This is a genomic window from Xanthomonas sp. WHRI 8393, assembly GCF_040203315.1.
Taxonomy (GTDB): Bacteria; Pseudomonadota; Gammaproteobacteria; order Xanthomonadales; family Xanthomonadaceae; genus Xanthomonas; species Xanthomonas arboricola.
In genome coordinates, this window is record NZ_JBEGGL010000004.1 from 282,054 (window position 1) to 339,724 (window position 57,671).

Genomic DNA, 57,671 nt, shown 5'->3' on the forward strand with positions numbered 1-57,671 from the left:
AGCTTCCACACCGCGCGCGAGTTGCTGGCCAAGGAGGGCATCCTCGGCGGCTCGTCCACCGGTACCTTGCTGGCCGCCGCGCTGAAGTATTGCCGCGAGCAGACCACGCCCAAGCGCGTGCTGGTATTCGTCTGCGATACCGGCAACAAGTACCTGTCCAAGATGTACAACGACTACTGGATGCTGGACAACGGCTTCCTGGAACGCCCGCAGCACGGCGACCTGCGCGACCTGATCCTGCGCCCGTACAACAAGCGCGACACCGTGGTGGTCGGACCGAAGGACCTGCTGACCACCGCCTACCAGCGCATGAAGCTGTACGACGTCTCGCAGCTGCCGGTCATCGATGACGGCGAGCTGGTCGGCATCGTCGACGAGAGCGACGTGTTGCTGCATGTGTACGGCGACGAGGCACGCTTCCGCGACCCGATCTCCACCGCCATGGTCAGCAAGCTCGATCGCCTGGATGTCGCTTCGCCGATCGAAGCGCTGCTGCCGGTGTTCGACCGCGGCCAGGTCGCCATCGTCATGGACGGCAACCAGTTCCTGGGCCTGATCACCCGCATCGACCTGCTCAACTACCTGCGCCGCCGCGTGCAGTGATCGCAGCTGGCCGCGCGCCCGGATGGGACGCGCGGCACCGGCCATTCAGACCTGCTTGCTACAATCCGCCACTTTTTCCGGGAACCTCCATGTCCAATCGCACCACACCCAGCCACGATGGCGAGCGCGAACTCTCGCTCGCCACGCTGGCGATCCATGGAGGGCAGTCGCCGGACCCCAGCACCGGGGCGGTGATGCCGCCGATCTACGCGACGTCCACCTATGCGCAGTCCAGCCCGGGCGAGCATCAGGGCTTCGAGTATTCGCGTACCCACAACCCCACGCGCTTTGCCTATGAGCGCTGCGTCGCGTCGCTGGAAGGCGGCACGCGTGCGTTCGCGTTCGCCTCCGGCATGGCCGCCACCTCCACGGTGATGGAGTTGCTGGACGCCGGCAGCCACGTGGTGGCGATGGACGACCTGTATGGCGGCACCTTCCGCCTGTTCGAGCGGGTGCGTCGCCGCACCGCCGGCCTGGATTTCAGCTTCGTCGACCTGACCGATGCGGCCGCCTTCGAAGCCGCGATCCGTCCCGACACCAAGATGGTGTGGATCGAAACCCCGACCAACCCGATGCTCAAGCTGGTCGATATCGCCGCCATCGCTGCGATCGCGCGCAAGCATGGCCTGCTGATCGTGGTCGACAACACCTTCGCCTCGCCGATGCTGCAACGCCCGCTCGGCCTGGGCGCCGACATCGTGGTGCACTCGGCCACCAAGTACCTCAACGGCCACTCGGACATGGTCGGCGGCATCGCGGTGGTCGGCGACAACGCCGAACTGGCCGAGCAACTGGCCTTCCTGCAGAACTCCATCGGCGGCGTGCAAGGCCCGTTCGACAGTTTCCTCGCCTTGCGCGGCCTCAAGACCTTGCCGCTGCGCATGCGCGCACATTGCGAGAACGCCCTGGCGCTGGCGCAATGGCTGGAAACCCACCCCGCGATCGAAAAGGTGATCTACCCCGGCCTGGCCTCGCACCCGCAGCACGCACTGGCGCAGCGCCAGATGTCCGGCTTCGGCGGCATCGTCTCGATCGTGCTCAAGGGCGGCTTCGAGGCGGCCAAACGTTTTTGCGAGAAGACCGAACTGTTTACCCTGGCCGAATCGCTCGGCGGCGTCGAAAGCCTGGTCAACCATCCCGCCGTCATGACGCATGCCTCCATCCCGGTGGCCCGCCGCGACCAGCTTGGCATCAGCGATGCGCTGGTGCGTTTGAGCGTGGGGGTTGAGGATGTGGGGGATTTGCGAAGTGATCTGGATAAAGCGTTGCGATGATACGTTCAAATCAATTAAGCAGTTCTCTCCATACGGGCTCAAGCCCAGTTGCCCCGTATGCTTCACTTTCGCGTCACCGCCGCCTGGTGTGGGAGCTCTGTAAGCGCGACATTGCTGGAAAATATCGCGGATCTATTGGGGGCTCGCTCTGGGCGTTTCTGAACCCGCTGCTTATGTTAGCTATCTACTCTTTTGTCTTCGGCTATATCTTTAAGTCACGTTGGTCGGGAGCGGGTGCGGGCGATACACATTTTGCCGTTGTATTGTTTTCGGGCTTGATCTTTGGAAATTTGTTTTCTGAGTGTCTGAGTCGAGCACCCGTGCTTATCACTTCTAACCCAAATTATGTGAAGAAAGTAATTTTCCCCCTCGAGGTTCTTCCCTGGGTAGTTGTGGGCACGTCAATGTTTCACGCGGTGATCAGCTTTCTTGTATTACTTGTCGCCATGCTACTTACTGGTGCTTCGATCTCCGCTACGGCATTGTTTTTCCCGATTGTCATGCTGTTGTTTCTTCCAATGGTTGCAGGAGTTACCTGGTTTGTTTCTGCGTTGGGTGTTTACTTTCGCGATGCGCAGCAAATTATGATGGTGCTCACAACGGCTTTGGTATTCTTGGCGCCCATTTTCTACCCGCGCAGTAGTCTGCCGCAGGAATATCAGTGGCTTCAAATGCTCAATCCCTTGACCTTTGTCGTTGAGACCGGCCGTGACGCGCTGCTCTGGGATAAACTGCCATCGGTGGAGCACGTCTTGCTATATCTGCTGGTGTCCTTACTCATTTCGTGGTTGGGCTGGTCGGGTTTTAAGGCGACGCGCAAGGGGTTCGCCGATGTCCTTTGAAAATTCAGTTATCACCGTCGATCAGGTCAGCAAGCGCTACGAAATATACGCGGAACCATCAGACCGGTTTAAGCAAATGGCGGTTTCGGCCTTGGGCAAATTTGTGCCAATGCGTGAACGCCGCTACTTCAAAGAATTTTGGGCACTGCATGGAGTGTCGTTGCAGGTGCAGCGTGGTGAATGTGTTGCGCTTATTGGACGCAATGGCTCGGGAAAATCCACGTTGTTGCAGATTATTGCGGGCACAGTGACGCCAACCACTGGGACGGCATCGGTAGATGGGCGTGTGGCGGCGCTGCTTGAACTTGGGTCCGGCTTCAACCCCGAGTTTACCGGGCTTGAAAATGTCTATCTCAATGCATCTCTTTTAGGCTTATCTCGTCAGGAAGTCGACACCAAGCTTGATGCGATTCTGGCATTTGCCGACATTGGCGATTTTGTCAATCAGCCTGTCCGCACTTATTCCAGCGGAATGACCGTCCGCCTGGCATTTGCCGTGCAAGCCCAGATTGACCCCGACGTGCTGATAGTCGATGAAGCATTGGCTGTTGGCGATGCACGCTTTCAGGCAAAGTGTTTTGCTCGCTTGAAATCTTTGCGAGAGCGTGGAACTTCAATTTTACTCGTAACTCATTCAACTGAGCAGGTAGTTACTCACTGTGATCGAGCTATCCTCATCGATCATGGGCAGAAGCTCGAAGACGGCGCACCTCGCCCTGTTGTGAACATGTATCTGGATCTGCTGTATGGCCGGCAGAAATCAGTGGCGGCGCCAGTTTCGCCCCAGGCGGTAGCCACACTTGGCTCGCAGCTTGATGAGCAATTGGCTCAGCTGGATTCGGCCTTCGGTGATAGAGAGGAAGCGTTGTTTGCCTTGCGCCCCGCGTTCAATCCCTACGAGCATCGCTGGGGTGATGGTAAGGCAGAGCTGTTGGACTTTGCGCTGTTCTCGCAAGGACAACCCTTTCCTCCGAGCTTGCCTGCGGGAGCAGAAATCGATTTATATTTGCGCTATCGCTGCTCTGCTGATCTTGTCCGGCCTATCTTAGGCATTACTTTAAAAACCAAGGAAGGATTAACGGTCTATGGAACAAATACCGAAATGGCGGCAGTGGAAGGTAATTTTGCGGAAGAAGGAAAGAGCGGTATCGCGCTTTGCCATATGAAGCTGAATTGTGCAGCTGGCGATTACTTTATTTCAGTGGGGCTGGCTAGTCGTGAAACAAATGGCGAGGTTGTTCCTCACGATCGGCGCTATGATGCAATTCATTTGTGTGTCGAGACGACTCTTCCCTTCATCGGGATCACCGACCTTCGAGCTAATTTGAAATTTCTATGACGCGGATTTTCGATCCCTCCACCAGCCTTGGTTCTTATAGGTTCGATGAAAAAACTAATTGCTGGCTTCCTGCCAGGCAAGGGGCTAAGTGGTCCTATTCGGACGGCGACGCTGTTGAAGATAATCTCTATCGACTAGTTGCTGGATGTGCAGACCGAAGTGTTCAGTCTCTCGAATTGACCGAGTGTATTACCGATTGGCCGACTAAGTACTACTTCAGTCCACGTCGAGCAAATCTGCTTAGACCGGTGTCCGAGCTGCTTCGAGGCGACGTGTTAGAGATAGGTGCAGGGTGTGGGGCAATCACGCGCTATCTGGGCGAAACTGCTAGTACCGTGGTGGCGCTAGAACCTGCTCCGCGTCGTGCGCGAGTAGCGAAAAAGCGCTGTGAGGACCTTGCCAATGTTCATCTGGTTGTTGATAACCTTGAGGCTTTTTCGACCGAAGCCAGGTTCGATGCCATAACATTGATCGGGGTTCTTGAATACGCCGAACGCTTCTCGGATCGGCCCGACGCGGCAGCTCACTGGCTCGCTTGCGCTCGCAAGCTGCTTAAACCCAGCGGTGTGTTGTTGGTCGCCATTGAAAATCAGATTGGTCTGAAATACTTCGCTGGTGCGCCAGAAGACCACCTAGGTCGGCCGATGCTCGGTTTGGAGGAGATTTATGCAGGTAGCGGGGCACGAACCTACGGACGTCGACAGCTCGAAGGAATGATGCGCTTCGCAGGTTTTGCCGATGTCGCACTTGCGTTGCCCTTTCCGGATTACAAGCTTCCTACATCGATCTGGTTTTCCAAAGATGGAGAGGCTGCAACCGGATTCGATAACGGTGCTGCACTCGCTGCTGCTTCAGTGACGCGCGATCCTCAAATTGGACGACCCCCACTGTTTGCGGTCGATCGGGTCTGGAATGTGGTCGCTCGCAATGGGTTGCTGCCGGAAATGGCCAATTCCTTTCTTTTCGTCGCTCATGTGCAACCAACTGATGCGCCGTTTGGATCGGAAAATCGCGACGTGGCCGGGTATCACTTATCTACGGAGCGAGATAGGCCATTCGCAAAAGTGACGCGTTTCGAATTGCGCGACAAAGAATCTTGGGTGAGTCGTCGCTTCCTTGTGCCTGACCAGGTGCGCGAAGTCGACGGATTTTTATGTGCTCCGAAGGATGAGCGTTACATCTCAGGTCGTGCCCTGACCGAATCGTTATATGAAACGCTGTTGCATGATGGATGGCAGATTGGTGGCGCAGGTCCATGGCTACGGCGTTGGCTGGAGGCAGTTGCACGTCATGTGGACCTGGATCCGGATGCGTTGATTAACTCCGATTACAATGCGGAAATGTTGTTGCCGGGCGACGTTATCGATCTCGTGCCCCACAACCTAATGGAGAAAGCAGATGGATCTCTTTGCTTCATAGACTTGGAGTGGCGTAGTGCTGAGCCTGTCTCATTAGGTTATCTAGTCTTTAGGGGTCTGTTGGAGGTAGTGTCTTCTTGTGTGAGCGTGGCGCGTCCTTACGAGGAGCGACACCTATATCTCATGAATTTCATTACCGACGCGATGCGCGAGTGCGGAGGCATGCTCGCGCCTTCTGCTTCAGATATCGAGCGCTATATAGCATTGGAACGCCGTTTTCAGCGCGCCGCGTCTGGTACGTCGGCTGCGCTTGAGCATCAAGTGCTGGCTGAGGCGAAAATGCCTGTTACGGCGACTTCGACAGTAGAGGGACCATTGGTCACTTCGTTGATTGAAGCCAGAGAGGTGCGAGAGCAACTCAATGATCTTCTAGCCCACCATGACGCTCTGCTTGCTGAGCACGGTAAAGTTGCTGCCTGGGCAAAGGGTCTCGATAAAGAACTTATAGAAAATAGGGCGCGTCACGCCGAATTGGTAGCTGAGCACGAGGAGGTTGCGCACTGGGCGACTGGCTTAGATGAACAGGTCCAGCATGCCGCTAAGAGCTTGGATGAGATCATCCTGCAGGCGGACCAGAATGGAAATCTTGAGACGGCAACCTTAGGCGCTTACTTGCTGGAACTCGTCACGCTTCGCCGTGAATATGGTTTGCTGAAGCGTAAAGAGCAGCGAGCTATCGCCGAGATGGAGGCAGCCAAAGCTCGATCAGCCGAGGCAGAAAACCAAAGCGCGCAATTGCTGCTCCGTGCGGAGACCGCCGAGACGGAACTCCGGCATGCGCTGGCTGGTGAGATGGATGCATTAGCGCGCCTCGAATTGCTGCAGCGTCATGATGACGCGCTGCAATCCGATATGGCGAGGCTGAGGAAACTGCTGGAAGTCATGGAGGTAGGGAAGTCTATAGAAAGGAATGCAGTGATGCAGCGTGAGAGAGCCATTATAGAATTCGAGAATACAGCGGCGCAGCGCGAGAAAGTCGCGGCGGAGCGCGAAGTGGCTGCACTTGAAATGCAGCGCAGGATGGAAGAGGAGGTGCTCTTTGCTAGGCAGCAGTCTTCGGAGCTGATGGCCGCTGAAAAGCGCATAGGGGCACTCGAAAACCAGGTTGTGCTGGCTCAGGAGGCTTACGATGCGGTGGTCGCTTCGCAGTCGTGGCGGATGACAAAGCCGTTGCGCTTCGCAATGCGGATCATGCGCGGGGATTGGAATGCCGTTGCTGCATCCGTCCGTGGCAAGCCTTGGGCGCAATCGCCGCTACTAGATGTGGTGCGCACTCCTTTAAAGCGTTTTATTATGCAGCGCGACGTGGTGTCTCCAACGCCGCCTGAGGGATTGCTGACGCATACCCAGGACGATCCTGCGCAATTACTTGAAGGCATTTCTTTCCAGACGGTCGAGGTGCCTGAAGTAAGCATCATTATTCCCGCATACGGCCGGCTCGATCATACCGCTGCCTGTGTCAAGTCAATTCACACCAATCTCCCTGATATACCGGTGGAGGTTATAGTCGTAGAAGATGCATCTGGCGATAAAAAGATCAGTTTGCTGGGTCAGGTCCCAGGTCTGCGGTACTCGGAAAATCCAGTTAATTTGGGATTTTTGCGCTCATGCAATCAAGCCGCGTCGCTAGCGAAAGGCCGTTATATCTACTTCCTTAACAACGATACGGAAGTAACCGAGGGTTGGCTGGATGCCTTGGTCAATACGGCAAAATCGTGGCCTGAGTGCGGTTTAGTGGGATCTAAGCTGATTTACCCAGATGGGCGTTTGCAAGAAGCTGGCGGCATCGTCTGGAAAGATGCAAGTGCGTGGAACTATGGTCGTTTGGACGACCCATCCCGTAGCATCTACAACTACACGCGGGAAGTGGATTATATTTCTGGTGCATCGATCATGATCGAGAAGGCGCTGTTCGATTCTTTCGGTGGTTTTGATGAGCTATACCTGCCCGCTTATTTCGAAGATACCGACTTGGCCTTCAAGGTACGTGCTTCAGGGCGTAAAGTCGTGTACGAGCCACGCTCTGTCGTCGTTCACTATGAAGGGATTTCGCACGGCACCGATACGGGTGGCGGCATCAAAGCTTTTCAGATTGAAAATCAGAGAAAGTTCCGTGAGCGCTGGAAGGACACACTTGAGCGTGATCATCTAGATAACGCTGATCGGCCGTTCCTGGCTCGCGACCGTAGCCACCTGAAAAAGGTGATATTGGTCATTGACCACTACATTCCGCAGCCCGATCGCGACGCGGGGTCGCGTGCGATGTATCAACTGCTACTCCTGCTGGTGGTCAAGGGCTATTCAGTAAAGTTTTGGCCAGAGAATATGTGGCACGATGCCCACTACGCGCGCCCACTGCAGGATGCAGGTGTGGATGTAATGTACGGCGGCGAATACGTGGGTGGTTTTGATAAGTGGATCACTGAAAACGGCGCTAATATTGATGCGGTGATATTCAGTCGGCCACATGTCAGCATTGGTTTCATTGATGGAGTCATTGCTCACAGCAAGGCACGACGTCTGTACTATGGGCATGATATCCATCACTTACGCCTTGCGGAACAGATGAAGGTCGAGCCCTCTACGGCAGTAGAGGCAGAACTAAATCGTTTCCGCTCGATTGAAGAGACGCTCTGGACTCAGATGGATGGCATCTACTATCCATCTGAGCTTGAGACTGCGTATGTAAAACAGTGGGCCTCGGGGCGTGAAATCAAGGCAGCTATCCGCACAGTACCTCTTTATGCTTACGACGGTGTCACTGTGGGAGCACAGGAAAACCTAGCGTCGCGTCAGGACATTTTATTTGTTGCCGGATTTGGTCATCCGCCTAATGCAGATGCCGCCGAATGGTTGGTGCATAATGTTATGCCCCTAGTGCGCGCACAGCGCCCCGGTGTGCGAGTGACGCTCGCTGGCTCTAATCCTACCGAGCGCGTAAAGGCGCTCGCTAACTCTCAGATCACTGTCACTGGTTTCATTAGCGATCTTACATTGGAGCAGTTTTATAAAAAGGCGCGCGTAGCGGTAGCTCCGCTACGTTTTGGTGGCGGGATGAAAGGCAAAGTACTCGAGGCCATGAGGCATGGCCTACCTATGGTTACAAGCACAACAGGGTTGCAGGGGCTATCTGATGCGGCGTCATTTATTTATGAGGCCAACGATGCCGCAACTTTCGCAGAACTTATTTTAGAACTGCTTGAGGAAGATGCGGAGTGGTTAGCTAGATCTGAGGCTGGACAAGCTTTTATCTTGAAAAATTTTTCCAGTGAGACGGTATTTCATGTGTTCGCTAATGAATTGCCGCGAACCAATGGGAATGAATTTTCATGAAAAAAAATTTAAGGACGTTTATTTCCAGTCCGTTGGGGCTGACGACTGGAATATTTTTTGTTTCAATTTTGTTTCTTTTTTTTCATCAGTTTTATATTTTTAAGGTGCATCCAGATGCAGTATATATGGATTCTCTGCGGCTGCTGCATCAATGGTACGACTGGCGCTCGGGGCGGATAACATTTCACGAGTACTGGAATCAAGGATCACACCGGGGTTTCGTTTTTCAAGCGATTCTTGGGCTGAATGTAAAGCTTTTTGCTCTAGATCCATTGTTGGCAAATCGTTTAACTGGATACTTAATTGCGGTGTCCTCTTTTTTAGTAGCGTTCGGCGCCCTAAGGATGCTGCTTTCTGAAATGAGATTGGTATATCGTCCGGCATATGTTTATGCTGCAATAATCCTATCTGGAGCAATTTTCTTTTCGCTTGCTGGTTTTGAGGTCTTAACCCTAGATCTAGGTCTCGGACTTTGGCTCAAAAACTTCTTAATTATTTGCTTTTTTCTTTCGGCCTCTCAGTTGCAAAAAAAGCAGGCTGCATCATGGAACCTTCTTTTTCTTTGCATATTAGGGCCAGTTATTGTTCTTATTTTTGGAATGGGCTGGTCCTACGCTTTTGTTGCCGCTTTTTTTAGTGTTCAGTTTATCATTTGGTCTTGTGATTGTCTGGCTTCCGGTAAGATTCTATTAAGGCGCTCTGCAATTGTGGGCTTCGCGCTAATTGTCAGTATTTCTGGCTACATTTTGCTAGGTCAGTCTTCGGCGGCCAGCTCCTCAACTAAAAATACTATGCCGGCAGCTGGGGATTTGATTGGATTAGTACTTGCAGCTCTTGGGTCGTCCTTAATTGGTGCGGAGTCTTTGTCCTTTTACAATATTCCAGTTATTGCGCTAACATTCTTGGGGGCGGGCTTGATTGGTATTTTGGGTGCGATCCTTATCACCACTTTAGCTAGGCGTCGGATAGTTGAGCTTGCCTTCCCTCTTTATTTAAGTGCTTATGCAATCTTTGCTTCAGTATCTATTTGTTTGGCGAGAGGTGGAGCAGGCATTACCTCGGTAATTGCATCAAGATATTTCATGGACTTTCTACTGCTGCCTGTTGCGTTGATTTGGCTAGTGGTTTACGCCATTATAAATGGTGTCAGTCGAAAAGAGAGATTTGGTTGGAAGATATTGTCTTTGGCATACTGCGGAGTGATCGTTGCTGGCCTTCTACTAACTAACTACCGCGAGTGGCGTGCCGCTCCCTATAGAGCTCAGGCATTTCAGGAAATGAATAATCTTCTCCTCGGAGGTGACATTGACGAGAGAAATGCTAAGTTGCTCCAGGCGCCACTTAATGACGCGCTAAAAGGGCGTGAGTCGTTATTTTTTAATAAGCTTTCAGTATTCTCTCAAAAGATTGAAGATGAATGTAAAATTTCCGCTTTAGGCTATAGTGGTGGATGGTATGAGCCAGAGAGTGATGGGCGTTGGATAAGTCAGTCCGCTGGGATTCGGTTGTCTCAATGCAGCTGTCCTCTGATAATTTCTCTATTTCTTCCGAGCAATTTTGAGAGGAGGGAAATGAAAATAACCGGAGTGCTGTTGGCCCCCTCGAAGGTCGAGTTGAGCCCTGGTTCTAGCTATAGCCTTGAGCTACCTGCAACGGTTAGGCCAGTTCCTGTATTATTTTCTTTGTCAAAAGTCACCGTCCCTGCCGAGCTGCCTGGTGGAAGTGTTGATTCAAGGCGACTGGGTGTTTTCTTTTCGAAATTGGCTTATTCTTGCGATTCTCAGTAATTTTTGGTTGAGTCAAGTAGTTAATTATAAATTCGGAAAGGCGAGAAATTAAAAATTCGGCTACGCTTACCTCCAAGGAGGCTCGTTGCCATAAAGACTTCGAAGTTTATCTAAGAGCAAATCGCGCTCGCCCTAACGCATGCCGAGACCTGCACGACGGTCGAGGGGGGTGGGGCTACCGCAAAATGGACATCAGTCAAGCCACGTTCTACACGCGGCGAAAGGAGCGGTGGGCTAGGCATGGCCGAATTACACCGGCTGCGTCAGCTTGAGGAAAAGAATCGGCGATGCAAGCAACTATTCGTCCACCTAAGTTTAGACAAGACCAAGCTGAAGGACATGCCGACAAAAAATTAGGTCCCACACAGCGCGAGACGCTCGTAGGCAGTCTTGTTGACCATTAGGCGTTGGGAGTCGCCAAGCCCGAGCCGGCTTCGAACAAATCCGGTCAGCTGCTAATACCAGGCCCGAGCAATGATGTTGCACCATCACATCGGTGAGTTAAAAAAAGATCGCATCTACGCAGGTCAACCAAGGTTTGGGTTGACGTTAGGACTGTTGCGCAAGGAAAGGCTATAGTTCCAACCGTAAATGCATATCGGCTGTGCTGTCGAGTTGGTCTCGACTAAGATGCAAGCTTCCGTGCACGCACGAGGGTCGCAGCACATAGTCTGGAGTGCATGGTGCTGACTTGTCCTCAATCAAGTCTGAGAGATGGATTTTGTCGTCGACGCCTTGTTTAACGTATCCTGCTTCGGGTTCAGATCATCATGACAAATTACCAATGAAAGTGTAGCCATCGAAGTGAGTCAAAACCTCTGGGGGTAAGAAGTGGTGTCAGTGGCGGAACGCTTGCGCCACTGACGTGACCTTCCACAGCGCTTCTAGATAATGGCGGCAAGTTCATCTCCATGATGATAGCTCCCTGAGCTTACGACAAAGCAGGCAATGGATTATTCCACCCGGCAAACCTCACTACAACTCATTCATTTAGTCGTTCAACGGCAGTTTCGGGATAAGTCCCAACGTGCGCTGCTTTCTGTCGCTCCACGATACTCAGGAGAAGAGCGAAAACCAGATGGTCGATAATAATTATGCCCCAGGTGTTCGTTGATCGGCAGTATGTCGCAAGCTGAGTTTGCCCCGTGATTCGCCTGTCTACCAAAAACCGAACTTCCCAGTTCTTCTCGGGCTTAACGTAGGGATAATGTCAGAAGATGATCACGTGTTTGGAGACCGCGGCTATACAATGCGAACTAAAGCGAAGAATTGCGTGCCTGAGAGACCGCGTTTTTTGCCGCCGGCCTTCGACCATTCACGTCATAGGAGGCAGAATGGACGCGCTCGGGAAGGCGCATTTTGAGCAGTAAGCTGGCGTAGGTCATATACATTTTTGATAGCCAGCGGCAGTGTGGATATAACTAGGTCCGCCATCGTCGCTCGCCAAGAATGCTTTAGGGGTGACTAGCCTTTTTGCGCTCTCGGATCTGCAAGTGGTGAATCGGCAGCTCCTGAAGGCCAATTTTTTTAATCTTTTCTTCAGTAGGGTAGCTGCCTCAGAGCACGGATGGAATACAGGACAGAGATTAGATTTACGCGTTATTTCGATCTCGGCGACGAACCCTGCAAGATGCCGGTCGGCTGTTAGGCATCCTGTTGCTCAGAGCACTTTTGCCGAAAACAAAGCGCGACAATGCAAACGTCATTGGAATAGTGGCTATTATTGCCATGAGCGGTGCGAGGGTTGATGGCAGTTCGAGATATTCCACCCATAGAAATACAACAGTCAGACTAACCAAGTATTGGGCAAGGTAAACAAACGGAAACATCACCAGTGAGCGCCACCCACGGTGCGTCTGGAAGACAAAGAGGCGATTGATGCAAAAGGAGATGACTATGCCGATTAAGTACGCAACGGTGTAAGCCACCTTATAAGAGGTGGCCTGGAGGAGTGCGAGATACGCAGCGTAGGTGGCAACTGTATTGATGCCTCCCGAGATGAGGAAGCGAACGAAGCTAGATTTTCTTACTAGCTCCATTGCCCGTTGCAGGACCAACATGCTCATGCGTGTTTGTCACGCACCTGTTCGATGAAAGCGCCGTACTCGCGGATGTAATCTGCCGAGTCGTAGAAATGCGATGCGAATACGAGCAGCACCGCGTCCTCGGAGTATTTGTATTGAATGCCCCACGTCATGGGCGGCAGGTATAGGCCGAAGTTTGGCTTGTCGAGTACGAACTGCTCGCGTTGTCTGCCGTCGTCGGCCACAACGTGCACCGAGCCCTTCACCGCGATAAGGAACTGGTGGCATTCCAAGTGCGCGTGCTCGCCGCGGGTTTCCGCAGTGGGTACGGCATAAACAAGGAAGTAACGTTTTGGCGCAAATGGAATCTCTTTTTCAAATTCACCGACGGACAGGCTGCCGCGCATGTCAGCGATGGCATTGAACGTGTGCATCTGTACTCCGCGAACAGACGACGGATGGATACCTGTCTTCGTTCCTTGGGGTTGCAGCTTGTCCACCGCGACGGTGCCGGTATTGGAATAACCCACGATCTTGGCAGGATTGCCCACTACGATGGCATTAGGGGGAACCGAGCGCGTAACGACTGCACCAGCGCCAACCATCGCGTTGCGGCCGATGCGGATGCCAGGCAGGATCGTAGCGTTTGCACCGATCGATGCACCTACCTCGACCACCGTGCGAAGAAACGTCTCAGGATATATCTTGCTCCTGGGGCGGAGATCGTTGGTGAACGTAGCATTGGGGCCAACAAATACGTCGTTCTCAAGGGTGATTCCGTCCCACAGTTGGACGCCACATTTCACCGTAACGTTGTCGCCGACAACGACGTCATTCTCGATGAATACTCCGTCGCAGATATTGCAACCAGCGCCTAGGCGTGCGCCTGGTAGCACGTGGGCAAACGCCCAGATTCGCGTGCCATCGCCGATGGCCGTCGATTCGCAAAGTCCTTTTTCATGCACATAAAAGTTCATTGTTGTTTTCCGGGAAAATCGAGTTGCAGGGAAACAATGTCGAGAGGGCGCTGTTTGGTATTTTCATAGGCACGCCACGCGTAATTGCCAACAATGCCGATGCCCAAGGTATTGAGCGCGCCGAAGAAGAGGATTGCGAGCATTGACATGGAATAACCTGGCACTTCATAGCTGCCTGCGAAACGAGCTATAAGCACCGCCAGGCCTAGAAGCACCGCCACGCCGAGTCCCAGCATGCCTGCACCCATCAAAATGCGTACTGGCAGGTCGGAGAAAGCGAATACGCTGTCGAGTAGATAGGTGACCTTCTTTTTCAAGGTCCATGCACTCTTGCCGTGTTCACGTTGGAGGCGCGCGTAACCGATGAACTCGCGACGACCGCCCAGCCAGAATAAGAGACCCAGGAGGCTGCTATTAGCTTCCCCTAGCGCGACGAGGCGGTCACGGAATGGTGCCGTCAAGGCAAACACATCCACACCACCACGAGGTACATCGCGTTGGACCAGACGCCGGTATGCTCCCCAGAAAATGGTGGAAGCGAGCTTGCTGAGGCCTGGATCGACACGGCCGACACGTTTGCCAAAGACGACGTCTAGCGGTTTCGTAGCCAGCGCGGCGAAAAATTCGCGCATGAGCGACGGCGGCTCTTGCAGGTCGGCTGCCATGACGCCAATGTACTCGCCGGCGGCCTCGGAGAGTCCGCAGCGGATTGCCGCGAACGCGCCGAAGTTGCGTGACAGTAGTATCAAACGTGCCTGGAAGGCCATTGTGGGGAGGCCTTGTTCCAGAAGAGCAAAACTGGCATCGGGGCTTCCATCGACGACAAAGACCACCTCAAGTGGCGCTTCGAGGTCGCTGGCCAGTTTATCCAGAGCCAAAAGTAATGCTGGAATGGATCCCTCGTTCTTGTAAACGGGGATCACTACCGAGTAGCGCGGCTTTACCACGAGTTACAGGCCTCGATGACTCGGGACACTTCTGCGTCAGTAAGCTCCGGAAAGCAAGGCAGAGTTACCACGTGTGAGCACGAATGGTCCGTGGCCTTGAGCGCAATGCCGTCAAAGCGCCCTGCGAACAGGGGCTGCCGGTAATCGGGGGTAGGGTAATGCACCTCGCTGTTCACGCTAGCATCGGCGAGGTGCTGCTGTAGCCCTGCACGATTGCTGGTGTGCACTACATAGAGATGGGCCACAAAATCCTCGCCACCCACCGGAGGTACCACGATGTCGGAGTGTTTGATCTCGCGCGAATAGCGGTTGGCAATGTCACGGCGGCGGGAGTTCCAGCCGTCGAGCAATGGCAGCATTACTCGCAGGAAGGCTGCCTGGATTTCATCGAGGCGGCTGTTGCGGCCGCCCAGCAGTTCATTGCGGTACTTTGCTGTCCAGCCGTATTGGCGCAATTTGCGGAGTTTGTCGGCGATGGAGGGGTCGTTAGTAGTGACGGCACCGCCATCGCCTAGCGCACCCAGATTCTTAGTGGGGTAGAAGCTGAAGCTGGCGGCCTTTCCGAAAGTGCCGGCCTTGCGCCCCTGGGCATCGCTTGCGCCATGCGCCTGTGCGCAGTCCTCGAAAATGGCAAAGTTATGCTCTTTTGCTAACTTTGTGAAAGCAGCCATATCGGCTAACTTTCCATAGAGATGGGTAACAATGACGACGTCGATTTTGCCCTTGGCTAGCTCAGCCTCAAGCGCAGCTGGTGACATGGTGCAAGTGACTGGCTCAATGTCGATAAAAACTGGTTCAGCCCCACACGCAAGCACCGCAGTCGTCCCATACATGGCGGCATTGGCGACTACGCCCACCCGTTTTCCTTCACTGACCCCTAAGCTACGCAAACCCAGTTCGAGCGCCTCGGTGCCATTGGCGACACTGACACAATCGCCAGCTCCGCACCATTGAGCGAATTCCTTTTCAAACGCTTTGACGCTCGGGCCAAGCACGTAATAACCGCTGCCGATAGCCTGGGCAGCAGCCTCTTCGAGTTGCTGGGCGATTGGGCCAATGTGGCGGTCGAGGGCATTGACGGGGATGGGCGTAGTCATGGATATCCTGAAGTATGAATCAAGGCGGCTACTCGGCCGCCCGAAAATGGGGCACTAGCTTAGTTCAGATTCGAGCTCTGGTAGAATTTTGAACAAATCCCCTGTTAGTCCGATATCCGCAATCTCGAAGATCGGCGATTCAGGGTCCTTGTTGATCGCCACGATCGTGCCGGCGTCCTTGATGCCGGTCAGATGCTGGATCGCCCCGCTGATGCCGATCGCCACGTACAGCTCGGGGGCGATGATCTTGCCGGTCTGGCCGACCTGCAGCTCGTTCGGTACGTAGCCGGCGTCCACGGCGGCGCGCGAAGCGCCCACAGCGGCGCCGAGTTTGTCGGCCAGGCTGTAGATGTGCTGGAAGTTCTCGGCCGAGCCGACGCCGCGGCCGCCGGAGACCACACGCTTGGCGCTCTGCAGGTCCGGGCGGTCGGAGCTGCCTGCGGCCAGGCCGACGAAGCGGGTATGGGTGGGCAGCGCGGCATCGACGGTGACCGCTTCGACCGTCGCACTGCCGCCGGCTGCCGCTTCCGGCCAGGAGGCGCTGCGCACGGTGGCGACCACGATCTGGTCGGCCGGCGCTTTCACCGTGATGATCGCATTGCCTGCGTAGATCGGGCGCTTGAAGGTGTAGGCATCTTCGACCGCCATCAGGTCGGAGACCTGGTTGACGCCCAGCAGCGCGGCAACCACCGGCATCAGGTCCTTGCCGAACGTGGTCGAGGGGCCGAATACATGGGTGTAGCCCTGGCCGGCGAGCTGGGCGATCTGCGGCCCCAGCACCTGCGCGATGGCATGTTCGTTGGCGGCGTTTGCCACCGTCAGCACGCGAGCAACACCCGCCAGCTGCGCGGCCTGCGCCGCAACCGCGGCCGGATCGGCCGCCAGCACGACGATGTCGATGGACTCGGCCGACACCGCCAGCGCGGCGCTGAGGGTCTTGGCAGTGGCCGCATTGAGCTGGCCGTTGAGATGTTCGGCAACGATGAGAACCTTGGCCATTACAGCAACCCCTTCTGCTTGAGTGCGGCCACCAGCTCGGCGGCGTCCTTGACCATCACGCCGCGGCTGCGCTTGGACGGCGCGGCGTAGTGGGTGGTGCTGAGACTGTCATGCGCATCGACGCCGAGATCGGCAAAGGCCAGCGTTTCCAGCGGCTTGCTCTTGGCTTTCATGATGTCCGGCAACTTGATGAAGCGCGGCTCGTTCAAGCGCAGATCGGTAGTCACCACCGCCGGCAGGTCCACTTCCAGCGTTTCCAGGCCGGCATCGACTTCGCGGGTCACCGTGGCCTTGCCAACGGCGACCACCAGCTTGCCGGCGAAGGTCGCCTGCGGGCGACCCCACAAGGTGGCCAGCATCTGGCCGGTCTGGTTGGCGTCGTCGTCGATCGCCTGCTTGCCCAGGATGACCAGGTCCGGCTGTTCCTTCTCGACTAGCTTGAGCAGGGTGCGCGCGGCGGTCAAGGGCTGAATTGCCGCGTCGGTGACCACGTGGATGGCGCGGTTGGCGCCCATCGCAAGCCCGTTGCGCAGGTGCGCGGCTGCATCGGCCGGGGCCAGGGTGGCGACCACCACCTCGGTGGCGATGCCGGCGTCGCGTAGGCGCAACGCCTCTTCCAGGGCGATTTCGTCGAACGGGTTGGGCGAGAGCTTGACGCCATCGGTGACCACACCGGAACCATCGGGCTTGACCTGAATGCGGACGTTGTAGTCCACCACGCGCTTGTAGGCGACGAGGATTTTCATCGTGTACGAGATCCTTCAGCTGTTGCGGGAAGGCCCGGCCGCGGCGGCAAGCTCGGGAGTGGAGCCATTCTAACCAAGCAGTGGCACCATGCGATGGGGTATGGATGCTGCAGTGCGGCACTTCGACGCCTCAGCGGAGTGTCGCTTAAGCCCGATCTCGTCAGGGACCGTATATCCTGTGTGGTTTGAAACGCAGCGCGGTGCGCGCGACCAGGAGGAATAGACAGTGGCGACTTGGCTAGTAACCGGCGGTGCCGGCTTTATCGGCGGAAACTTTGTTCTTGAAGCAGTTGCACGCGGGATCCGCGTGATCAATCTCGATGCGCTCACCTATGCGGGGAACCTGAACACGCTGGCCTCGCTGGAAGGCAATGCCGACCATGTCTTCGTTAAGGGCGACATCGGCGACGGCGCGCTCGTGACCCGTCTGCTCCAGGAACATCAGCCGGGCGCAGTGCTGAACTTCGCTGCCGAAAGCCATGTGGATCGCTCGATCGAAGGCCCTGGCGCGTTCGTCCAGACCAACGTCGTCGGTACCCTGGCCTTGCTCGAGGCCGTGCGCGACTACTGGAAAGCACTGCCGGATGCGCGTCGCGAGGCCTTCCGGTTCCTGCATGTGTCCACCGACGAGGTCTATGGCACGCTGGGCGAGACCGGCAAGTTCACCGAGACCACGCCGTATGCGCCCAATTCCCCGTACTCGGCATCCAAGGCCGCCTCGGATCATTTGGTACGTGCGTTCCACCACACCTACGGGCTGCCGGTGCTGACCACCAACTGCTCGAACAACTACGGCCCATACCATTTCCCGGAAAAGCTCATTCCGCTGGTGATCGCCAAGGCGCTGGCCGGCGAGCCGTTGCCGGTGTACGGCGATGGCAAGCAGGTACGCGACTGGCTGTTCGTCAGCGACCACTGCGAGGCGATCCGCACCGTGCTGGCCAAGGGCAAGGTCGGCGAGACCTACAACGTGGGCGGCAACTCCGAGCGCCAGAACATCGAGGTCGTGCAGGCGATCTGTGCGCTGCTGGATCAGCATCGCCCGCGTGAGGATGGCAAGCCGCGCGCGAGCCAGATCACCCATGTCACCGATCGCCCCGGACACGACCGTCGCTACGCGATCGATGCCTCCAAGTTGAAGAACGATCTGGGCTGGGAGCCGGCCTATACCTTCGAGCAAGGCATCGCGCAGACGGTGGAGTGGTACCTGACCAACCAGGCCTGGGTGCAGGGAGTGCTGGATGGCAGCTATCGGCTGGAACGGATCGGCGCCGCGGCCTAACGCGAGCCCTTAGGCAAGAGTCCGCGCATGTAAGCGTGTGCGGGCCTCAACAGGACATACCTGATGACACAACGTAAAGGCATCATTCTGGCGGGCGGCTCCGGCACGCGCCTGTATCCGATCACCAAGGGCGTCAGCAAGCAGCTGTTGCCGGTGTACGACAAGCCGATGATCTACTACCCGCTGAGCGTGCTGATGCTTGCGGGTATCCGCGACATCCTGATCATCAACACGCCGCACGAGCAGGCGCTGTTCCAGACGCTGCTGGGCGATGGTTCCCAGTGGGGCGTCAATATCCAGTATGCCGTGCAGCCCAGCCCCGATGGTCTGGCGCAGGCCTATCTGATCGGCCGCGAGTTCGTCGACGGCAAGCCGAGTTGCCTGGTGTTGGGCGACAATATCTTCCATGGGCATGGCCTGACCGATACCTTGCGCCGCGCCGATGCGCGTGAGCAGGGTGCAACCGTCTTCGGTTACTGGGTCAACGACCCGGAGCGCTACGGCGTTGCCGAATTCGATCAGCAAGGCAAGGTCATCGACATTGCCGAAAAGCCGGAAAAGCCCCGTTCCAACTACGCCGTCACCGGCTTGTACTTCTATGACGGCAAGGCCAGCGACTACGCGGCTGCGTTGAAGCCTTCGCCGCGCGGCGAGCTGGAGATCACCGATCTCAATCGCTGCTATCTCGATGCCGGCAATCTGCACCTGGAGCCGTTGGGGCGTGGGTATGCATGGCTGGATACCGGCACGCATCAGTCATTGCACGAAGCGGCCAATTTCATCGAGACCATCCAGATGCGCCAGGGCCTGCAGGTGTGCTGCCCGGAAGAAATCGCATTTGGTCAGGGCTGGATCGATGCCGAGCAGCTGGAGCGTCTGGCGGCGCCGTTGTTGAAGAATGACTATGGTAAATATTTATACGAATTAGCGAGTCGAGGGGTTGTCCCTTGAAAGTGATCAAAACGGCGTTGCCTGGCTGCGTCGTCCTCGAACCGGCGGTGTTCGGCGATGCGCGCGGCTATTTTTTTGAAACATGGAATGCCGAACGCTTTGGTCAGCACGGCTTGCCGACGCAATTCGTGCAGAGCAACGTGTCCACCTCCGCCAAGGGCGTGCTGCGTGGTCTGCACTACCAATGGCCGCGTCCGCAGGGCAAGTTGGTCAGCGTGCTGGAGGGCGAGGTCTATGACGTCGCCGTCGATGTGCGCCACGGCTCGCCCAACTTCGGTCAATGGGCGGCTGTGGTGCTGAGCGCGGAGAACAAGAAGCAGTTCTGGATTCCGGAAGGCTTCGCGCACGGCTTTGCAGTGTTGTCCGAACGTGCAGTGTTCAGTTACCTGTGCACCGACGTCTATGTCAAGGAAGCCGATGCCGGCGTGCGCTGGGACGACGCTGCGATCGGGATCGATTGGCCGATCAGCGATCCGTTGCTGTCTGCCAAGGATGCCGACGCGCCGTTCCTGGGTGACGTGGCGGTCGATCGCTTGCCGGTGTTTACCCCGTGACCACATTGGTCTTTGGAGCGAACGGGCAGGTCGGCACCGAGCTGCTGCGCGCACTGGCAGCCGATGGTGCAGTACAGGCCACCACGCGCAGCGGGCAGTTGCCTGATGGCAGTGCCTGCGAGGTGGCGGACTTCGACGCACCGCAGACGCTGACGTCCTTGCTGGAGCGGATCGGCCCGAGCCGCGTCGTCAATGCCGCCGCCTATACCGCAGTGGATCGCGCCGAGCAGGACCGCGACGGCGCATTGCGCGCCAATGCGACCTCGCCCGGCGTCATCGCCGCATGGTGTGCATCCAACGACGTACCGCTGGTGCATTACTCGACCGACTACGTCTTCGACGGTCAGGGCGCCGCGCCGTATCCGGAGGATGCGCACACCTCGCCGCTGGGTGTGTATGGCGAGACCAAGCTTGCTGGCGAGGAGGCCATCCGTGCTTCGGGTGCGCAGCATCTGATCCTGCGCACGGCATGGGTGTATGCCTCGCACGGCGCGAATTTCCTGCGCACCATGTTGCGTGTCGGTGCCGAGCGCGATGAGCTGCGGGTGGTGGCCGATCAGGTCGGAACACCGACACCGGCCGCCCTGATTGCCGATGTCACTGCGCAGTTGCTGCGCCAACGCACACCCGACACGTCGGGTACCTGGCACCTCACGGCGGCAGGGCAGACCAGCTGGCATGGCTTTGCCGAGGCGATCTTCCAGCAAGCTGTCAGCGCAGGCCTGTTGTCGCGCGCACCGCGCGTGGTGCCGATCACGACCGCCGACTATCCGACGCCCGCAACGCGGCCGGCGTACTCGCGGCTGTCGATCGACAAACTGCAGCGCGACTTCGACATCGTGTTGCCGGACTGGCAGCTCGGCCTGCAGCGCGTGATTGCCGAAATCGCCGCTGCCAGACAGTAAATCGGCGACTCCGGGCGGTGGCGATAGTTCCGCCGATCCATGCAGGCCGCAAAAACAAACAGCCGGGAATCCCCGGCTGTTTGCGTATGTGTTGCAAAGTCCTGCAAGCGACCGATCAGGCGCGCCCGTAGGTGTCTTCGAAACGCACGATGTCGTCTTCGCCCAGGTAGCTGCCGGACTGCACTTCGATCAGCTCCAATGGCAACTTACCCGGATTGCGTAGGCGATGGGTCACGCCCAGTGGGATGTAGGTACTCTGGTTTTCGGTCAGCAGCAGCACCTCGTCGCCACGGGTGACTTCGGCGGTTCCGCTCACCACGATCCAGTGTTCGGCGCGATGGTGGTGCATCTGCAGGCTCAGCACCGCACCGGGTTTGACGGTGATGCGCTTGACCTGGTGGCGCTGGCCCATGTCGATCGAATCGTAGGCGCCCCACGGGCGATAGACCTTGCGATGCCAGGTGGCCTCTGAACGGCCAGCCGTCTTGATCTGGCCGACCACATCCTTGACCTCCTGGATGCGATCGCGATGACCGACCAGCACGGCGTCCGGCGTCTCGACGACGACCACGTCTTCTAGGCCGACCATGGCAATCAAGCGCGAGCCGTAGGCGTAGGTGTTGCGGCAGTCGACCTGGATCACGTCGCCATGATGCGCGTTGCCGTCGGCGTCCTGCTTGGACACGTCCAGCAGCGACGACCACGAACCGACATCGTTCCAGCCGGCATCCAGCGGCACCACCACTGCATCGGCGGTCTTTTCCATCACCGCATAGTCGATCGAATCCGACGGGCTGGAGGCGAACGCATCCTTGTCCAGACGGGTGAAGTCGGCGTCGCGCTTGCCGCCTTCCCACGCCTTCTGGCACGCATCGGCGATGGCGGGCTGGAACTTGCGCAGTTCTTCCAGATAGCGCGAGGCACGGAACAGGAACATGCCGCTGTTCCAGTAATACTCGCCGCTGGCCAGATAGCCTTGCGCGGTGGCCAGGTCGGGCTTTTCGACGAAGCGTTCGACGGCGCTGACGCCGGTACCCGCGCTTGCCTTGATATAGCCGTAGCCGGTTTCGGGCGCGGTGGGCTTGATGCCGAAGGTGACCAGCTTGCCTTGTTCGGCCGCAGTCGCCGCCAAGGTGACCGCGGCCTGGAATGCCGCTTCATCCTGAATCACGTGATCGGACGGCAGCACCAGCAGCAGCGGATCACTACCGTCGCGAGTCGCTTCCAGTGCAGCAACGGCGATGGCCGGTGCGGTATTGCGGCCCTTAGGCTCGAGCAGGATGGCCGACGGCTTCACGCCCAACTGTTGCAACTGCTCAGCGGCCATGAAGCGGTGTTCTTCGTTGGCCACCACGATGGGGGCATGCGCCGCCACCGGGGCGGAACGCAGCCAGGTGGCCTGCAGCATGCTGTGCTCGCCGACCAGCGGCAGGAACTGCTTGGGATACGATTCGCGCGACAACGGCCACAGGCGCGTGCCGGAACCGCCGGATAGGATGATAGGTAGGACGTCGCTCATGGGCGGGGGAAACTCCAAAGTGCGTCTATAAGGTGGGAGAGGGAGTGAATCAGCCGCGCAGCAGGTTGGAAATTTCCTGTGTGCGCGTTTCCAGCAGGGCGGCGTCGCCGCGCGTTTCCACGTTCAGACGCAGCAGCGGCTCGGTGTTGGAGCTGCGCAGGTTGAAACGCCATTGGCCGAAGTCGGCACTGATGCCATCGGTGTAGTCCAGTTCCGGCGACTGATCGCCGTAGTGATCCATCACGCGGGCAACCGCTGCCTTGGCATCGTCCACCTTGAAGTTGATCTCGCCGCTGCAGGGGAATTTCTGCATGCGCGCCTCGACCAGATCCGCCAGCGAACGACCCGACTGCGACACCAGCTCGGCGATCAACAACCACGGGATCATGCCGGAGTCGGCATAGGCGAACTCGCGGAAATAGTGGTGCGCGCTCATCTCGCCGCCATACACGGCGTTTTCGCTGCGCATCTTTTCCTTGATGAAGGCATGGCCGCTCTTGCACAGCACCGGGATGCCGCCGGCGTCCTCGACCATCTCGACGGTGTTCCAGGTCAGGCGCGGGTCATGCACGACTTTGCCACCCGGCTGCTTGGCCAGGATCGCCTGGGCCAGCAGGCCAACCAGGTAATAGCCTTCGATGAAGCGGCCGGTGTGGTCGAAGAAGAAGCAGCGATCGAAGTCGCCGTCCCAGGCGATACCGAAGTCGGCGCCGTGTTCCTTGACCGCCCTGGCGGTGGCGTCGCGGTTCTCCGGCAGCAGCGGGTTGGGGATGCCGTTGGGAAAGTTGCCATCGGGTTCGTGGAAGACGCGGATGAACTCGAACGGCAGCTGCGGTGCAAGCAGGTCGACGATCAGGCCGGCGCCACCGTTGCCGGCGTTGACCACCAGCTTGAGCGGCTTGAGCGTGCTGCGGTCCACGTAGCTGAGCAGATGCTCCAGGTAGGCGGTCTTGTCGGTGCGGCTCTGCTCGCTTGCGGTTGGCTCGCCGGGTGCGGCGGTATCGGCAGCGACGGTGTCGCGGATCGCGAACAGGCCGGTGTCGGAGCTAATCGGTCGCGCCTGCTCGCGGACCAGCTTCATGCCGTTGTAGTCCATCGGGTTATGGCTGGCGGTAACCATCACGCCGCCGGCCGCCTTGAGGTAATCGGTCTGGAAATAAACCTCCTCGGTGCCGCACAGGCCAATGTCGATCACTTCGCGGCCGCTGGCGCGCAGGCCGGCCGAGAGCGCCTCCTGCAGGCCAGGGCTGGCCAGGCGCACGTCGTGGCCCAGGACCACGGGCCCTTGCTCCAGCTGCGCCGCCAATGCCACGCCGATGCGGCGCGCCAAGTCCTCGTTGAGTTCATCCGGCACGCGGCCGCGGATGTCGTAGGCCTTGAAGGCGGGTAGCGTCATGGGCAATTCCTGGGATGGGGGAATTCCGAGTTTAGCGGCTGTGCCGTGTCTTGGGTGTGGCGGAATTGCGATAGGGGACAGGGAACAGTCAGCGGCTAGAATGGCCGCTTCACATCAGCGAGGCGAGGGCGGTGATGAGCAATGGTGGACGTGGTGCGGCAAGCGGCAAACGCTATGCCGATGCCGGGGAGGCGCTGTATGGGGTGCTGGCCGATGGCCAGACCCTGGCGGTCGGCGGCTTCGGATTGTGCGGAATCCCGGAAGCGCTGATCGCGGCAGTGCGCGCGAGCGGGGTCAGCGGATTGACCGTGATCTCCAACAACGCAGGCGTCGATGGATTCGGGCTGGGTCAATTATTGGCCACCCGGCAGATCCGCAAGATGATTTCGTCCTACGTGGGCGAGAACAAGGAATTCGAGCGGCAGTACCTGGCCGGCGAACTGGAGCTGGAGTTCAACCCGCAAGGCACGCTGGCCGAACGCCTGCGCGCGGGCGGTGCGGGGATTCCCGCGTTCTATACCGCAACCGGCTACGGCACCATCGTCGCCCAGGGCAAGGAAACCCGGCAATTCGACGGCAAGCAGTACGTGATGGAAACCGCACTGCAGGCCGACGTCGCGCTGGTCAAGGCCTGGCGTGCGGACACGGCCGGCAATCTGGTGTTCCGCAAGACCGCGCGCAACTTCAACCCGGCCTGCGCCATGGCCGGTCGCGTCTGCGTCGCCGAGGTCGAGGAGATCGTGGAGGTGGGCACGATCGATCCGGACCAGGTGCATCTGCCCGGCATCTATGTCGACCGGCTGGTGCTCAACGCCACCCCGGGAAAACGCATCGAACAGCGCACCGTGCGCGAAGGACAGCACTGATGGCCTGGACCAGAGACCAGATGGCCGCACGTGCGGCGCGTGAATTGACCGATGGTGCCTACGTCAACCTGGGTATCGGTCTGCCGACGCTGGTGGCCAACCACATTCCCGATGGCGTGGACGTGTGGCTGCAATCGGAGAACGGCCTGCTCGGCATCGGTCCGTTTCCTAGCGAGGACGAGGTGGATGCGGACCTGATCAACGCCGGCAAGCAGACAGTGACCGCGCGTGCCGGCGCCAGTTATTTCGGTAGCCACGACTCGTTTGCGATGATCCGCGGCGGGCACATCGATCTGGCGATTCTCGGTGCGATGCAGGTGACCGAGCGCGGCGACCTGGCCAACTGGATGGTGCCTGGCAAGATGGTCAAGGGCATGGGCGGCGCGATGGACCTGGTGGCCGGCGTCAAGCGCGTTGTCGTGCTGATGGAACACGTCGCCAAGGACGGCAGCCACAAGATCCTGCGCGAATGCGACCTGCCATTGACCGGCGTCGGCGTGGTCGATCGCATCATCACCGACCTGGCGGTATTCGACGTCACCGATCGCGGGCTGGTGCTGGTGGAGGCGGCGGATGGGGTAAGTGAGCTTGACCTTCGAGAGAGAACAGGTGTCGAGTATCGTGTAGGAGGTCAATTCAAGCGGGCGTTTGCAGTGTAGTATGTGCCAGTAGCACCAATTTTCTTGGTGAATTCTTCACGATCATTTTAATTAACCACTTTTAGGTCAAATGATGAAACGCTCATATATATTTACGCTGTCTATCGCGATGGCGATGATGACGGTGGCATGCAGTAAGAATGAGTCAAATGCACCCGAGGTTTCTAAAAATTCCACTGCTGCTGCGAAATCTTCTGAACCTGCAAAGCCTATTGCTGCTCAGGAAATTATAAGACTTACAGCAGATCAAGTTGGTGTGAAGTTAACGCTTGAGTCTCAGCCCAAGGTTGACACAGCCTCTGGGTCTGTCAGTTTTGTGGTGAAAGTGGAAAACCATGGCGTTGCGGCACTTTCAGGGGCTAGCAATCCGCCTGTTAATTTAGGGGTTCAGATTCTTGGCCCTGGCGGTAGCGCAGAAGGGATGGTAAGAGATTTTTCGCGTACGTCCTTGCCCGACATTGCGCCAGGTAACGCAGCGTCCGTCACTGTGCAGTTCCCACTAGAATCGCGTTTGGATGGACGTAAGCTCAAGGTTGACCTCGTACAGGAAGGTGTTAGCTGGTTTTCTGATTTCGGACAGCCAACGCTGGAGCTTGACCCTGTTAAATAATCTGTACAGATTATTGGGTCTGAAAAAAGGCGCCATATGAGCGCCTTTTTTTATTTATAGATTTTGGTAGTTCGGGCCCGAACCACCCTCCGGGGTGACCCAGGTGATGATCTCGTACGGGTCCTTGATGTCGCAGGTCTTGCAGTGCACGCAGTTGGCGGCGTTGATCTGCAGGCGCTTGCCGGAGGGGCTGCCGGTGTCTGCGACCATTTCGTAGACGTTGGCCGGGCAGAAGCGGGTGCAGGGGTTGTCGTACTCCTGTACGCAGCGGGTGGCGCAGACGTCGGTGTCGAGCACCTTCAGATGCACGGGCTGGTCTTCGTCGTGCTCGGTGGCAGCGAAGTAGACCGCCTGAAGGCGGTCGCGCGGGGCGAGCTCGCGCGTGCCGTAGTCGCGGTTGGGTTGCTCGTAATCGCCGATCTTGTGCAATGCCGACCAGTCGGGTTTGTTCTTCAGCGTCCATGGCGAGGCGCCCTTGAGCGCGGTTTCCCAGGCGGCATTGAGCAGGCCGAACCACAGGCCCTTCTTGAAACCGGGCTTGATGTTGCGCACCTGCTTCAACTCGGCCATCGCATCGGACGCGCGCAGTTTCGCGTCGAAGCCTTGCGGCGCCAGCTGCGATTGCACCAGATGTTCGGCGGCCAGCATGCCGCTGCGGATCGCCTGATGGGTGCCCTTGATCTTGGGCACGTTGAGCAGGCCGGCGGTGTCGCCGATCAGCAGGGCACCGGGCATTTCCACCTTCGGCAGCGACTGCCAGCCGCCGGTGACGATGGCGCGCGCGCCGGCCGAGAGGATGCTGCCGCCTTCCAGCAATGGCTTGATCAGCGCGTGGTTCTTCCATTGCTGGAAGGCTTCCCACGGCTGGTACTTCGGGTCGCTGTAGTCCAGCCCGCTCACGTAACCGAGCGCGATCTGGTTGTTGTCCAGGTGATACAGGAAGCTGCCGCCGTAGGTGCGGTTGTCGGCCGGCCAGCCCAGTGTGTGCACGATCTTGCCGGGACTGACGCGCCCTTCCGGTACCTGCCACAGCTCCTTGATACCGATCGAATAGCCCTGCGGGTCGGCATCGGCGGTGAGGTCGAAGCGTTTGAGCAGGCGCTTGGTCAGATGCCCGCGCGCGCCCTCGGCCAGCACGGTGACCTTGGCACGGATATCGATGCCGGCGGTGTAACCGGGCTTGTGCGAACCGTCCTTGGCCACGCCCATGTCGCCGATACGCACGCCGATGACCTGGCCGTTGTCGTCGTGCAGGGTTTCGGCGGCGGCGAAGCCGGGGTAGATCTCCACACCCAGCGCTTCGGCCTGCGGCGCCAGCCAGGCGCACATTGCGCCCAGGCTGACGATGAAATTGCCGTGGTTGCGCATGCCCGGCGGCACCACCGGGAACTTGCGCGCGCTGTCCTTGCCGAGAAACCAGAATTCGTCGTCGGTGGCAGCCACGCAGATCGGCGGCGGGTTGTCGCGCCAGCCCGGCAGCAAGGCATCCAGCGGGCCCGGCTCGATCACCGCGCCGGACAGGATATGCGCACCGATGGTGCTGGATTTTTCGATCACGCAGACGCTGATGGCCGGATCGAGCTGCTTGAGCCGGATCGCAAAGGCCAGCCCGGCCGGACCGGCGCCGACGGTGACGACGTCGTACTCCATCACGTCGCGCTCGACCGTCTCTGGCGCATTTGCGCCGACTCCTGCTTCCGACATTGCTCCGCTCCCGTTGGCTCGATGGCTGCCGCGCATTTTCCGGGATTCGATGTGACGGCGGCAAATCGGATCGATTCATCCGCGCCGCGCAGCCTCCACTCAGCGGGCGCGTGCTAGCGTTTGATGCATGAAGATTCGGGTGGCATTGCCGCAAGCGGAGATAGCCTGGTGTCGCGGCTGGTTGCCGCGCGCGCAGGCCGATGCGCTGCTGCAGGCGCTGCTGACGCAGGTGCAGTGGGAGGTACATCGCATCCGCATGTTCGGGCGCACGGTCGATTCGCCGCGTCTGAGCAGCTGGATGGGCGACCCGGACGCCAGCTATCGCTACTCGGGCACGCAGTTCGCGCCGCAGCCGTGGCTGGAGGTATTGCAGCCTCTACGCACGCGCCTGCTGGCCGAGACCGGGGCGCCGTTCAACAGCGTGCTGGCCAACCGTTACCGCAGCGGCAACGATGCGATGGGCTGGCATAGCGACGACGAGCCGGAGTTGGGGGCGCGACCATTGATCGCCTCGGTAAGCCTGGGCGCGACGCGGCGCTTTGCATTCAAGCATCGTGACGATGCTGCGTTGAAGCAGACGCTGGAATTGGGGCACGGCGATCTGCTGCTGATGGCAGGCGAGACCCAGCGCCACTACAAGCATGCATTGCCGCGCACCGCAAAGCCCATCGGCGAGCGCATCAATCTGACCTTTCGCCAAATTGCGCCGCGCGTGTCCCAGCCATAAGAGCGGCTAACGAAGCGCAGCGAGCGCTTGGCTGGCGGTGAGTGCAGTGGTTTTGTTGTCCACATCTGGGGGGATGTAGTCAGCAGTGCGAGTCAAACGCTGAGTGGGTCGAGGGCGCGGTGCCCTCACCGCTCGCGGGACACGCCGTGAACCCGTCCCTGGGGGCTCGGTGGCGGCATCCATGCCGCCACACGGTCCCGCAATCGGTGAGGACACCGCACCAGACAGTTTGTTGGCTGCTTTGTTGAAAGCCATGCACACCGACCATCTCGACTGGTCCTTGCCCGCCCACCATCGCGGGACCTTCTGCGGCATGGATGCCGCAGAAGAGCCTACATGGACGTACTTGCGGCGTGTCCCGCGAGGGTGGGCGGGCAAGGGCCCTGCAGCCAGGCCGCAGATCAGCCGCCCTGCGGTAGACCGGCGTGAAGTGCTTTGTTAACCGCTCTAAGATCTGTCGCCTGCGCTTACAGCGGACGCGGCAGGCTCTGGCTGTCCTGCTGGCCGGTGACCAAGGTCCAGCCGACCAGTTCGGTGGTGACCTGCGTCATCGCCTGTTCGAATGCCGCTGCCACCGCAGCCGTGTCGGTGCCGCTGGACGGGCGTGCGACCAGGAAAGTGCGCGAGGCCACCACGCGCTGATCGGCGGCGTGCAGCAGTTTGGCATTGAGTTCAATGGTGGCCGAGGGCAGCGACTGGCCGGCGTAATCGGACTCGAAGCGGCGCAGGTCGATCGCCAGCTTGTAGTCGGAGCGGATGCCGGTGCCGATACGGGCGACGGCGGCGATCTTGCCGGAGTCCTCGAACGCGCGGACCACGCTGTCTTCCAGCATGTCGGTGGCCGGCTGCGCCCAGCCTGCGCCGTGATAGACCTGCAACTCGCCCGGGGTCGGGCGCACGTTGATGCGTGGGCTGTCGATCACCCGCGCGGCGCTGGGCTTGGACACCGACAGCTGCCAGCTCACCTGCGGCCAGGACGGGTTCGGCGCAATCCGCACGTTAGGTGCATAGATGGTGGCCGGCTTCTTGTCGCCTCCGGTCAACACCGAGCAGCCGCCCAGCGCCAGCAACGAGACGCACAACATGGGACGCAACAGGCGCATGGCAGTCATTTCGGTTCGAACTCCTTGGGTGCGTCGCGGCCGAGCAGGTAGCGCGCAGGGTTGTTGTCCAGTTTGTCGCTGACCCGGCGCAGGTCGCGGATCAGGCCGCGCAATTCGGTCAGCGTGGGCCCGAGCTGGCCCAGTCCGTCGTTGGCAAAACTATTGATGGCCGCGCGGTTCTCGCCAAGGATGTTGTCGGCGTTGCCGGCGGCCGAATCCAGCTTGACCAGGGTGGCATCGAGCTTTTCCAGGATGCCCGGCAGCTGCTGCACCAGGTTCTGGTCCAGCCGCTTGATGGTGCCATTGGTGGTGGTCAGGGTGGTGTCCAGATTGCGTGCGGCATCGCGCGCGCTGACGATCAGCGCCTGCATGCCTTCGTCGCGGTCGGCGATGCCACCACTGATCTTTTCCAGATTCTGCAAGGTGGCGGTGATGCTGGCCACGTTCTTGTCCGAGAGCATCTGGTCCATGCGCTCGACGATGCGGTTGGCGGTGTCGGTGATGTTCTGCAATGCCGACGGCGTGGTCTGGATGATCGGCGCATCGCTCTTGTCGATGGTGGTCAGCGACGGGGCCTCGGGCGTGCCGCCGGAGAGCTGGATGATCGACGGGCCGGTCAGGCTGGTGATGGCCAGCTTGGCGCGCGTATCGCTCTTGATCGGCGTGGTGGAGTTCACCCGCACGTGCGCGACCACCTGGCGCGGGTCGTTTGGTGCAAGCGTCAGCTCGGTGATCGAGCCGACCGCGATGCCGTTGTATTGCACCGGGCTGCCGACCGACAGGCCGGTCACCGCCTCGCGGAACACCACCCGGTATTGCTGCCAGGTACGGTCGGAGGAGTATTTCGCGGCCCATAGCCCGAACAGCAGCAGGGCCAGGCCCGCCACGATGGTGAAGGCGCCGATCAGGACGTAATTGGCTTTGGTTTCCATGCTCAGGCGGTCTCGGTGGAGTCGGTCTTGGCCGCGCGCGCGGCGCGGGCGCGCGGACCGTGGAAATATTCCTGGATCCAGGGGTGGTCGATCTGCTCGACTTCGGCCAGCGGCGCGTTGGCGATCACCTTGCGATCGGCCAGCACCGCGATGCGGTCGCAGATGGCGTACAGCGTATCCAGGTCGTGCGTGATCAGGAACACGGTCAGGCCCAGCGCCTGTTGCAGGGTGCGGATCAACCGGTCGAAGGCGGCCGCGCCGATCGGGTCCAGCCCGGCGGTGGGCTCGTCCAGAAACAGCAGCGGCGGATCCAGCGCCAGCGCCCGCGCCAGGCCGGCGCGCTTGCGCATGCCGCCGGACAATTGCGAGGGCAGCTTGTCCAGCGCATCGGCCGGCAGGCCGGCCAGCTTGATCTTCAGCAGCGCCAGCTCGAAATACCAGCGCTCGGGAAACTCGCCGTGATGTTCCTTCAGCGGGACCTGCACGTTTTCGCCGACGGTCATCGACGAGAACAGCGCGCCGTCCTGAAACAGCACCCCGGTATTGCGGGTGATGTGCTGGCGGTCGGCGAAACGGCCCGAGCGTGCGTCCGCACCCAACACCTGGATGCTGCCGGCGTCGGGCTCGCGCAGGCCCAGGATGCTGCGCATCAGCACCGACTTGCCGGTGCCCGAGCCGCCGACCACGCCCAGAATCTCGCCGCGACGCACGTCCAAGTCCAGGTCCTCATGCACGACCTGGCTGCCGAAGCGATTGGTCAGCCCGCGCACCGAAATCGCCAGCTGGTCGTCGTCGTCGTCGGTCTCTGTGCCGGGATTGGGGATTTGGGAGTCGGGATTGGTCACAGCACAGTTCTCCCGAGTGTCAGGGCGCCAGCTGCGCTCCTGCCTTGCACGAATCCCGAATTCCGAATGTCGAATCCCAGCCTCATCACCACCCCATCTTCATGAACCACAGCGCGGCGACCGCGTCGAGGATGATGACCAAGGAAATCGTCTGCACCACCGAGGAGGTGGTGCGTTCGCCAACCGACTGCGCGGTGCCGCTGACCTTCAGGCCTTCCAGGCAGCCGATCAGGCCGATCACCAGCGCAAACAGCGGCGCCTTGGATAGGCCGACCAGGAAATGCCGCAGCTGGATGGTGTCGTGCATGCGCGCCAGGTACATCTGCGGCGGGATATCCAGATCGAATGCGCCCACGGTGACGCCACCGGCCAGGCCGGCGATCATCGCGATGAAGGTCAGCAGCGGCAGGGTGAAGATCAGCGCGAGCAGGCGCGGAATCACCAGCAGGTCGATCGGGTCCAGGCCCAGGGTGCGGATCGCGTCCACTTCCTCGCGCGATTTCATCGCACCGATCTGCGCGGTAAACGCACTGGCGGTGCGCCCGGCCAGCACGATGGCGGTCAGCAGCACCGCGAATTCGCGCAGGAAGGCGATCGACACCAGCTCCACCACGTAAATCTCCGCGCCGAAGTCGCGCAGGATGGTCGAGCCCAGGAACGCGATCACCGCGCCGACCAGATACGACAGCAGCACCACCAGCGGCACCGCATCCAGGCCGACCTGCTCCATGTGGTGCACGGTGGAGGTCAGGCGGAAGCGCCGCGGCTCGTGGATCAGCCGCGCGATCTTGACCAGGTTCTCGCCCAGAAAGCTGTTCAGCTCCAGAATGCCCTGGCCAACGCCGTGGGTGGTGCGGCCCAGACGGTCCAGCGCGGCGACGAAACCGTAATCGCGTTTGGGCTTGGGGCGTTCGTCGTTGAGTTCCTCGATGGTGCACACCAGCGCCTGGTGCTCATCGCGGAAGTCGATCGCGTCTTCCTTCAGGCCCATGCGGCTGGCGAAGCGCAGCAGCTGCAGCACCCCGGCCGAGTCCAGTTGCCCGATGCCGCGCGCGTCGATGCGCCGGATCCCTTCGGGCACGGCCTGCAGCAGCTCGGCCTGGGGCAACGCGGTCGCCAGGACCCAACTGCCAGCAAGGCGGACCTGTGCGTGATCCTGCGAGTCTTGTTCGATGCGTGGAGGTTGCGCTTTGATCATGGGTGGCCTGTCCGTGGCGCCAGCATACCGCGCCCGGCGTGAGCGAATGATGGGGACGCTTCGCAGCTGCGGTCCCGGCACAGACAATCGGCGCGCCGGCCAGGTGCGCTGCGGCATACACTGACGGCCTCGCCAGACGGCGTTTCTCCGATCCGACCCGCCACGCATGTCCGCTGCCACCGTCGTCCAACCGTCCGCCAGCGCCACCTATGCCCAGCGCGTCGCCTTTGTTTCGGAAATCGCCGGACGCCTGCATTCCTACGGCACCACGGCGCAGCGTCTGGAGGCCGCCGTGGTCGGGCTGTCGCACAAGCTGGGCCTGGACTGCGAGCCCTGGTCCAATCCCACCGGGATCATTTTGAGCTTCAGCGACCCGACCAAGGCCATCGGCTCCAGCGACATCACCCGGGTGATCCGGCTGGCCCCGGGCGAGAATGACCTTTACAAGCTCAGCGTGGCCGATTACGTGGCCGACGGCGTGGCCAACGGGCGCATGAGCATCGCGCAGGGCCACACCGCGCTGCGGCGGCTGGACCGCGAGGTCGATCGGCGCGGCAAGACCATGCAGGTGCTGGCATTCGGGCTGGCCGCCGCCGGCGTGGCAGGGCTGTGGAAACTGCCCTGGCTGGATATCGCCACCGCCGGCGCGATCGGCATGTCGATCGGCCTGCTGACCCAATACACCGACAGGCGGCCGGCGACCAAGGAAGCCGGCGAGGCGCTGGCCGGCCTGCTGGCCGGGGTGGTGGCCGCCGTGGTGGCGTCGCTGGTCGGGCCACTGAACCTCAACACGGTGATCATCGCCTCGCTGGTGGTGCTGCTGCCCGGCATGTCGTTGACCAATGCCTTCAACGAACTGGCCAGCCAGCACTGGGTCTCGGGCACGGCGCGGCTGGCCGGTGCGGTGACCACGGTGCTCAAGCTCACCGTCGGTGCAGTGATCGCGGTGACGCTGACCCAGGTGCTCGGCCTGCACCCGCAGGTGGCCGCACTGCGTCCACAGGCCGGCTGGGTGGAATGGGCCTCGCTGCTGGTGGCCGCTTATGCGTTTGCGGTGTTGTTCAAGGCCAATCGACGCGATTATTTATGGATCATGGCGGCGGCCATGTCCGGGTATGTCATCGCGCGTTATGCCGGGCACGCCTGGGGCGGTCCGGCCGGTGTCTTTGCATCGGCCATGGCATTGACCGCCGCCGGTAATCTGTTCGGGCGGGTGATACAAAAACCCGGGGCATTGATCCGTTTGCCCGGCATCATCATGCTGGTTCCGGGCAGTGTCAGCCTGCGCGGCTTTCTGACCCTGATACAGCAACAGGATGTCAGTGTGGGGCAGGCCGCGCTATTGGCGGTGACCAATATCGTGATGGCCTTGATGGCCGGATTGCTGTTCGGCAATCTGTTGATTCCGGCCCGCAAGAATTTATGACCGGCAGAAAAACGCGCAATAAAAAACGCCGGCACTGCCGGCGTTTTTTATTGGTAACAATCAAGCCGCCTTGGGCTTCTTGGTCGCGCGCTTGGTGGCGGCTTTGCGCGGCGCGGCCTTCTTGGCCGGGGTCTTCTTGGCGCTGACCTTGCTGATCAGAAAGTCTTCGACCTTCTTGCCGGCGGCGGTCAGTTCAGCCAGCCAACGCGGCTGCTTGCCGCGGCCGGTCCAGGCTTCCTGGGGATTGGCGGGGTTGCGATATTTCGGCGCAACCTTGCCCAGCTTGCGGCCGGCGCGCGGACCCGGCTTGGCAGCGGCAGCCGAACGGCCCGCACCGGCGCTGGCGCCAAACAATTCTTCGATGGAATAACCCTGGGCTTTTGCCGCGCGGGTCAGCTGCGTGCGGACCTTGGCAATCGGGGCGCGCTTGGCAACCACGGTCTGCTGCTTTTTCGCGTTTTTGATCAGGGCACCCAATTGCTTGGCCGACAGGCCGCTAAGATCGATCGACATCACTACTCCGGAAGATGAGAGAGAAAAGAATGCCGGTCCGTGGCAGCGCTGGCCATCATAATGTCAGAAAACCCGGGTGACAAATGCGCCGAAATACTCCGGCGCATTGTGTTCATCTAATCGAAGTAGTTTCGGGTGATTTGATCAACGACCCAGGCGGGAGAATAATCCGGCCTTATCCAGGTTTTCTGCTGCTTCCGCAGTACGGGCACGATATTCAAAGGTAGCGGCGGCCAATCCGCGTTCGGAGACCACCACCCGATGCGGAATGCCCAGCAGTTCCATATCGGCAAACATCGCACCCGGGCGCAGGCCGCGATCGTCCAGCGCCGCTTCAATGCCTGCGGCAAGCAATTCGTCCAGCAATGCCTGAGCGGCGGCAATCACCTGCGCATCCTGCTTGGGGTTGATGATGCAGACCACCACCTGCCACGGTGCCATCGGCGCGGGCCAGATGATGCCGGCATCGTCGTGATTCTGCTCGATCGCCGCGGCCACGATGCGCGATATGCCGATGCCGTAGCAGCCCATCTTCATCACTGCGGGCTTGCCGTTCTCGTCGATCACGATGGCCTGCAATGCCTGCGCATACTGGCTGCCGAGCTGGAACACATGCCCCACCTCGATGCCGCGGGCCAGCCGCAGCTCGCCGCCGTCGGCCGCACGTTCGCCGTCGATGACGTTGCGCACATCGGCAACGGTTTCCGGTTCCGGCAGGTCGCGGCCCCAGTTGACGCCCACCAGGTGCACGCCGGGCACATTGGCGCCGACCACGAAATCGGCCAGCGCCGCGACATCGCGATCTGCCACCACGCGCACCGGGCGGGCGGTATTGATCGGACCCAGAAAGCCCGGCTCGCAGCCGAGGTGGTCGCGGATTTCGGTTTCGTTGGCCAGGCGGTAACCAGCCAGGCCGGCGACCTTGCCAAGCTTGATCTCGTTGACGGCATGATCGCCGCGCACCAGCACCAGCACGAAGCCGGCTTCGGTCATCACCGCCACCGACTTGACCGTGCGCTGCAGCGCGATGCCCAGCAACTGGGCGACGTCTTCGCAGGTCTTCTGGGTGGGCGTTGCGACCTGGCGCATTGCCTCGCCAGCCGCAGCGCGCGGGGCGGGCAGGGCGGCGCTGGCGGTTTCCACGTTGGCGGCGTAATCGGAGCCGGTGGAGAACGCCAGCGAGTCCTCGCCGGAGGCGGCGATGACGTGGAATTCCTGCGAGGCGTCGCCGCCGATGGCGCCGGAGTCGGCCTGCACGGCGCGGAATTCCAGCCCCAGCCGGGTGAAGATGCGGGTATAGGCCGCGCGCATGTTGTCGTATTCCCGCGCCATGTCGGCATCGGTGAGATGGAAGGAATAGGCATCCTTCATCAGGAATTCGCGCGCGCGCATCACCCCGAAGCGCGGGCGGATCTCATCGCGGAACTTGGTCTGGATCTGGTAGAAGTTCAGCGGCAGCTGCTTGTAGCTGTTGATCTCCTGGCGCGCGAATTCGGCCGCGGCCTCTTCGGCGGTCGGGCTGTAGCAGAACTCCTGCTCCTTGCGATCCTTGATCTTGAGCAACTGCCCGCCGAACTTCTCCCAGCGGCCGGTGGCGTCCCACAGCTCGCGCGGCTGGATGGTGGGGAACAGCACTTCCACCGCCCCGGCGCGGTTCATCTCCTCGCGCACGATAGCCTCGACCTTGCGCAGCACACGCAGACCCAGTGGCGACCAGGTGTACAGCCCGGAGGCCAGCTTGCGGATCATGCCCGCGCGCAGCATCAGACGGTGGCTGACCAGCTCGGCGTCGGCCGGGGTTTCCTTGGTGGTGTGCAGGTGGAACTGGGAAAGACGCATCGGGCTTCGCTTGGGCGGAAAGCCCATAGTTTGCCAGTCTCGCGCCCTGCCGGTCAGGGGCACCGGCCGATCGGCCGGATGCCGGGACCGGCCTGAGGCCGGTCCCGCGCCGGCTCAGGTGGCCGGATTGCCGCTCGCTGCCGGCTTGCAATAGGCCTTGGCCGCCGCCTCGGCGAGATTGCGCTGCGCCGCGCGTGCGTCCGGGTCCAGCGGGGTGCCGGGCTTGCCGTCGGCGCCGGCGCCCATGGTGACCTCGCCCTTGCCGCTGAGCAGTTCCAGGTTGCGGCGTGCGGTCAGGCAGTCGGCCGATTCGGGCGTGGTGGTTTCCGGCGCGGCGATGGCAGCGGTGCCGCTGCGCGCATCGATCCGGCGCGCTTCGTAGCGCTGGCCGGCCGGTGGCGGGGTTTCGGTGTAGTGGGTGACGCCCTTGGCGTCCTTCCATTTATACAGATCGGTCGCGCCGGCGGCGGCGCTGGCCAGCATCAGCAGGGCGCAAAGCCCGGACGACAGGTGCATGTGGCTTCCCCTGGATGATTCCCGCGGCGATTGCAGCATCCGCGGCCCGCGCTGGCAAGTGACGCTGCAGGCGCACAGGCGCGCTACCGCCGGACGGACCTCAGGCCCTACACTTGCCGGATGGATGAGATGAGACCGCCCCCGCGCTCGCGCACGATTTACCTGCTGCCGAACCTGTTCACCACCGCCGGGCTGTTTTCCGGTTTCTACGCCATCATCGCCGCCGCCAATGGGCAATTCGTCCAGGCCGCCATGGCGGTGTTCGTGGCCGCGGTGATGGACGGGCTGGACGGCCGGGTCGCGCGCCTGACCAATACCAGCAGCGAATTCGGCGTGCAGTACGACTCGCTGGCCGACCTGGTCAGCTTCGGCATGGCCCCGGCGTTGGTGATGTACCACTGGTCGCTGTCGGCATTGAAGTACGACAGCAACGTGATGGGTCGGGTCGGCTGGTCGGCCGCCTTTCTGTATGCGGCCTGCGCGGCGCTGCGGCTGGCGCGCTTCAACACGCAGGTCGGCGTGGTCGACAAGCGCTGGTTCATCGGCCTGGCCAGCCCGGCGGCCGCCGGCCTGATGATGTCCTTCGTCTGGGCCTTTGCCGACGATAGCCTGGGCTTCGACGGCGAGCAGCTGCGTTACCTAGCGCTGGCGGTCACCGTGGTGGCGGCCTTGCTGATGGTCAGCCGGATCCGGTTCTGGAGTTTCAAGGGCGGCGCGCGTGGTCCGCGCGCCGACCGTGTGCCGTTCCTGGCGCTGGCGATCGCCACGGTGGTGATCGCGTTGCTGGTGATCGATCTGGCCCGTTCGCTGCTGGTGATCGGCGTGCTGTATGCGCTGTCCGGCCCGGTGATGTGGCTGTGGCGGCGCTGGCGGCGCACGCCCGAGTTGCCATGAGTCAATTGGCCTCCGAGCCGATGTGGTCCGATCTGCAGGTGTCTTATCTGCAGGCGTTGGGGCACACCGTGTATCTGGACCGCGACGCCGTGGACGCGGCGGCACCTGACGAGACGAGCGAGCATGCGCCGGCGGCGGCTGCACCGTCACGCGTGGAGCGCGCGCCGTCGATGCCGCCACCCGCGGCGCCGCCTGTGGTCCGGCGCAGCGCACCCGCTGCGCCGGCCGACGCGCCGTCTGCGGTCACGACTGCGCCATCGGCAGCGCCGCAGCGGCGCAGCCGGGTCGGCATGCCCGATCGCCTGCAGATGGCATTGCTGCGCGCCTCCGGCTGCAATCCAGGCGATCCGAATACCCAGGCCTTGATGGCATCCTGGCCGCTGGCCGAGTTGCGCGGCAACCCGGCGGCCAAGCGCGCGCTGTGGCCGCAACTGCGTGCGCTGCGGCGGCGTCGGGATCCGGCATGAGCGCCTTGAACGTGCCGCTGCCCACCTCGCTACGCGCCATGCGCGAGAGCGATCTGGATGTGGTGATGGAGATCGAACACCGCGCCTATCCGTTTCCGTGGACGCGCAGCATCTTTCGCGACTGCCTGCAGGCCGGCTATCCGGGCTGGGTGATGGAGCAGGGCGGGCAGGTCATTGGCTACGGGGTGATCAGCATCGCCGCCGACGAAGCGCACGTGCTCAATGTCTGCATCGCACCGGAGGCGCAATCCCAGGGGCATGGCCGGGTGCTGTTGCGCGCGCTGATCAAGGGCGCCTGCGATCGCGGCGCGCGGCGGGCGTTTCTGGAAGTGCGCCCGTCCAACCCGTCGGCGATTGCGCTGTATCACTCCGAAGGCTTCAATGAAATCGGACGGCGCCCACGCTACTACCCCTCCAACACCGGCCGCGAAGATGCGTTGGTGATGGCGATCGAGTTGTCCTTCGAAGGGTTTTCCTGAGCGGCATCGGCGGTTGCTGATGGGAGCGTTCGCGCACGTCCGGCTGGCACTGTCAGCCACTCACCTGACAGGCGCCGCGCGTTTGCCTTGGTAGGGGCCTGACGACCCGCAGATATTCCGCCCGGCGCTTGCGTCGCGGGCGGACGATTGCGCCGGCACTGCGCTGCCTCACGGCAGCTGCGGCTTCGTCGTTACAGCAGACGATCGGGTAAACAGGCAATCGCCGATGCCGTGAGCAGCGCCCTTGCGCGTCACTGCAATCGATCGCAGCAAGGCGCACATCGTTCCTGACGCACCGCGTGCGTCGGCCGCTCGCGCGCCGCCATCTGGCATGACGTGCTCGCACACATCATGGTGATTCTTTCGCCATCTTGCATTTCTCTTTTCGGTGACGTGACCGGTTGCGTCCTCGCATGCGAGATGCCGCTCGAAGGCGCTAGAGCGCATTGCGGCCGCTGTGCGCGTCAAAAAAACATGCAGGTCTGTGAGCGTGGTGGCACACCGTGCTGGACCCGCGCCCGTCTGTACTGCGCTGCAGATCATGCTGCACTGCAGTGTCCTAGCGACTGTCTCCACGTGTCTTGATTACAGCGTTTTGTCTTCTCTTGCGTGTCCCGCAACCGTTTGCGTGACTGCGCGTGCACATCGATGCATCGGCTAGATACAAGCCATTGCGATGCTCCTAGTATCGGCGTCGCGGAACTGAACATTACAGAGATGAAAAGTATGTTCCGCGCCTGCTAGACGAGGGGTGTGCCGCCGCGCGGCGCATCGAACCCATCCGAGGGAGACATCAAGATGAAGCCGAAATTTTCAACGGCGGCCGCCGCGTCGCTGTTTGTCGGGTCGTTGCTGGTCGTTGGCGTTGCCTGCGCCGATCCTGCACTGGAAGTTGCAACCACTGGTTGGGCAACCCAGAACGGGGGAACCAAGGGCGGCTCCAAGGCGGCCGCTGCCAACATCTACACGGTCAAGACTGCCGCCGAGCTGAAGAGTGCGCTGAAAGCCAGCGTGGGCAGCAACGGGCGCATCATCAAGATCAGCGGCATCATCGATGTCAGCGAGGGCAAGCCGTACACCACGACCTCGGATATGAAGAGCCGCGCGCGGCTGGACATCCCGACCAAGACCACGCTGATCGGCATCACCAGCAACGCGGAAATTCGCGAAGGCTATTTCTACGTCAAGGCCAACGACGTCATCATCCGCAACATCACCATCGAAAATCCGTGGGATCCGGAGCCGGTCTGGGACCCGGATGACGGCAGTGCCGGCAACTGGAATTCCGAGTACGACGGTCTCACGGTCGAGGGTGCGACCAATGTGTGGGTGGACCATGTCACCTTCACCGACGGTCGCCGCACCGACGATCAGAACGGCACCGCCAACGGACGCCCCAAGCAGCATCATGACGGTGCGATGGACGTCAAGAAGGGCGCCAACTTCGTCACCATTTCCTACTCGGCGTTCAAGTCGCACGAGAAGAACGACCTGATCGGCTCCAGCGACAGCGCCTCCAGCACCGACAGCGGCAAGCTCAAGGTGACCATCCACAACACCTTGTTCGAGAACATTTCCGCACGCGCGCCGCGGGTGCGCTTCGGCCAGGTGCACCTGTACAACAACTACCACGTCGGCAGCACCAGCAATAAGGTCTACCCGTTCTCGCACGCGCACGGCGTGGGCAAGGAGTCCAAGATCTTCTCCGAGCGCAACGTGTTCGACATCAGTGGGGTGAGCAGCTGCGACAAGATTGCGGCCGATTACGGCGGCAGCGTGTACCGCGACCAGGGCTCACTGCTCAACGGCAAGGCACTGACCTGCTCGTGGAATAGCAACATCGGTTGGACCCCGCCGTACACCTATAGCCTGCTGTCGGCCGACAAGGTCGCTGCGGACGTCAAGGCAAAAGCCGGCGCAGGCAAGCTGTAAGGCGTCTGCCACATGCAACGCATGCAGCGTTGCATCTGTTTCCGCAACGCCCGCAACACTGCGGGCGTTGTGCGTTTTGGCGGCGTTAGATCTTGGCGCGTTGCTCGCGCAGGCCGGTCAGCTGCGTGGTCCAGTCGTTCAGGCGCGCACGCTCCTGTTCGACCACCACGGCCGGTGCGTTCTGCACGAAGGTGGCGTTGCCCAGCTTGCCATTGCACTTGCCGATCTCGCCTTCCACGCGCTTGATTTCCTTGTCCAGGCGCGTGCGTTCGGCATCCATGTCGACCAGGCCTTCCAGCGGCACCAGCAGGGTCAGCTCACCGACGATGGCCGTGGCCGACGGCGGGGTGTCCTGGCCGGCCTCCAGCCAGTCGATCGCTTCGAGCTTGAGCAGGAACGACAGCTGCGAGGCAAAGCGGCCAATACGGGTGCGATCGTCGGCAGTGCCGGCCTGCAGCAGCAGGCGTACCTGTTTGGACGGCGGTACGTTCAACTCGCTGCGCACACGACGCAGGGCCGACACCATCGACTTCAGCCATTCGACATCGGCCTCTGCGCCGGCGTAGCTGGCGGTATCGATATCGCCTGCCTGCGGGAATGCCTGCAGCGAGATCGTGGCGGCGGTGATGCCCAGGCGCGGTGCGACCTGCTGCCACAGTTCTTCGGTGACGAAGGGAACAAGCGGGTGCAGCAGGCGCAGCAGCGCTTCGAGCACATGGAGCAGGGTGTGCCGCGTGCTGGCGGCAGCTTCGCTGTCCTGACCATTGAGCGCGGGCTTGGCCAGTTCGACGAACCAGTCGCAGAACGCATTCCAGGCGAACTCGTACAGCGATTGCGCGAGCAGATCGAAGCGGTAGTTGGCGTAGTGCGCGTGGGTTTCGGCAGTGACCTTGTCCAGGCGCGCCAGAATCCATTGCTCGGCTTCGGTGCGCGGCTGCGGCACGCCGGCAAAGCGCGTGCCCTCGGTATTCATCAACACAAAGCGCGTGGCATTCCACAGCTTGTTGCAGAAATTCTTGTAGCCTTCGGCGCGGCCGAGATCGAACTTGATGTCGCGGCCGTGCGTGGCGAGTGCGGCGATGGTGAAGCGCAGCGCGTCTGCACCGTGGGCGATGATGCCGTCCGGGAATTCCTTGCGCGTGGCCTTTTCGATCTTCTCGGCCATGCGCGGCTGCATCAGCCCGTTGGTGCGCTTGGCCACCAGGTCTTCGATGCTGATGCCGTCGATGATGTCCAGCGGATCGAGCACGTTGCCCTTGGACTTGGACATCTTCTGGCCCTGCGCATCGCGGATCAGGCCGGTGATGTAGACATCGCGGAACGGCACCTGGCCGGTGAAGCTGTCGGTGGCCATGATCATGCGCGCCACCCAGAAGAAGATGATGTCGAAGCCGGTGACCAGCACCGACGACGGCAGGTAGCGCTCGAAGCCGCGCTCGGCCATCGCGTTCGCATCCGGCCAGCCCAGCGTGGAGAACGGCCACAGTTGCGAGGAGAACCAGGTTTCCAGCACGTCACTGTCCTGGTGCAGCGCGACGTCGGCACCCAGGACGTGTTTCGCGCGCACCTCGGCTTCGTCGTGGCCGACATAGCACTTGCCTGCCTCGTCGAACCACGCCGGGATGCGATGGCCCCACCACAGCTGACGGCTGATGCACCAGTCCTGGATGTTCTCCATCCAGTGGCGATAGGTGTTGATCCAGTTCGGCGGCACGAATTTGACCTGGCCGCTTTCGACCAGCTCCAGGCCGCGCCTGGCCAGCGCGTCCATCTTCACGAACCACTGGTCGGTCAGATAGGGCTCGATCACCTGGCCGGTGCGATCGCCGCGCGGCACCTGCAGCTTGTGTGGCTTGGTTTCGACCAATACGCCCAGGTCTTCCAGTTCCGACAGCACCAGCTTGCGTGCGTCATAACGATCCAGGCCGCGATAACGCTCCGGCGCATTCTCGTTGATGGTGGCGGTGACGGTGAACAGATTGATCAGCGGCAGGTCATGTCGCACGCCCACCTGGTAATCGTTGAAGTCATGCGCAGGCGTGACCTTGACCACGCCGGTGCCGAAGGCGCGGTCGACATAATCGTCGGTGATCACTGGCACCTGCCGGCCGGTCAGCGGCAGCACGATGCGGGCGCTGTGCAGCGTGGCGTAGCGCGGATCTTCCGGATGCACCATCACTGCGGTATCGCCCAGCATGGTTTCCGGGCGCGTGGTGGCGACCACCAGGTAATCGCGGGTTTCGCGCAGCGTCTCGACGCCGTCGGTATCGTGTTCGACGTGCTCGTAGGTCACGCCGTCGGCCAGCGGGTAGCGGATCGACCACAGGAAGCCGTCTTCTTCGACGTTTTCCACTTCCAGGTCGGAGATCGCGGTCTTCAGCACCGGGTCCCAGTTGACCAGGCGCTGGCCGCGATAGATCAGGCCCTGCTCGTACCAGCGCACGAAGGCTTCGTTGACCGCGGCCGACGGCTGCGGGTCCATGGTGAAGGTGCTGCGCGACCAGTCGCTGGAGGTGCCCAGCCGGCGCATCTGGCGCTCGATGGTGTCGCCGGACTCGGCCTTCCATTCCCACACCTTGGCGATGAAGCCCTCGCGCCCCAGCGAGTCGCGTGTTTCGCCGTTGCCTTCCAGGGCCAGGTTGCGCGACACCACCATCTCGGTGGCGATGCCGGCGTGGTCGGTGCCCACCTGCCACAGCGTATCGAAGCCGCGCATGCGGTGATAACGCACCAACGCGTCCATCAGTGTCTGCTGGAACGCATGGCCCATGTGCAGCGTCCCGGTCACATTCGGCGGCGGCAGCAGCACGGTATACGGCTCACCCTTGCCGGACGGCACGAAATAACCGGCCGCCTCCCACTGCGCGTACAGGCGCGATTCGAAGGAAGAGGGTTCGTAGCTGGAGGCGAGGGTGGTCATAGAGAGGCGGCGATTCGTTGTTCGGGATTCGGGATTGGTTGCGTCATGGGGCCGGCGAGAAGCACTGGCAATCCACTCATCAACATCAGCGGTGGTGCGGTGGTGCGGTGGAGCGAAGATCGGCTATTGCGGATTCGTCGTTGGATGCAGCCCTGGGATGCGCAAAAAACCTGCTTTTGCCAATCCCCAATCCCGACTCCCCAATCCCCGCCCACTCACATGTCGTATTTGGTCAGTTCCAGGCCCAGGGCCTTGTACTGCTTCCAGCGCTCGCGCAGCGGTTCGCGGGCGGCGGGGTCGGCCGGGACGACTTCCAGTACGCGGTCGCAGGCGCCCAGGTAGGGGTCGTCGCGCAGGTTGATCACCAGCGGGCGCGAGGGGGCATCGAACTCCGGCGCGGCGATCAGCACCGGCGCCAGTTCGTCTTCCTCGTCGGTGCCGGCAATCTGGTGCGGGATGTAGGCCTCGTCGTCGAACGCCCACAGCAGGTCGTCCAGTGCCTCGGCCTGCGCGGCGTCGCGCGCCAGGATCAGCGTGGACAGGTTGGCGTCGTTGGCCTTGCGCGCTAGCTCGCAGACCAGCCGCAGCGGTTCGTTGAGGAAGCGCGGTTTGGCGATCAGGTAGAAGTCGGCACGGGGCATCAGGCGGTCACAAAGCGGGAGGAGAGCAAGAATTCGGTGGCCATGCCGGCGGCCACGAACAGCGCAGCAAAGCCGAGCACGGCCAACAGCAGGCCGCCGAATGCACGCAGGCGGCGCCCCGGCGGGCGCGAACGGTACAGATACACCGGCAGGAACAGCACGGCGAACGCCACGATGCCGATATTCATCCAGGCCGGCCGGCGGTAGCCGAGCCGGCGGCTGTCGGCCGCCAGCCAGACAAACAACAGCACAATCTGCATGACGATCCACAGCAGATCGATGCCGGGGTTGGTCCAGCCCGGCACCGCGCTGGCTGCTCCGTTCACAACGGAGAAGCCGGCAATCAGCGCCAGTGCAGCGCGTGGCGACATCAGGCCGCGCGGTCCAGCAACCACTGGGTCAGCAGCCCCACCGGGCGGCCGGTGGCCATGCCGCGCTTGCCTTCGTCGCTGGCGACGCCGGCGATGTCCAGATGCGCCCAGCGCTGGTTCTCGGTAAAGCGCGACAGGAAGCAGCCGGCGGTGATCGCGCCGCCCCAGCGGCCGCCGATGTTGTAGACGTCGGCGAAGGTGGAATCCAGCAGGCCCTGGTACTCGTCCCACAGCGGCAGGCGCCAGGCGCGGTCGAACACGTGCTCGCCGGCGGCCAGCAGTTCGTTGGCCAGGTCGTCGTGCTTGCTCATCAGGCCGGCGGTCTGGTGGCCCAGCGCCACCATGCAGGCGCCGGTCAGCGTGGCCACGTCCACCAATGCTTCGGGGTTGAAGCGCTCGGCGTAGGTCAGCGCATCGCACAGGATCAGGCGGCCTTCGGCGTCGGTGTTGCCGACCTCGATGGTCTTGCCGGACATGCTGGTGATCACGTCGGAGGGGCGGTAGGCATTGCCGTCGATGGCGTTCTCCACCGCCGGCACCACCACCACCAGGTTGATCGGCAGCTCGGCCTTGACGGTGGCCACGAAGGTGCCGATGACGTTGGCGCCGCCGCACATGTCGTACTTCATTTCCTCGATGCCGCCCTGCGTCTTGAGGTTGACGCCGCCGGTATCGAAGGTGATGCCCTTGCCGACCAGCACGTAGGGACGCGCGTCGCCGCCGCCGTTCCACTTCAGCACGATCAGCCGCGGGCGGTTGGCCGAGCCACGCGCCACCGATAGCAGCGAGCCCATGCCGAGCGACTCCATCTGCGTCTCGTCCAGGATCTCGGCCTCGGCGCCGGGGAACTTGCCGGCGAATGCGGCGGCGGTCTCGGCCAGATAGGCCGGGGTGCAGTAGTTCGGCGGCAGGTTGCCCAGCTCGCGGGCGAACTCCACGCCCTCGGCGGTGGCCACGCCCACGGCCAGTGCGCGGGCGTCGTCGCCGGCGATCGCCAGCGTGGTCAGGCCGGTCTCGTCGACCTTCTTCTTGCCCAGCGTGGCGGTGTAACGGTAAGCGGCGTGGTCGCTGACGATGATGGCCTGGCGGATGTTCCAGGCGCTGTCGCGTGCCTTGACCGGCAATTCGGTCAGGGTGAGCAGGGCGGTGCCGACCGGGCCGGTCTTCAGCGCGCGGGTCGCGTCGCCCACCGCCTTGAGGTACGGCGCCACGCCGAACTTGCCGGCCTCGCCCAGGCCGACCACCAGCACGCGCGGGGCGGCGACGCCGGGCAGATCGTGCAACAGGCTGGTGCTGCCGGTCTTGGCAGCCACATCGCCGCGTGCCACCAGGGCCGTCAGACGGCCCTGGCTGGCGCTATCGAGTGCCTGGGCGGCGGGCGACAGGGTCTTGTCGGCGAACACGCCAACCACGATGCAGTCGACGGCGGCGCTTGCCGGCGCGTCTTGGTTCAGGGTGAATTGCAGGGCCATTGATCAGATTCCGTAGGCAAATCCGTACAATCGCGGGCTGTTTACGCCAACCGGACTAGGCTGGCGCCGCCGCGAACGAATCCGAGAGTTTAAAACAAGCCCACCCCATGCCGAAGCTCGATCGATACCTGCTTAGCGATTTCACCCAGAGCTTCCTGGCCACCTTGATCGTGCTGCTGGTCGTCAGCGTCGGCGGTGTGCTGGTGGATATCCTCGGCAATATCGCCGACGGCCGCATCCCTGCTCGCTTGCTGCTGTCTCAGGTGGGCCTGCAATTCGTTGCATATCTGCCGATCATCCTGCCGCTGGCGCTGATGCTGGGGCTGTTATTGGCACTGGCGCGGCTGTACCGCGATTCAGAAATGGCCGTCATCACCGCCATCGGTGTGGGCCCGCGGCGCCTGTTGCGGCCGATGCTGATGCTGGTGGTGCCGGTGGTGGTGGTGATCGGGCTGTGCTCGCTGTGGCTGGGCCCCTGGGCCAGCCGCACCGCCGAGACCATGCTGGAAGACGCCAACCGCAGCATCGTGATGGCCGGCCTGGAGTCGGGCAAGTTCACCCCGCTGTCCGGTGGCGGCGTGGTGTACCTGACCACAATCTCGGCCGACGGCAAGGGCCTGGGCAAGGTCTTCATGCAGCGCCAGAAGGACGACCGCATCGATGTGGTCACCGCCGACCGCGGCGCGATGTTCTTCGAAGGCAAGGCCGACCGTTATCTGCGCCTGGAGGACGGCTACCGCATCGAAGGCCCGGCCGCCGGCAACACCTTGGACTACCGCCTGATGAAGTTCGCCAGCAACGATGTGGCCTTGCCCGACCGGACCCAGGTGCACGATGCCAACGATCCAGAAGTGATGTGGACCACGCAGCTGCTGTCGGACCAGCGCCCGGCCGCGCGCGCGCAGCTGCATGAGCGCCTGGCGCCGCCACTGCTGGCGCTGGCCTTCGCGCTGCTGACCCTGCCGCTGTCGCGCAGCGCGCCGCGGCAGCAGCGGTATGGCCGGATCATGCTGGCCTTCCTGGCGTACATGGTGGGCACCAATCTGATGATCGTCGGCACCCAGTGGATCGCCAATGGCAAGACGCCGGCCGCGCTCGGTCTGTGGTGGCTGACCCTGCCGCTGCTGGCGGTGGCGATCTGGGCGTATGCGCGCGATGGCCGCGTGCGTCGGCCGAGGGTGCGCGCATGAGGCTGATGCCGCGGGTGCATGACTGGTACATCGGGCGTGCGGTGTTGTTCACCGTGCTGCTGACATGGGCGGTGCTGCTGGGCCTGGACCTGGTCAACGCCTTTGCCAGCGAGGCCAAAAGCATCGGCCAGGGCAGCTACAGCTTTGGCCATGCGGTGGCCTACGTGGCCTATACCGTGCCGCGCCGGGCCTACACCTTGTTTCCCACTGCGGCGGTGATCGGTGCCTTGATGGGCCTGGGCCAGCTGGCGGCAACGTCCGAGCTCACCGCGCTGCGCGCGCTCGGCGTGTCGCGCAAGCGTATGTCGGCCTCGGTGGTGGCGGCCATGGCGCTGCTGACCGCCACCATGGTGATCAGTGGCGAGACGGTGGGGCCATGGGCCCAGAACCAGGCCGATACCCTCAAGACCAGCGCCCGCTACAACAGCAACATGGCCGGCTCGCGCTATTCCGGCCTGTGGGCGCGCGAGGGCGACACCTTCCTCAATGCGCTCAGCGGCGAAGAAAAGCTGCTCGATGGCGGCGGCACCGCGCTGGACCTGCACGATGTGCGGCTGTACCACCTCGATGCCAGCGGCCGCATGCAGCAGCTGACCTATGCGGCACTGGCCGAGAACCGCAATGGGACCTGGACGCTGCGCCAGGTGCGCCGCGACACCTTCCAGGAGCGCTCGGTGCAGCGCGAAACCTTCCCCGAGCTGCCGTGGCAATCCCAGCTCAGCCCGGCGGCGCTGGCGGCCGGGCTGGCCAAGCCGCGCAACCTGTCCGCGCGTGATCTGGAACAGAGCATCGAGTACCGCCGCCGCAACGGCTTGGACGCGCGCGACTACGAAGACCAGTACTGGAGCCGTTGGTTCTATCCGCTCAACGTCCTGGCGCTGTGCCTGGCGGCGATTCCGTTCTCGTTCGGTTCGCTGCGTAGCGGCGGCCTGGGCAAGCGGCTGTTCCTGGGCATCCTGTTCGCGCTGGGGTTTTGGCTGCTGCAGCTGTTCTTCGGCCGCATGGCCGGCGCACTCAAGCTGGATTACCGCATCGCCTACGCGCTGCCGCCGATGGTGATGCTGGGCGTGTCGGCATGGCTGTTCCGACGGCGCAGTAGCTGACGCCGATGCGTCGGTTCAGCGTGTTCGGAACCGTGCTCTGTCTGCTATACGTCGCTGGAACTGCTCTATGCGTGTGGGCGGCCAGCGACGCTGGTGGCGACCCCAAGGGCCATTTTGTATTGCTGCAGTTGCCGCTGACACCACAGCTGACTGTGCTTGATGCCATGGGTGCTGACGCCTGGTTGACCGATATGCCCTGGGTGCACAGCTATCTGCTATTGGTTCCGCCATTTCTGGTGGCGCTGTATCTGTTTGGCTATGCCGTGCAGTGGCTGATTGAGCGCCCCTCGGCACGCGGGCATTGAGTCCACACCCGTCTCGGTTCGCCGCAGTTAACTGCCTGCACGCGAGCAGTTGCCTGGTGGGTGCTTCGCATGACGGCCGCACTCCTTTGTCGCCTGCCGTCGAGATCGGAAAGAGGCCGGTCTGGTCGTTTCAGCGTTTGGGTGTGCGTTGCAGCCGGGTGCCACTGGCGCGGTCGTGCCAGGCCAGGCGGTCGCGGTCCAGCCAGGCCCACCAGAATCCTGCGCCAGCCAAGGCCAGCGACAGTGTGCCGACGGCATAGCGGACCCAGAGCGCGCGCCAGGTGGCTTGCGGGCCGACCAGCGACAGCCGCCACGGGCGCATGCCCAGGGTCTGGCCACCCCGTCGCCAGCTGACGGTGGCGTACACCCCGGCGGCGATCCAGCAGCACAGCCACAACAGCCATTGCCAGCCGCTGAAGGGGGCGATGTTTTCGCGGGCCGGGTGCCCGGCAAGCGTGAAGCCCAGCGTGAACGCGGCGGAGATCAGCATCCATAGCGCCAGGACCGGCCAGGCGTCGTAGCACAGGGCCAGCAGGCGCCAGACCACCAGGGCGGGCGGTCGCGCGCTGCGCGGTGAAGGGGGCGAGGTCATGCCGCGAGCATAGCCGGCGCAGCCGATCGGGCAACGTCGCGCTGCGGCAATCCCGCGCCGGGCCAACACGGCGCGCCGCAAATCGCATGTCACGCTCTATGCTGTTGCGATGTCAGCCAGCAGTCCCGCCGAACGTCGCCAACTGGCGCAACACCTGCCCCCGGTGCAGGCGGCCGATGCCGCCGCCATCGAACGCTTCCTGGACCGGTTATGGGCCGAGCAGGGCGTGGCACGGCAGACCCTGGACAGTTACCGGCGCGACCTGGAAGGCCTGGCGCGCTGGCGCGACGGTGCCGGCGGCGGCCTGCTGGGTGTCGATCGGGCGGCGTTGTTCGACTATCTGCGCTGGCGCGCTCAGGCCAATTACTCCCCACGCAGCACAGCGCGGCTATTGTCGACGCTGCGGGCGTTCTACGCGCTGTGCCTGCGCGATGGGGTACGCAGCGACGACCCGACGGCGCTGATCGACCCACCAAAGTTGCCCCGTAGCTTGCCCAAGGCGCTGACCGAAACGCAGATCGAGGCGCTGTTGGCCGCGCCCGAGATCGACACGCCGCTGGGCCTGCGCGACCGCGCAATGCTCGAGCTGATGTATGCGGCCGGCCTGCGCGTCAGCGAACTGGTCAACCTGCCGGCGGTGGGGGTCAATCTGCGCCAGGGCGTGCTGCGGGTCACCGGCAAGGGCAGCAAGGAGCGGCTGGTCCCGTTGGGCGAGGAGTCCCAGCACTGGCTGGAGCGGTATCTGAGCCAGGCGCGCCCGCTGCTGGCCAGCCACAAGGCGGTGGCGGCAGTGGACGGGCAGGTGCCGTTGTTCATCGATGCAGCACGGCAGCCGCCCAGCCGCCAGCAGTTCTGGGCGCTGGTCAAACGCTATGCGGCGGTGGCCGGGATCGACCCCGCCACGGTGAGCCCGCACGGGCTGCGGCACAGCTTTGCCACCCATCTGCTCAACCACGGTGCGGACCTGCGCGCGCTGCAGATGCTGCTGGGTCACAGCTCGCTGTCCACCACGCAGATCTACACCCTGGTGGCGCGTCAGCACCTGCAGAAGTTGCACGCCGCCCATCATCCGCGCGGCTGACTGCGGTCGCAGGCGCAGCGGCATCCCCCCGCGGCCCATTCAGCGGCTCGGCCGGCAAACAAAGCGTCCCGCTCGCTGCCTGGCTTCATCTGCGCTGTGCGAGAATCCAGGCACCCCATTCCACTGGATGCGTGAATGTATCGTCTTGCCATCGCCGCGCTGCTGGGCGCAATCAGCCTTACCGCCTGCGCGCAATCCTCGCAGCCTGCGGCAAGCAATGCCGGCGCCAAGCCAGCTGCCGCCGCTGCCCCCGCCGCTGCGGGCAATGTGGACCAGCGTGTGAGCGTCGCGCTCAAGGCGCTGGATCCGGATTTCAAGCCGGACTACATCGGCGCCGCGCCGTTTCCCGGCTTCCGCGAAGTGGTGGTCGGCGGGCAGGTGCTATACGTCAGCGACGACGGCCGTTACCTGATCCAGGCGCAGCCGTTCGACATCCAGAACAAGCAGTTCGCTGCCAGCCCGGGCCTGCTGGCCTACCGCCGCAAGCAGCTGGAGACAGTGCCCAAGGCCGACCGCATCGTGTTCGCACCGGCAAACCCCAAGTACACCGTGACGGTGTTCACCGACGTGGAATGCGGCTACTGCCGCAAGCTGCACAGCGAGATCGGCGAACTCAACAAGCAGGGGATCGCGGTGGAATATCTGGCGTTTCCGCGCATGGGCCTGGGCAGCCAGGACCACAAGGAAATGATCGCGGTGTGGTGCGCCGCCGACCGCAAGCAGGCCCTGACCGCAGCCAAATCCGGTCAGCCGGTGAATGCCAAGGACTGCAAGAACCCGGTGTCCATGGAATACACGCTGGGCCAGCGTCTGGGCGTCAATGGCACCCCGGCGATCTTTGCGCCGGACGGCACCCAGCTCGGTGGCTACCTGCCGCCGGCGCAGCTGCGTGAGGCGCTGGAAAAGCGCGCGGTCAGCACTGCCGGCGGCAGCCGCTGAGGTATCCGGCAGCGGAGCCGGGATGCTGGCCGCTGCGGCGGTCGGTGTGATCGATCAGAAGGCCGGAATGCATGCATTCCGGCCTCCTGCGTTTCAGGGTCGGGCTGGCTGCACGGTTGATGCGGTGAGAGCGACGGTGGACCGGTGGTGGCTAGCGCTGCGGACGTTGCCACCGCGCTGAGACCGGCCCCAAGGCAGCTGGGCGCGACAATCCCTGCCGGCATCGCCATCCGCTTTTGCCGTTGCCGCATCGGCCGGAACGCGCCGAATCCGGCCCGGGCTATGCGAATGATCACCACACGGATCGGCGGCCCACCCACGCCGGGTCCGGCGCCGACGCATCAGCTCCGTTACAATCTGCAGCCCCGTTTCTGACACGGTTCCCCGGACATGATGGTCCTCGAGGGCGCTTCCGCCCTTTCGCCGTTCCGCCGCGCTCGGCTCGAAACCCGCCTGCAAACCCTCGTTCCCGCGCTGCGCATCACCGGCGCCTGGCACGTGTACTTCATCCGCGCCGAGGCCGGGCAAGCGCCCGACCAGGCCACCTTGCAGCGGATCCTGCAGGCCGAAGCCGCCCCCGCGCCGCGGGCCGAGGATGCTTCCTCGCGCTATGTGGTGCCGCGTCTGGGCACCTTGTCGCCGTGGTCGAGCAAGGCCACCGAACTGGTGCGCGGGGCCGGGCAGCCGATCCAGCGCGTGGAGCGCGGCACCCGCATCGATCTGGCCGGCTGGCCGGCCGACGAAGCGATGCAGGCCGCCGTGGCCAAGCTGCTGCACGACCCGATGACGCAGTCGCTGCTCGGCTCGGCCGCGGCCGCCGAGGCGCTGTTCAACGTGCCCGATCGCGGACAGTTGCAGCGCGTGCCGCTGGCGGCGCTGGAACAGGCCAACCGCGACCTCGGTCTGGCGCTGGCGCAGGATGAGATCGACTACCTGCGCGAACGCTTCGCCGAGCTGGGCCGCGACCCGGCCGATGTCGAGCTGATGATGTTCGCCCAGGCCAATTCCGAGCACTGCCGGCACAAGATCTTCAATGCCAGCTGGACCATCGACGGCAAGCCGCAGGAACGCTCGCTGTTCCGCATGATCAAGCACACCCACCAGCAGACCCCGCAGCACACCTTGTCGGCCTACAGCGACAACGCGGCGGTGGTGGAAGGCGTGCCGGCCGCGCGCTATCGCCCGGATCCGGCCAGTGGCGAGTACCGTGCCGAGGCGGTGCTACCGTCGGCGTTTGCGATCAAGGTCGAAACGCATAACCACCCGACCGCGATCGCGCCGTTTCCCGGCGCCGCCACCGGTGCCGGTGGCGAGATCCGCGACGAAGGCGCCACCGGCCGCGGCGGCAAGCCCAAGGCCGGGCTGACCGGGTTCACGGTGTCGCACCTGCGCATCCCGACCCTGCCGCAGCCGTGGGAGGCGCCGCGCGCGCTCAACCCGCGCATGGCTCCGGCGCTGGACATCATGCTCGACGGCCCGCTCGGCGGCGCCGCGTTCAACAACGAATTCGGCCGGCCGAACTTGCTCGGCTATTTCCGCAGTTTCGAGCTTGCCGAAGGTGAGGGCCTGACCCGCGCCTACGACAAGCCGATCATGCTGGCCGGCGGCCTGGGCGCGATCGATCGCAATCAGGTCGAGAAGCTGCGCCTGCAGCCCGGCGATGCGGTGATCGTGCTGGGCGGCCCGGCGATGCTGATCGGCCTGGGCGGCGGTGCGGCCAGCTCGGTGGCGGCCGGCGACAGCGCCGAGGCGCTGGATTTCGCCAGCGTGCAGCGCGAAAACCCGGAGATGGAGCGCCGCTGCCAGGAGGTCATCGACCGCTGCGTGGCGCTGGGCAGCGACAACCCGATCCGCTGGTTCCACGATGTGGGCGCGGGCGGCCTGTCCAACGCCATCCCCGAGTTGCTGCACGACTCCGGCGTGGGCGGCATCATCGACCTGGGCCGCGTGCTCACCGACGACCCCTCGCTGTCGCCGCTGGAATTGTGGTGCAACGAATCGCAGGAGCGCTACGTACTGGGCGTACCGCAGGCACGCCTGGACGAATTCGCCGCCATCTGCGCGCGCGAACGCTGCCCGTTTGCCGCCGTCGGCGTGGCCACGGCCGAGGAGCGGCTGGTGGTTGGCTATGGCGTGTTTGGGGACGGGATTGGGGAGCCGGGATTGGAGATTCGCAAAAGCGATTCGTCAGTTGCCGGGTCTGCCGTTGCTTTCAACCAATCCCCAATCCCCAATCCCCAATCCCCGCTCCCGATCGACCTGCCGATGGATGTGCTCTTCGGCAAGGCACCGAAGATGCATCGCGATGCGGTGCATCCGCCGGTGCCGCAGTGGCCGGTGCTGCAGACCGCCGCGCTGGACCTGCAGCAGGCAGGCCTGCGCGTGCTGGCGCATCCCACGGTGGCGTCCAAGAGCTTTCTGGTGACCATCGGCGACCGCAGCGTGGGCGGCCTGACCGCGCGCGAGCAGATGATCGGGCCGTGGCAGCTGCCGCTGGCCGATTGCGCGATCACCCTGGCCGGCTTCGACACCTTCGCCGGCGAGGCGATGTCGATCGGCGAGCGCACCCCGCTGGCGTTGTTGAACGCCGCCGCATCGGCGCGCATGGCGGTGGGCGAGGCGATCACCAACCTGTGCGCCGCGCCGGTGCAGACGCTGGACAGCATCAAGCTGTCGGCCAACTGGATGGCCGCCGCCGGTCACGCCGGCGAGGACGCCTTGCTGTACGACGCCGTGCGCGCGATCGGCATGGAGCTGTGCCCGGCACTCGAACTGAGCGTGCCGGTGGGCAAGGACTCGCTGTCGATGCAGGCGCAGTGGGTTGTCGGGAATGGAGAATCGGGAATCGGGAATGGCGAAACGCCGCAGCCTTCCGCCGTTGCGAATCCCCAATCCCCAATCTCCAATCCCATCGCCCACAAGAGCGTTTCACCGGTCTCGCTGATCATCAGTGCATTCGCGCCGGTCGGCGATGTGCGCACGCAGTTGACGCCGTTGTTGCGCAGCGACGAAGAGAGCGAGCTGTGGTTGATCGGGTTGGGCGGCGGCAAGCAGCGCCTGGGCGGTTCGGTGCTGGCGCAGGTGTATGCCGACGCTGCGGCATTGCCGGCGTTCGGCGGCGAGGTGCCGGATCTGGACGATGCGCAGCGGCTGCGCAGCTTCTTTGAACTGATCCGCGCGGCGCGCGAGAGCGGCCTGTTGCTGGCGTACCACGACCGCAGCGATGGCGGTGCGTTTGCGGCGCTGTGCGAGATGGCGTTTGCCTCGCGGCAGGGCCTGGATATCACCCTCGATGCCTGGGGCGACGATGCATTCCGCAGCCTGTTCAACGAAGAACTGGGCGCGGTGGTGCAGATCGCCAGCGAGGATCGCGCCGCGTTTGCCGATTTGGTCGAGCGGCATGCGCTGACCGAGTGCGCGCAGCGCATCGCACGCCCCACCGGCGCGCCGCGTATCCGCGTGAGCGGGCAGGGCCGGGTGCTGGCCGAGTGGCGTTGGGAAGAATTGTTCGATGCTTGGTGGTCGGTGACGCACGCCATGCAGAAATTGCGCGACAACCCGGAAACCGCCGACGAGGAGCGCGCGCAGGCACGCGACTTCCAGGCGCCGGGATTGCGTCCGAAGCTGGTATTCGACCCGTCCGAAGACGTGGCCGCGCCGTTCGTGGCGACCGGTGCGCGGCCCAAGGTGGCGATCCTGCGCGAGCAGGGCGTCAACGGGCAGATCGAGATGGCCTACAACTTCGAGCGCGCCGGTTTCCGTGCGTTCGACGTGCACATGAGCGACCTGATCGAAGGCCGCGTGGATCTGGCGCAGTTCTCCGGGTTTGCCGCCTGTGGCGGCTTCAGCTACGGCGACGTGCTGGGTGCCGGCCGTGGCTGGGCCACCTCGATCCTGGAGCGCTCGGCCTTGCGCGATGCGTTCGCCGCGTTCTTTGCGCGCAGCGATACCTTCGCGCTGGGTGTGTGCAACGGCTGCCAGATGCTCAGCCAGCTCAAGGACATCATTCCCGGTGCCGAGCATTGGCCGCGCTTTTTGCGCAATCGCAGCGAGCAGTTCGAAGCGCGCACCGCCTTGCTGGAGGTGGTGGAGTCGCCGTCGATCTTCCTGCGCGGCATGGCCGGCTCACGGATCCCGGTGGCGGTGGCGCATGGCGAAGGCCGTGCCGAGTTCGACACCGTGGTGGATCAGGCGGCTGCCCGTGTGGCCCTGCGCTTCATCGATGGCGATGGCGCGGTGGCATCGCAGTACCCGCTCAATCCGAACGGCTCGCCGGACGGCATCACCGGCCTGACCAGCAGCGACGGCCGCGCCACCATCCTGATGCCGCATCCGGAGCGCACTCCGCGCACGGCAAACCTGAGCTGGCACCCGGCCGACTGGGGCGAGGATTCGCCGTGGCTGCGCATGTTCCGCAACGCGCGGGTCTGGTGCGGTTGACGGTAGGGAGGTGTGCGGCGTGAGCTGAAGCGCCGTACCAACCGTGTCATTGGACGGCCGTTTGCAGCGATGCACACGGCCGTTGTCGTTTCCGGTGTCGGAGCTGCGCGACGGCCTGCGGTGGTATCGAGTCCTTCGACCGTTGCCGCGAGCGGCGTGGCGATGCGTGGTGCTTTATGAGCAAGAAAATGCATGGCCGCGTTTGGGTCGACTGCAGGTTCCCAAGGAGCCGGGCTCGCCTGCAACAGCTGCCAATGGCAGCCACGTCCTTGCACGCAGCGCGCGCAGCGGCAGGACACTCGAGAAAAACGCGGCTTTCCAGCCTGGCCTACGGCCAGCACACGGCTTGTCGCCATCACGTTGCATGCGTTGCTGGTGGAGGTAAACGCCTGCGGTCGCATTGGCGCTGTTGCGATGAACTGCATTTAATGAAGGTCGAAACATGGTTTACTTTAAGTAACTATCAAAACTACTAGGTATTTAGTCGAAGTATCTGGTGATGCTGCTTGTGTGACGTCAATCTCAATTGAACTTTTGGTTTTTCAATAGATTCAGCACACGTTATGAATCTTCGATTCATGGCGTTTCTGCAGCACTTTATGGATTGATCGTGGATGCTTTTGCGCGGGTAGTTGCCGCTGCAGAAGCAGGACGAGTGCGTTTTCGATAAACCTCAGGGGGACTGTGCGATGTAATCGCACGGTGGTCGGTTTTTACATGCCAGACCAATGGGGAGTCAGTCGGTAATGAAGCGAATTCAATTGGATGCCGGTGGTGAGCAGCGTGCTCATCGCCGAACGGTGAGGCTTGCCCGCGATGCGGGAAATCGAGCGCTATATCGATCTGCGGGGCATGCGCGCGGCAGGCTGGCGGCGGCACTGCTGCTGGCGCTTGCCGGCGTGGCTGGAGTTGCCCAGGCCACGACCACGCAAGCCGACGCGCTTGCACCTTGCACGGTGGTTCAAGGCCAACAGCGTTGCGACGCCGATGCGGCGACAAGCGACAGCGCCGCGCCTGCCATCGCGAGCGCGCGAGCAGCGGCAACACCTGCGGCCGATGCCGATGCACCGGCGTTTGCGGATGGGCAGGATGCGCTGGCACTGGGCAATGCGAGTAATGCGCTGGGCGATGGAACCAGCGCGTTCGGCGGCGGAAGCCTGGCATTGGAGCGCGACGCCACCGCGATCGGACATAACGTGTCGGCCGCAGGGGAATCGGCAACCGCCGTCGGCAGCGTGGCAACGGTCTACGACTACGACGCATCCGGATTTGTCATCGGGCAACGCGAACAGGCCACGCAGGCGTCCGGTGTGGGGGCCACCGCCGTCGGCGGCGGTGCAGTGGCTGGGGATCCGTTTTCCAGCGCCGTTGGCAGCGGCGCCAGCGCCACTGGCGTGCAGAGCGCGGCGGTGGGTTATCGCGCACAGACCTTCAACGATGGCGCCACCGCGATCGGCGGTTTGTCCACGGCAAGTGGTTTTCTTTCCACCGCCGGCGGCTACATTTCGCGTGCCAGCGGAGACACGTCCACGGCCTTCGGTTACCGGGCGCGTAGCCAAGGCAGCAGCAGTATTGCGGTGGGCGATACCGCATTGGCCAGTGGCGTGCAGAGCGTGGTGGTCGGTGGCATCAGCAACTTCGGCTCGATCACCGCTGCCACGGGAACAGGCGGCATCGCGCTCGGCGCTGGTGCGCAGAGCCAGTCCGATTATGCGATTGCCATTGGCTACGATTCCAACATCTTTCCCAATGCGCCAGGCAATACCGATGCGGTGGCGATCGGCCACAGCGCCGGTTCGTTCGCGCCACGCACGGTGTCGCTGGGTGGCTTCGCCTTGGCGATGGGCGATGGTGGCATCTCGATCGGTCACGACAGCACCGCCTACACTGAAAACAGCATCGCGCTGGGCGCAC

At 62.2% G+C, this 57,671-nt stretch carries 47 protein-coding genes (2 of these 47 cut by a window edge); 26 read left to right on the plus strand and 21 right to left on the minus strand.

Features of this window, described 5'->3' with window-relative positions; all coding sequences use genetic code 11:
* The 6 genes from ABQ137_RS15600 to ABQ137_RS15625 form a co-directional block, all read left to right on the plus strand.
* Positions 1-603, plus strand: partial view of a pyridoxal-phosphate dependent enzyme gene (locus tag ABQ137_RS15600; RefSeq protein ID WP_126966628.1) — the end only. It extends 768 nt beyond the left edge of the window; the window shows 603 of its 1,371 coding nt (coding positions 769-1,371); the start codon falls outside the window, past its left edge; the stop codon is at positions 601-603.
* 89 nt (positions 604-692) lie between these two features.
* Positions 693-1,877, plus strand: coding sequence for a cystathionine gamma-synthase (locus ABQ137_RS15605; RefSeq protein ID WP_349783140.1), 1,185 nt, complete (start codon positions 693-695; stop codon positions 1,875-1,877).
* Positions 1,874-2,719: an ABC transporter permease gene (locus ABQ137_RS15610; protein WP_179465170.1), complete on the plus strand. Its 846-nt coding sequence runs from the start codon at positions 1,874-1,876 to the stop codon at positions 2,717-2,719. The genes ABQ137_RS15605 and ABQ137_RS15610 overlap by 4 nt, the downstream gene beginning before the upstream one ends.
* Positions 2,709-4,058, plus strand: a complete 1,350-nt coding sequence (locus ABQ137_RS15615) for an ABC transporter ATP-binding protein (protein ID WP_184519468.1) — start codon at positions 2,709-2,711, stop codon at positions 4,056-4,058. Before ABQ137_RS15610 ends, ABQ137_RS15615 begins: the two co-directional genes overlap by 11 nt.
* 248 nt (positions 4,059-4,306) lie before the next feature.
* Positions 4,307-8,809 carry a glycosyltransferase gene (locus tag ABQ137_RS15620; protein ID WP_184519471.1) on the plus strand — a complete coding sequence of 1,501 codons (4,503 nt, stop codon included), beginning with the start codon at positions 4,307-4,309 and terminating at the stop codon, positions 8,807-8,809.
* Positions 8,806-10,596: a hypothetical protein gene (locus ABQ137_RS15625; RefSeq protein WP_184519475.1), complete on the plus strand. Its 1,791-nt coding sequence runs from the start codon at positions 8,806-8,808 to the stop codon at positions 10,594-10,596. The genes ABQ137_RS15620 and ABQ137_RS15625 overlap by 4 nt, the downstream gene beginning before the upstream one ends.
* Positions 10,597-12,188: 1,592 nt before the next feature.
* Here ABQ137_RS15625 and ABQ137_RS20705 read toward each other — a convergent pair.
* The 6 genes from ABQ137_RS20705 to ABQ137_RS15650 are packed head-to-tail and all read right to left on the minus strand — an operon-like array spanning position 12,189 to position 17,386.
* Complete coding sequence (locus ABQ137_RS20705) at positions 12,189-12,662, minus strand: GtrA family protein (RefSeq protein WP_221439378.1); 474 nt, start codon at positions 12,660-12,662, stop codon at positions 12,189-12,191.
* Positions 12,659-13,597, minus strand: coding sequence for a WxcM-like domain-containing protein (locus tag ABQ137_RS15630; RefSeq protein WP_184519478.1), 939 nt, complete (start codon positions 13,595-13,597; stop codon positions 12,659-12,661). Before ABQ137_RS15630 ends, ABQ137_RS20705 begins: the two co-directional genes overlap by 4 nt.
* Positions 13,594-14,544: a glycosyltransferase gene (locus ABQ137_RS15635; protein WP_184519481.1), complete on the minus strand. Its 951-nt coding sequence runs from the start codon at positions 14,542-14,544 to the stop codon at positions 13,594-13,596. The genes ABQ137_RS15630 and ABQ137_RS15635 overlap by 4 nt, the downstream gene beginning before the upstream one ends.
* Positions 14,538-15,641, minus strand: coding sequence for a DegT/DnrJ/EryC1/StrS family aminotransferase (locus ABQ137_RS15640; RefSeq protein ID WP_184519484.1), 1,104 nt, complete (start codon positions 15,639-15,641; stop codon positions 14,538-14,540). Before ABQ137_RS15640 ends, ABQ137_RS15635 begins: the two co-directional genes overlap by 7 nt.
* A gap of 54 nt (positions 15,642-15,695) precedes the next feature.
* Positions 15,696-16,640 (minus strand): electron transfer flavoprotein subunit alpha/FixB family protein, encoded by a 945-nt coding sequence (locus ABQ137_RS15645; protein ID WP_184611389.1) that lies wholly within the window; start codon positions 16,638-16,640, stop codon positions 15,696-15,698.
* Positions 16,640-17,386 (minus strand): electron transfer flavoprotein subunit beta/FixA family protein, encoded by a 747-nt coding sequence (locus ABQ137_RS15650; RefSeq protein WP_184519490.1) that lies wholly within the window; start codon positions 17,384-17,386, stop codon positions 16,640-16,642. Before ABQ137_RS15650 ends, ABQ137_RS15645 begins: the two co-directional genes overlap by 1 nt.
* A 226-nt stretch (positions 17,387-17,612) precedes the next feature.
* Here ABQ137_RS15650 and rfbB point away from each other — a divergent pair, with 226 nt between their 5' ends.
* The 4 genes from rfbB to rfbD all read left to right on the plus strand — a co-directional run bounded on the left by rfbB (position 17,613) and on the right by rfbD (position 21,078).
* The gene (rfbB, locus tag ABQ137_RS15655; protein ID WP_349783143.1) at positions 17,613-18,668 is read left to right on the plus strand and encodes a dTDP-glucose 4,6-dehydratase; all 1,056 of its coding nucleotides are present in this window, start codon (positions 17,613-17,615) and stop codon (positions 18,666-18,668) included.
* A 63-nt stretch (positions 18,669-18,731) separates the two neighbouring features.
* Positions 18,732-19,619, plus strand: a complete 888-nt coding sequence (rfbA, locus tag ABQ137_RS15660; protein WP_179465182.1) for a glucose-1-phosphate thymidylyltransferase RfbA — start codon at positions 18,732-18,734, stop codon at positions 19,617-19,619.
* On the plus strand, positions 19,616-20,173 hold the full coding sequence (gene rfbC / locus ABQ137_RS15665) for a dTDP-4-dehydrorhamnose 3,5-epimerase (protein WP_184519495.1): 558 nt from the start codon (positions 19,616-19,618) through the stop codon (positions 20,171-20,173). The genes rfbA and rfbC overlap by 4 nt, the downstream gene beginning before the upstream one ends.
* A complete protein-coding gene (gene rfbD, locus ABQ137_RS15670) occupies positions 20,170-21,078 on the plus strand; it encodes a dTDP-4-dehydrorhamnose reductase (RefSeq protein WP_184519498.1) in 909 nt (302 codons plus the stop codon). The genes rfbC and rfbD overlap by 4 nt, the downstream gene beginning before the upstream one ends.
* A gap of 115 nt (positions 21,079-21,193) precedes the next feature.
* On the opposite strand, the gene ABQ137_RS15675 is transcribed toward rfbD, so the two are convergent.
* Entirely contained in the window at positions 21,194-22,597 is a 1,404-nt protein-coding gene (locus ABQ137_RS15675; protein ID WP_102251245.1) for a mannose-1-phosphate guanylyltransferase/mannose-6-phosphate isomerase, read from the minus strand.
* A 49-nt stretch (positions 22,598-22,646) separates the two neighbouring features.
* On the minus strand, positions 22,647-23,993 hold the full coding sequence (locus ABQ137_RS15680) for a phosphohexomutase domain-containing protein (RefSeq protein WP_024938344.1): 1,347 nt from the start codon (positions 23,991-23,993) through the stop codon (positions 22,647-22,649).
* A gap of 134 nt (positions 23,994-24,127) precedes the next feature.
* Here ABQ137_RS15680 and ABQ137_RS15685 point away from each other — a divergent pair, with 134 nt between their 5' ends.
* The 3 genes from ABQ137_RS15685 (at position 24,128) to ABQ137_RS15695 (ending at position 26,128) form a co-directional block, all read left to right on the plus strand.
* Positions 24,128-24,859, plus strand: a complete 732-nt coding sequence (locus ABQ137_RS15685) for a CoA transferase subunit A (RefSeq protein ID WP_349783145.1) — start codon at positions 24,128-24,130, stop codon at positions 24,857-24,859.
* Positions 24,859-25,518, plus strand: a complete 660-nt coding sequence (locus ABQ137_RS15690) for a CoA transferase subunit B (RefSeq protein ID WP_179465187.1) — start codon at positions 24,859-24,861, stop codon at positions 25,516-25,518. The genes ABQ137_RS15685 and ABQ137_RS15690 overlap by 1 nt, the downstream gene beginning before the upstream one ends.
* A gap of 73 nt (positions 25,519-25,591) precedes the next feature.
* Positions 25,592-26,128 carry a hypothetical protein gene (locus tag ABQ137_RS15695; RefSeq protein ID WP_184519504.1) on the plus strand — a complete coding sequence of 179 codons (537 nt, stop codon included), beginning with the start codon at positions 25,592-25,594 and terminating at the stop codon, positions 26,126-26,128.
* A gap of 54 nt (positions 26,129-26,182) precedes the next feature.
* Here ABQ137_RS15695 and ABQ137_RS15700 read toward each other — a convergent pair whose 3' ends face one another.
* On the minus strand, positions 26,183-27,832 hold the full coding sequence (locus tag ABQ137_RS15700; RefSeq protein ID WP_024938340.1) for an electron transfer flavoprotein-ubiquinone oxidoreductase: 1,650 nt from the start codon (positions 27,830-27,832) through the stop codon (positions 26,183-26,185).
* Between the two features lie 127 nt (positions 27,833-27,959).
* Here ABQ137_RS15700 and ABQ137_RS15705 point away from each other — a divergent pair, with 127 nt between their 5' ends.
* Positions 27,960-28,559, plus strand: coding sequence for an alpha-ketoglutarate-dependent dioxygenase AlkB family protein (locus tag ABQ137_RS15705; protein ID WP_349783147.1), 600 nt, complete (start codon positions 27,960-27,962; stop codon positions 28,557-28,559).
* Between the two features lie 467 nt (positions 28,560-29,026).
* On the opposite strand, the gene ABQ137_RS15710 is transcribed toward ABQ137_RS15705, so the two are convergent.
* From ABQ137_RS15710 to ABQ137_RS15725, 4 genes are all read right to left on the minus strand, one after another.
* Positions 29,027-29,671, minus strand: coding sequence for an ABC-type transport auxiliary lipoprotein family protein (locus tag ABQ137_RS15710; RefSeq protein ID WP_054592898.1), 645 nt, complete (start codon positions 29,669-29,671; stop codon positions 29,027-29,029).
* Positions 29,668-30,594 (minus strand): MlaD family protein, encoded by a 927-nt coding sequence (locus ABQ137_RS15715; RefSeq protein WP_011035876.1) that lies wholly within the window; start codon positions 30,592-30,594, stop codon positions 29,668-29,670. Before ABQ137_RS15715 ends, ABQ137_RS15710 begins: the two co-directional genes overlap by 4 nt.
* A gap of 2 nt (positions 30,595-30,596) precedes the next feature.
* Positions 30,597-31,439 (minus strand): ABC transporter ATP-binding protein, encoded by an 843-nt coding sequence (locus ABQ137_RS15720; RefSeq protein ID WP_349783149.1) that lies wholly within the window; start codon positions 31,437-31,439, stop codon positions 30,597-30,599.
* 85 nt (positions 31,440-31,524) lie between these two features.
* Positions 31,525-32,754, minus strand: coding sequence for an MlaE family ABC transporter permease (locus ABQ137_RS15725; protein ID WP_386134519.1), 1,230 nt, complete (start codon positions 32,752-32,754; stop codon positions 31,525-31,527).
* Between the two features lie 49 nt (positions 32,755-32,803).
* Here ABQ137_RS15725 and ABQ137_RS15730 point away from each other — a divergent pair, with 49 nt between their 5' ends.
* The gene (locus ABQ137_RS15730; RefSeq protein ID WP_024938335.1) at positions 32,804-34,063 is read left to right on the plus strand and encodes a threonine/serine exporter family protein; all 1,260 of its coding nucleotides are present in this window, start codon (positions 32,804-32,806) and stop codon (positions 34,061-34,063) included.
* 60 nt (positions 34,064-34,123) lie between these two features.
* Here ABQ137_RS15730 and ABQ137_RS15735 read toward each other — a convergent pair whose 3' ends face one another.
* The 3 genes from ABQ137_RS15735 to ABQ137_RS15745 all read right to left on the minus strand — a co-directional run bounded on the left by ABQ137_RS15735 (position 34,124) and on the right by ABQ137_RS15745 (position 36,931).
* Complete coding sequence (locus ABQ137_RS15735; protein ID WP_102251252.1) at positions 34,124-34,576, minus strand: H-NS histone family protein; 453 nt, start codon at positions 34,574-34,576, stop codon at positions 34,124-34,126.
* Positions 34,577-34,720: 144 nt separating this feature from the next.
* On the minus strand, positions 34,721-36,415 hold the full coding sequence (locus ABQ137_RS15740) for a proline--tRNA ligase (RefSeq protein ID WP_349783151.1): 1,695 nt from the start codon (positions 36,413-36,415) through the stop codon (positions 34,721-34,723).
* A gap of 114 nt (positions 36,416-36,529) precedes the next feature.
* On the minus strand, positions 36,530-36,931 hold the full coding sequence (locus ABQ137_RS15745; protein WP_024939135.1) for a DUF4124 domain-containing protein: 402 nt from the start codon (positions 36,929-36,931) through the stop codon (positions 36,530-36,532).
* A 120-nt stretch (positions 36,932-37,051) separates the two neighbouring features.
* On the opposite strand from ABQ137_RS15745, the gene pssA reads away from it, so the two are divergent.
* The 4 genes from pssA to ABQ137_RS15765 all read left to right on the plus strand — a co-directional run bounded on the left by pssA (position 37,052) and on the right by ABQ137_RS15765 (position 40,703).
* Positions 37,052-37,825, plus strand: coding sequence for a CDP-diacylglycerol--serine O-phosphatidyltransferase (gene pssA, locus ABQ137_RS15750; protein WP_016902892.1), 774 nt, complete (start codon positions 37,052-37,054; stop codon positions 37,823-37,825).
* A complete protein-coding gene (locus ABQ137_RS15755; RefSeq protein WP_046344356.1) occupies positions 37,822-38,292 on the plus strand; it encodes an alanine acetyltransferase in 471 nt (156 codons plus the stop codon). The genes pssA and ABQ137_RS15755 overlap by 4 nt, the downstream gene beginning before the upstream one ends.
* Positions 38,289-38,771, plus strand: a complete 483-nt coding sequence (gene rimI, locus ABQ137_RS15760; RefSeq protein ID WP_024939133.1) for a ribosomal protein S18-alanine N-acetyltransferase — start codon at positions 38,289-38,291, stop codon at positions 38,769-38,771. The genes ABQ137_RS15755 and rimI overlap by 4 nt, the downstream gene beginning before the upstream one ends.
* 798 nt (positions 38,772-39,569) lie before the next feature.
* A complete protein-coding gene (locus tag ABQ137_RS15765; protein WP_024939132.1) occupies positions 39,570-40,703 on the plus strand; it encodes a pectate lyase family protein in 1,134 nt (377 codons plus the stop codon).
* An 85-nt stretch (positions 40,704-40,788) separates the two neighbouring features.
* Here ABQ137_RS15765 and ABQ137_RS15770 read toward each other — a convergent pair whose 3' ends face one another.
* The 4 genes from ABQ137_RS15770 to ABQ137_RS15785 all read right to left on the minus strand — a co-directional run bounded on the left by ABQ137_RS15770 (position 40,789) and on the right by ABQ137_RS15785 (position 46,107).
* Positions 40,789-43,623: a valine--tRNA ligase gene (locus ABQ137_RS15770; protein WP_349783153.1), complete on the minus strand. Its 2,835-nt coding sequence runs from the start codon at positions 43,621-43,623 to the stop codon at positions 40,789-40,791.
* A 215-nt stretch (positions 43,624-43,838) separates the two neighbouring features.
* Positions 43,839-44,264 (minus strand): DNA polymerase III subunit chi, encoded by a 426-nt coding sequence (locus tag ABQ137_RS15775; RefSeq protein WP_016902887.1) that lies wholly within the window; start codon positions 44,262-44,264, stop codon positions 43,839-43,841.
* Entirely contained in the window at positions 44,264-44,635 is a 372-nt protein-coding gene (locus ABQ137_RS15780; RefSeq protein ID WP_024939130.1) for a hypothetical protein, read from the minus strand. The genes ABQ137_RS15775 and ABQ137_RS15780 overlap by 1 nt, the downstream gene beginning before the upstream one ends.
* Positions 44,635-46,107 (minus strand): leucyl aminopeptidase, encoded by a 1,473-nt coding sequence (locus tag ABQ137_RS15785; RefSeq protein WP_102251257.1) that lies wholly within the window; start codon positions 46,105-46,107, stop codon positions 44,635-44,637. Before ABQ137_RS15785 ends, ABQ137_RS15780 begins: the two co-directional genes overlap by 1 nt.
* Positions 46,108-46,214: 107 nt before the next feature.
* On the opposite strand from ABQ137_RS15785, the gene lptF reads away from it, so the two are divergent.
* The 3 genes from lptF to ABQ137_RS15800 are packed head-to-tail and all read left to right on the plus strand — an operon-like array spanning position 46,215 to position 48,705.
* Positions 46,215-47,297, plus strand: coding sequence for an LPS export ABC transporter permease LptF (lptF, locus tag ABQ137_RS15790; RefSeq protein WP_039814671.1), 1,083 nt, complete (start codon positions 46,215-46,217; stop codon positions 47,295-47,297).
* Positions 47,294-48,400: an LPS export ABC transporter permease LptG gene (gene lptG, locus ABQ137_RS15795; RefSeq protein WP_024939127.1), complete on the plus strand. Its 1,107-nt coding sequence runs from the start codon at positions 47,294-47,296 to the stop codon at positions 48,398-48,400. The genes lptF and lptG overlap by 4 nt, the downstream gene beginning before the upstream one ends.
* 5 nt (positions 48,401-48,405) lie before the next feature.
* On the plus strand, positions 48,406-48,705 hold the full coding sequence (locus tag ABQ137_RS15800) for a hypothetical protein (RefSeq protein ID WP_054592485.1): 300 nt from the start codon (positions 48,406-48,408) through the stop codon (positions 48,703-48,705).
* Positions 48,706-48,835: 130 nt separating this feature from the next.
* Here the strand turns inward: ABQ137_RS15800 and ABQ137_RS15805 are convergent, their stop codons facing one another.
* Positions 48,836-49,297 carry an RDD family protein gene (locus ABQ137_RS15805; RefSeq protein ID WP_054592486.1) on the minus strand — a complete coding sequence of 154 codons (462 nt, stop codon included), beginning with the start codon at positions 49,295-49,297 and terminating at the stop codon, positions 48,836-48,838.
* 109 nt (positions 49,298-49,406) lie between these two features.
* Here ABQ137_RS15805 and xerD point away from each other — a divergent pair, with 109 nt between their 5' ends.
* The 4 genes from xerD to ABQ137_RS15825 all read left to right on the plus strand — a co-directional run.
* Entirely contained in the window at positions 49,407-50,378 is a 972-nt protein-coding gene (xerD, locus tag ABQ137_RS15810; RefSeq protein WP_046344346.1) for a site-specific tyrosine recombinase XerD, read from the plus strand.
* A 135-nt stretch (positions 50,379-50,513) separates the two neighbouring features.
* On the plus strand, positions 50,514-51,317 hold the full coding sequence (locus ABQ137_RS15815) for a DsbC family protein (protein WP_016902881.1): 804 nt from the start codon (positions 50,514-50,516) through the stop codon (positions 51,315-51,317).
* A gap of 390 nt (positions 51,318-51,707) precedes the next feature.
* Entirely contained in the window at positions 51,708-55,757 is a 4,050-nt protein-coding gene (purL, locus tag ABQ137_RS15820) for a phosphoribosylformylglycinamidine synthase (protein WP_349783157.1), read from the plus strand.
* Positions 55,758-56,503: 746 nt separating this feature from the next.
* Positions 56,504-57,671, plus strand: the 5' end (the start) of a protein-coding gene (locus tag ABQ137_RS15825) for a YadA-like family protein (RefSeq protein ID WP_349783159.1). 2,801 nt of this gene lie beyond the right edge of the window; 1,168 of the gene's 3,969 nt are visible here — the first part of the coding sequence; it begins with the start codon at positions 56,504-56,506; the stop codon falls past the right edge of the window.

Bases quoted from the DNA above. Each gene is read 5' to 3' on its own strand.
- ABQ137_RS15805 (WP_054592486.1), bottom strand. From the start codon at position 49,297: ATGACCTCGCCCCCTTCACCGCGCAGCGCGCGACCGCCCGCCCTGGTG.
- ABQ137_RS15695 (WP_184519504.1), top strand. From the start codon at position 25,592: ATGAAACGCTCATATATATTTACGCTGTCTATCGCGATGGCGATGATG.
- ABQ137_RS15730 (WP_024938335.1), top strand. From the start codon at position 32,804: ATGTCCGCTGCCACCGTCGTCCAACCGTCCGCCAGCGCCACCTATGCC.
- ABQ137_RS15675 (WP_102251245.1), bottom strand. From the start codon at position 22,597: ATGAGCGACGTCCTACCTATCATCCTATCCGGCGGTTCCGGCACGCGC.
- ABQ137_RS15775 (WP_016902887.1), bottom strand. From the start codon at position 44,264: ATGCCCCGTGCCGACTTCTACCTGATCGCCAAACCGCGCTTCCTCAAC.
- ABQ137_RS15680 (WP_024938344.1), bottom strand. From the start codon at position 23,993: ATGACGCTACCCGCCTTCAAGGCCTACGACATCCGCGGCCGCGTGCCG.
- ABQ137_RS15685 (WP_349783145.1), top strand. From the start codon at position 24,128: ATGAGCAATGGTGGACGTGGTGCGGCAAGCGGCAAACGCTATGCCGAT.
- ABQ137_RS15630 (WP_184519478.1), bottom strand. From the start codon at position 13,597: ATGAACTTTTATGTGCATGAAAAAGGACTTTGCGAATCGACGGCCATC.
- ABQ137_RS15785 (WP_102251257.1), bottom strand. From the start codon at position 46,107: ATGGCCCTGCAATTCACCCTGAACCAAGACGCGCCGGCAAGCGCCGCC.
- xerD (WP_046344346.1), top strand. From the start codon at position 49,407: ATGTCAGCCAGCAGTCCCGCCGAACGTCGCCAACTGGCGCAACACCTG.
- ABQ137_RS15645 (WP_184611389.1), bottom strand. From the start codon at position 16,640: ATGGCCAAGGTTCTCATCGTTGCCGAACATCTCAACGGCCAGCTCAAT.
- ABQ137_RS15715 (WP_011035876.1), bottom strand. From the start codon at position 30,594: ATGGAAACCAAAGCCAATTACGTCCTGATCGGCGCCTTCACCATCGTG.
- ABQ137_RS15650 (WP_184519490.1), bottom strand. From the start codon at position 17,386: ATGAAAATCCTCGTCGCCTACAAGCGCGTGGTGGACTACAACGTCCGC.
- ABQ137_RS20705 (WP_221439378.1), bottom strand. From the start codon at position 12,662: ATGAGCATGTTGGTCCTGCAACGGGCAATGGAGCTAGTAAGAAAATCT.
- ABQ137_RS15700 (WP_024938340.1), bottom strand. From the start codon at position 27,832: ATGTCGGAAGCAGGAGTCGGCGCAAATGCGCCAGAGACGGTCGAGCGC.
- ABQ137_RS15800 (WP_054592485.1), top strand. From the start codon at position 48,406: ATGCGTCGGTTCAGCGTGTTCGGAACCGTGCTCTGTCTGCTATACGTC.
- ABQ137_RS15735 (WP_102251252.1), bottom strand. From the start codon at position 34,576: ATGTCGATCGATCTTAGCGGCCTGTCGGCCAAGCAATTGGGTGCCCTG.
- ABQ137_RS15725 (WP_386134519.1), bottom strand. From the start codon at position 32,754: ATGCCGCAGCGCACCTGGCCGGCGCGCCGATTGTCTGTGCCGGGACCG.
- ABQ137_RS15625 (WP_184519475.1), top strand. From the start codon at position 8,806: ATGAAAAAAAATTTAAGGACGTTTATTTCCAGTCCGTTGGGGCTGACG.
- ABQ137_RS15815 (WP_016902881.1), top strand. From the start codon at position 50,514: ATGTATCGTCTTGCCATCGCCGCGCTGCTGGGCGCAATCAGCCTTACC.
- ABQ137_RS15765 (WP_024939132.1), top strand. From the start codon at position 39,570: ATGAAGCCGAAATTTTCAACGGCGGCCGCCGCGTCGCTGTTTGTCGGG.
- ABQ137_RS15755 (WP_046344356.1), top strand. From the start codon at position 37,822: ATGAGTCAATTGGCCTCCGAGCCGATGTGGTCCGATCTGCAGGTGTCT.
- ABQ137_RS15770 (WP_349783153.1), bottom strand. From the start codon at position 43,623: ATGACCACCCTCGCCTCCAGCTACGAACCCTCTTCCTTCGAATCGCGC.
- lptF (WP_039814671.1), top strand. From the start codon at position 46,215: ATGCCGAAGCTCGATCGATACCTGCTTAGCGATTTCACCCAGAGCTTC.
- ABQ137_RS15640 (WP_184519484.1), bottom strand. From the start codon at position 15,641: ATGACTACGCCCATCCCCGTCAATGCCCTCGACCGCCACATTGGCCCA.
- pssA (WP_016902892.1), top strand. From the start codon at position 37,052: ATGGATGAGATGAGACCGCCCCCGCGCTCGCGCACGATTTACCTGCTG.
- ABQ137_RS15710 (WP_054592898.1), bottom strand. From the start codon at position 29,671: ATGACTGCCATGCGCCTGTTGCGTCCCATGTTGTGCGTCTCGTTGCTG.
- ABQ137_RS15745 (WP_024939135.1), bottom strand. From the start codon at position 36,931: ATGCACCTGTCGTCCGGGCTTTGCGCCCTGCTGATGCTGGCCAGCGCC.
- rfbA (WP_179465182.1), top strand. From the start codon at position 18,732: ATGACACAACGTAAAGGCATCATTCTGGCGGGCGGCTCCGGCACGCGC.
- ABQ137_RS15705 (WP_349783147.1), top strand. From the start codon at position 27,960: ATGAAGATTCGGGTGGCATTGCCGCAAGCGGAGATAGCCTGGTGTCGC.
- rimI (WP_024939133.1), top strand. From the start codon at position 38,289: ATGAGCGCCTTGAACGTGCCGCTGCCCACCTCGCTACGCGCCATGCGC.
- lptG (WP_024939127.1), top strand. From the start codon at position 47,294: ATGAGGCTGATGCCGCGGGTGCATGACTGGTACATCGGGCGTGCGGTG.
- ABQ137_RS15740 (WP_349783151.1), bottom strand. From the start codon at position 36,415: ATGCGTCTTTCCCAGTTCCACCTGCACACCACCAAGGAAACCCCGGCC.
- purL (WP_349783157.1), top strand. From the start codon at position 51,708: ATGATGGTCCTCGAGGGCGCTTCCGCCCTTTCGCCGTTCCGCCGCGCT.
- ABQ137_RS15780 (WP_024939130.1), bottom strand. From the start codon at position 44,635: ATGTCGCCACGCGCTGCACTGGCGCTGATTGCCGGCTTCTCCGTTGTG.
- ABQ137_RS15605 (WP_349783140.1), top strand. From the start codon at position 693: ATGTCCAATCGCACCACACCCAGCCACGATGGCGAGCGCGAACTCTCG.
- ABQ137_RS15610 (WP_179465170.1), top strand. From the start codon at position 1,874: ATGATACGTTCAAATCAATTAAGCAGTTCTCTCCATACGGGCTCAAGC.
- ABQ137_RS15615 (WP_184519468.1), top strand. From the start codon at position 2,709: ATGTCCTTTGAAAATTCAGTTATCACCGTCGATCAGGTCAGCAAGCGC.
- ABQ137_RS15690 (WP_179465187.1), top strand. From the start codon at position 24,859: ATGGCCTGGACCAGAGACCAGATGGCCGCACGTGCGGCGCGTGAATTG.